General features: G+C 72.3%; 43 protein-coding genes. 29 read left to right on the forward strand and 14 right to left on the reverse strand.

Annotated elements, in window-relative coordinates:
• Positions 1 to 67 precede the first annotated feature (67 nt).
• From ACWDN5_RS27985 to ACWDN5_RS28000, 4 genes are all read right to left on the reverse strand, one after another.
• Positions 68 to 976, reverse strand: a complete 909-nt coding sequence (locus ACWDN5_RS27985; protein ID WP_310967922.1) for a CPBP family intramembrane glutamic endopeptidase — start codon at positions 974 to 976, stop codon at positions 68 to 70.
• Positions 977 to 1,077: 101 nt separating this feature from the next.
• Positions 1,078 to 1,965 (reverse strand): HAD family hydrolase, encoded by an 888-nt coding sequence (locus ACWDN5_RS27990; protein WP_310967921.1) that lies wholly within the window; start codon positions 1,963 to 1,965, stop codon positions 1,078 to 1,080.
• A 74-nt stretch (positions 1,966 to 2,039) separates the two neighbouring features.
• Positions 2,040 to 3,107 (reverse strand): DUF5667 domain-containing protein, encoded by a 1,068-nt coding sequence (locus ACWDN5_RS27995; protein WP_449678373.1) that lies wholly within the window; start codon positions 3,105 to 3,107, stop codon positions 2,040 to 2,042.
• 114 nt (positions 3,108 to 3,221) lie between these two features.
• Positions 3,222 to 3,914 carry a sigma-70 family RNA polymerase sigma factor gene (locus ACWDN5_RS28000; RefSeq protein ID WP_310967919.1) on the reverse strand — a complete coding sequence of 231 codons (693 nt, stop codon included), beginning with the start codon at positions 3,912 to 3,914 and terminating at the stop codon, positions 3,222 to 3,224.
• Positions 3,915 to 4,228: 314 nt separating this feature from the next.
• Here ACWDN5_RS28000 and ACWDN5_RS28005 point away from each other — a divergent pair, with 314 nt between their 5' ends.
• The 7 genes from ACWDN5_RS28005 (at position 4,229) to ACWDN5_RS28035 (ending at position 12,805) form a co-directional block, all read left to right on the forward strand.
• A complete protein-coding gene (locus ACWDN5_RS28005) occupies positions 4,229 to 5,740 on the forward strand; it encodes an AMP-binding protein (protein ID WP_449678374.1) in 1,512 nt (503 codons plus the stop codon).
• Positions 5,741 to 5,750: 10 nt separating this feature from the next.
• Entirely contained in the window at positions 5,751 to 5,990 is a 240-nt protein-coding gene (locus ACWDN5_RS28010) for a glutaredoxin family protein (protein ID WP_310967917.1), read from the forward strand.
• Positions 5,991 to 6,047: 57 nt separating this feature from the next.
• Positions 6,048 to 7,604: a molybdopterin-dependent oxidoreductase gene (locus tag ACWDN5_RS28015; protein WP_449678375.1), complete on the forward strand. Its 1,557-nt coding sequence runs from the start codon at positions 6,048 to 6,050 to the stop codon at positions 7,602 to 7,604.
• A gap of 413 nt (positions 7,605 to 8,017) precedes the next feature.
• Positions 8,018 to 8,932, forward strand: a complete 915-nt coding sequence (locus tag ACWDN5_RS28020; protein WP_449678391.1) for a redox-sensing transcriptional repressor Rex — start codon at positions 8,018 to 8,020, stop codon at positions 8,930 to 8,932.
• Positions 8,929 to 10,236: a glutamyl-tRNA reductase gene (locus tag ACWDN5_RS28025; RefSeq protein WP_449678376.1), complete on the forward strand. Its 1,308-nt coding sequence runs from the start codon at positions 8,929 to 8,931 to the stop codon at positions 10,234 to 10,236. The genes ACWDN5_RS28020 and ACWDN5_RS28025 overlap by 4 nt, the downstream gene beginning before the upstream one ends.
• 20 nt (positions 10,237 to 10,256) lie before the next feature.
• Positions 10,257 to 11,186, forward strand: coding sequence for a hydroxymethylbilane synthase (hemC, locus tag ACWDN5_RS28030; protein ID WP_310967914.1), 930 nt, complete (start codon positions 10,257 to 10,259; stop codon positions 11,184 to 11,186).
• An 86-nt stretch (positions 11,187 to 11,272) separates the two neighbouring features.
• Complete coding sequence (locus tag ACWDN5_RS28035) at positions 11,273 to 12,805, forward strand: bifunctional uroporphyrinogen-III C-methyltransferase/uroporphyrinogen-III synthase (protein WP_310967913.1); 1,533 nt, start codon at positions 11,273 to 11,275, stop codon at positions 12,803 to 12,805.
• Positions 12,806 to 12,853: 48 nt separating this feature from the next.
• Here ACWDN5_RS28035 and ACWDN5_RS28040 read toward each other — a convergent pair whose 3' ends face one another.
• The gene (locus tag ACWDN5_RS28040) at positions 12,854 to 13,726 is read right to left on the reverse strand and encodes an NAD-dependent epimerase/dehydratase family protein (protein WP_449678377.1); all 873 of its coding nucleotides are present in this window, start codon (positions 13,724 to 13,726) and stop codon (positions 12,854 to 12,856) included.
• On the reverse strand, positions 13,723 to 14,517 hold the full coding sequence (locus ACWDN5_RS28045; protein WP_449678378.1) for a DUF6597 domain-containing transcriptional factor: 795 nt from the start codon (positions 14,515 to 14,517) through the stop codon (positions 13,723 to 13,725). The genes ACWDN5_RS28040 and ACWDN5_RS28045 overlap by 4 nt, the downstream gene beginning before the upstream one ends.
• An 85-nt stretch (positions 14,518 to 14,602) precedes the next feature.
• Between ACWDN5_RS28045 and hemB the strand changes: the two genes are divergently transcribed.
• The 8 genes from hemB to ACWDN5_RS28085 all read left to right on the forward strand — a co-directional run bounded on the left by hemB (position 14,603) and on the right by ACWDN5_RS28085 (position 20,926).
• The gene (gene hemB, locus ACWDN5_RS28050; protein WP_310967910.1) at positions 14,603 to 15,574 is read left to right on the forward strand and encodes a porphobilinogen synthase; all 972 of its coding nucleotides are present in this window, start codon (positions 14,603 to 14,605) and stop codon (positions 15,572 to 15,574) included.
• A 17-nt stretch (positions 15,575 to 15,591) separates the two neighbouring features.
• Positions 15,592 to 16,128, forward strand: coding sequence for a hypothetical protein (locus ACWDN5_RS28055; RefSeq protein ID WP_310967909.1), 537 nt, complete (start codon positions 15,592 to 15,594; stop codon positions 16,126 to 16,128).
• Positions 16,125 to 16,565, forward strand: coding sequence for a hypothetical protein (locus ACWDN5_RS28060; RefSeq protein ID WP_310967908.1), 441 nt, complete (start codon positions 16,125 to 16,127; stop codon positions 16,563 to 16,565). The genes ACWDN5_RS28055 and ACWDN5_RS28060 overlap by 4 nt, the downstream gene beginning before the upstream one ends.
• Before the next feature lie 250 nt (positions 16,566 to 16,815).
• Positions 16,816 to 17,154 (forward strand): hypothetical protein, encoded by a 339-nt coding sequence (locus ACWDN5_RS28065; protein WP_449678379.1) that lies wholly within the window; start codon positions 16,816 to 16,818, stop codon positions 17,152 to 17,154.
• Between the two features lie 62 nt (positions 17,155 to 17,216).
• Positions 17,217 to 18,506 carry an efflux RND transporter periplasmic adaptor subunit gene (locus tag ACWDN5_RS28070; RefSeq protein ID WP_449678380.1) on the forward strand — a complete coding sequence of 430 codons (1,290 nt, stop codon included), beginning with the start codon at positions 17,217 to 17,219 and terminating at the stop codon, positions 18,504 to 18,506.
• A complete protein-coding gene (locus ACWDN5_RS28075) occupies positions 18,503 to 19,207 on the forward strand; it encodes an ABC transporter ATP-binding protein (protein WP_310967905.1) in 705 nt (234 codons plus the stop codon). Before ACWDN5_RS28070 ends, ACWDN5_RS28075 begins: the two co-directional genes overlap by 4 nt.
• Positions 19,204 to 20,406: an ABC transporter permease gene (locus tag ACWDN5_RS28080; RefSeq protein ID WP_449678381.1), complete on the forward strand. Its 1,203-nt coding sequence runs from the start codon at positions 19,204 to 19,206 to the stop codon at positions 20,404 to 20,406. Before ACWDN5_RS28075 ends, ACWDN5_RS28080 begins: the two co-directional genes overlap by 4 nt.
• Before the next feature lie 10 nt (positions 20,407 to 20,416).
• Complete coding sequence (locus tag ACWDN5_RS28085) at positions 20,417 to 20,926, forward strand: hypothetical protein (RefSeq protein WP_449678382.1); 510 nt, start codon at positions 20,417 to 20,419, stop codon at positions 20,924 to 20,926.
• On the opposite strand, the gene ACWDN5_RS28090 is transcribed toward ACWDN5_RS28085, so the two are convergent.
• Positions 20,923 to 21,399 carry a TspO/MBR family protein gene (locus tag ACWDN5_RS28090; protein ID WP_449678383.1) on the reverse strand — a complete coding sequence of 159 codons (477 nt, stop codon included), beginning with the start codon at positions 21,397 to 21,399 and terminating at the stop codon, positions 20,923 to 20,925. The genes ACWDN5_RS28085 and ACWDN5_RS28090 overlap by 4 nt on opposite strands.
• A gap of 60 nt (positions 21,400 to 21,459) precedes the next feature.
• Here ACWDN5_RS28090 and hemL point away from each other — a divergent pair, with 60 nt between their 5' ends.
• The 8 genes from hemL to ACWDN5_RS28130 all read left to right on the forward strand — a co-directional run bounded on the left by hemL (position 21,460) and on the right by ACWDN5_RS28130 (position 29,622).
• Entirely contained in the window at positions 21,460 to 22,761 is a 1,302-nt protein-coding gene (gene hemL, locus ACWDN5_RS28095) for a glutamate-1-semialdehyde 2,1-aminomutase (protein WP_310967901.1), read from the forward strand.
• On the forward strand, positions 22,758 to 23,384 hold the full coding sequence (locus ACWDN5_RS28100) for a histidine phosphatase family protein (protein WP_310967900.1): 627 nt from the start codon (positions 22,758 to 22,760) through the stop codon (positions 23,382 to 23,384). Before hemL ends, ACWDN5_RS28100 begins: the two co-directional genes overlap by 4 nt.
• Positions 23,381 to 23,944 (forward strand): redoxin domain-containing protein, encoded by a 564-nt coding sequence (locus ACWDN5_RS28105; RefSeq protein WP_310967899.1) that lies wholly within the window; start codon positions 23,381 to 23,383, stop codon positions 23,942 to 23,944. The genes ACWDN5_RS28100 and ACWDN5_RS28105 overlap by 4 nt, the downstream gene beginning before the upstream one ends.
• Before the next feature lie 92 nt (positions 23,945 to 24,036).
• Positions 24,037 to 24,432, forward strand: coding sequence for a phosphotransferase (locus ACWDN5_RS28110; RefSeq protein ID WP_449678384.1), 396 nt, complete (start codon positions 24,037 to 24,039; stop codon positions 24,430 to 24,432).
• A 462-nt stretch (positions 24,433 to 24,894) separates the two neighbouring features.
• A complete protein-coding gene (locus ACWDN5_RS28115; RefSeq protein WP_310967896.1) occupies positions 24,895 to 25,668 on the forward strand; it encodes a cytochrome c biogenesis CcdA family protein in 774 nt (257 codons plus the stop codon).
• On the forward strand, positions 25,665 to 27,257 hold the full coding sequence (resB, locus tag ACWDN5_RS28120) for a cytochrome c biogenesis protein ResB (RefSeq protein WP_310967895.1): 1,593 nt from the start codon (positions 25,665 to 25,667) through the stop codon (positions 27,255 to 27,257). The genes ACWDN5_RS28115 and resB overlap by 4 nt, the downstream gene beginning before the upstream one ends.
• Before the next feature lie 3 nt (positions 27,258 to 27,260).
• The gene (ccsB, locus tag ACWDN5_RS28125; RefSeq protein WP_310967894.1) at positions 27,261 to 28,229 is read left to right on the forward strand and encodes a c-type cytochrome biogenesis protein CcsB; all 969 of its coding nucleotides are present in this window, start codon (positions 27,261 to 27,263) and stop codon (positions 28,227 to 28,229) included.
• Between the two features lie 76 nt (positions 28,230 to 28,305).
• The gene (locus ACWDN5_RS28130; protein WP_449678385.1) at positions 28,306 to 29,622 is read left to right on the forward strand and encodes a nucleotide-binding protein; all 1,317 of its coding nucleotides are present in this window, start codon (positions 28,306 to 28,308) and stop codon (positions 29,620 to 29,622) included.
• A 178-nt stretch (positions 29,623 to 29,800) separates the two neighbouring features.
• Here ACWDN5_RS28130 and ACWDN5_RS28135 read toward each other — a convergent pair whose 3' ends face one another.
• Together ACWDN5_RS28135 and ACWDN5_RS28140 are read right to left on the reverse strand one after the other, a co-directional pair.
• Positions 29,801 to 29,986 carry a hypothetical protein gene (locus tag ACWDN5_RS28135; protein WP_310967892.1) on the reverse strand — a complete coding sequence of 62 codons (186 nt, stop codon included), beginning with the start codon at positions 29,984 to 29,986 and terminating at the stop codon, positions 29,801 to 29,803.
• A 147-nt stretch (positions 29,987 to 30,133) separates the two neighbouring features.
• Complete coding sequence (locus ACWDN5_RS28140) at positions 30,134 to 30,346, reverse strand: BldC family transcriptional regulator (RefSeq protein ID WP_086837800.1); 213 nt, start codon at positions 30,344 to 30,346, stop codon at positions 30,134 to 30,136.
• A 277-nt stretch (positions 30,347 to 30,623) separates the two neighbouring features.
• Here ACWDN5_RS28140 and ACWDN5_RS28145 point away from each other — a divergent pair, with 277 nt between their 5' ends.
• Genes ACWDN5_RS28145 through ACWDN5_RS28155 form a run of 3 tightly spaced genes read left to right on the forward strand, consistent with a single transcriptional unit; the run spans position 30,624 to position 32,472 of the window.
• Positions 30,624 to 31,097, forward strand: a complete 474-nt coding sequence (locus ACWDN5_RS28145; RefSeq protein WP_310967891.1) for an Lrp/AsnC family transcriptional regulator — start codon at positions 30,624 to 30,626, stop codon at positions 31,095 to 31,097.
• A gap of 11 nt (positions 31,098 to 31,108) precedes the next feature.
• Complete coding sequence (locus ACWDN5_RS28150; RefSeq protein ID WP_310967890.1) at positions 31,109 to 31,396, forward strand: DUF4229 domain-containing protein; 288 nt, start codon at positions 31,109 to 31,111, stop codon at positions 31,394 to 31,396.
• The gene (locus ACWDN5_RS28155; protein WP_310967889.1) at positions 31,393 to 32,472 is read left to right on the forward strand and encodes an L-cysteine desulfhydrase Cds1; all 1,080 of its coding nucleotides are present in this window, start codon (positions 31,393 to 31,395) and stop codon (positions 32,470 to 32,472) included. Before ACWDN5_RS28150 ends, ACWDN5_RS28155 begins: the two co-directional genes overlap by 4 nt.
• Here the strand turns inward: ACWDN5_RS28155 and ACWDN5_RS28160 are convergent.
• The 5 genes from ACWDN5_RS28160 to ACWDN5_RS28180 form a co-directional block, all read right to left on the reverse strand.
• On the reverse strand, positions 32,469 to 33,341 hold the full coding sequence (locus ACWDN5_RS28160) for a 1,4-dihydroxy-2-naphthoate polyprenyltransferase (RefSeq protein WP_449678386.1): 873 nt from the start codon (positions 33,339 to 33,341) through the stop codon (positions 32,469 to 32,471). The genes ACWDN5_RS28155 and ACWDN5_RS28160 overlap by 4 nt on opposite strands.
• A 23-nt stretch (positions 33,342 to 33,364) precedes the next feature.
• Positions 33,365 to 36,169 (reverse strand): BTAD domain-containing putative transcriptional regulator, encoded by a 2,805-nt coding sequence (locus ACWDN5_RS28165; RefSeq protein WP_449678387.1) that lies wholly within the window; start codon positions 36,167 to 36,169, stop codon positions 33,365 to 33,367.
• A gap of 190 nt (positions 36,170 to 36,359) precedes the next feature.
• Positions 36,360 to 36,503 carry a hypothetical protein gene (locus ACWDN5_RS28170; RefSeq protein ID WP_310967886.1) on the reverse strand — a complete coding sequence of 48 codons (144 nt, stop codon included), beginning with the start codon at positions 36,501 to 36,503 and terminating at the stop codon, positions 36,360 to 36,362.
• A gap of 51 nt (positions 36,504 to 36,554) precedes the next feature.
• A complete protein-coding gene (menE, locus tag ACWDN5_RS28175) occupies positions 36,555 to 37,679 on the reverse strand; it encodes an o-succinylbenzoate--CoA ligase (RefSeq protein WP_449678392.1) in 1,125 nt (374 codons plus the stop codon).
• Between the two features lies 1 nt (position 37,680).
• The gene (locus tag ACWDN5_RS28180) at positions 37,681 to 38,604 is read right to left on the reverse strand and encodes a 1,4-dihydroxy-2-naphthoyl-CoA synthase (RefSeq protein ID WP_449678388.1); all 924 of its coding nucleotides are present in this window, start codon (positions 38,602 to 38,604) and stop codon (positions 37,681 to 37,683) included.
• A gap of 57 nt (positions 38,605 to 38,661) precedes the next feature.
• On the opposite strand from ACWDN5_RS28180, the gene menD reads away from it, so the two are divergent.
• From menD to ACWDN5_RS28195, 3 genes are all read left to right on the forward strand, one after another.
• Positions 38,662 to 40,338: a 2-succinyl-5-enolpyruvyl-6-hydroxy-3-cyclohexene-1-carboxylic-acid synthase gene (gene menD, locus ACWDN5_RS28185; protein ID WP_449678389.1), complete on the forward strand. Its 1,677-nt coding sequence runs from the start codon at positions 38,662 to 38,664 to the stop codon at positions 40,336 to 40,338.
• 119 nt (positions 40,339 to 40,457) lie between these two features.
• Positions 40,458 to 41,969, forward strand: a complete 1,512-nt coding sequence (locus tag ACWDN5_RS28190) for a M1 family metallopeptidase (RefSeq protein WP_449678390.1) — start codon at positions 40,458 to 40,460, stop codon at positions 41,967 to 41,969.
• A gap of 22 nt (positions 41,970 to 41,991) precedes the next feature.
• On the forward strand, positions 41,992 to 42,429 hold the full coding sequence (locus tag ACWDN5_RS28195; protein WP_310967882.1) for a DUF3592 domain-containing protein: 438 nt from the start codon (positions 41,992 to 41,994) through the stop codon (positions 42,427 to 42,429).
• Positions 42,430 to 42,741: the final 312 nt, after the last annotated feature.

A 42,741-nucleotide genomic window follows, 5' to 3' on the forward strand; every position in this document is an offset into this window, starting at 1 on the left:
CCCCGCCGGCGGTGGCGTCGGCGAAGCGGTCGAGCACCCGGCGACACCGCGGGCCGGGGGGCCTCGCTCAGGCTTCGAGTTCGCGGGCTTTCGGCCGGTAGCCCAGCCGTCCCCGGGTGGCGATGAGCAGGACCAGGGCCACCGCCGTCGAGGCGAGCAGGAATGCGTGGGTCGTGTCCTGGGCCCGCAGCGACGGGAACATCTCCGACCAGGCGATCGAGAAGAAGTTGTTGACGCTCGTGTGCAGCAGCATGGCGAGCGGCAGGCTCTGGCCGGTGCGGTTGAACACCCATGTCATGATGATGCTGAAAGTCACGCAGGTGGCGACGAACTCGATCGGCGTCAGCCAGGTGACGTCCGGCCAGCCACCCCACTCGCTGAAGAACAGCGGCAGGTGCCACACGCCCCACAGCGGGCCGAGGATCAGCGTGCCGCCGAGCGGTCCGTAGCGCTGCTGGAGGCGGGGCAGGGCGAAGTCGCGCCAGCCCGGTTCCTCCGCGAGTCCGGTCGTCACCATCTGCAGCAGCAGGCCGGGCAGGTAGGCCACCAGCGTCGCCACGGCCGGGGCGAGGGGAGTCTGCTCGGTCAGCGCCATCGTGGCGATCGTGAGCAGGGCCGGCACGCTGAGCACCACCGCCACGTACCAGAACCAGTGGACCCGCCACTTGAACAGCCGCGCGGTCCACCGGCGGAGGCCGGTGCGTCCGTCGGCGAGGGCGGTCACCAGGAACGCCGCGGCGATCGGGCCGAGGTAGGCGCCCGGCAGGACGCCGGCGAACTGCGCGGTGCCGAGCAGCTCCGGGAACCGGAAGTGGAGGACGCCCAGTCCGTTCTCCGACAGGATGTACGGCGTCCACGCGACCCAGCTCAGCAGGTTGGCCAGGGCGAAGAACCAGGTCAGCGGGTGCCTGCGGAGGCTGTTCCGCAGCCTGCCCCCGCCACCGGTCCGCTCTTCGATGTCCACTCGGGTTGCCACCACACTGTCCCTTCGGGAGTTGCTCTTCCGATGGGAAAAGCACACCAGCCGAAGGCGGCCGGGTCATTCCCGCGAGCACCCGAAGCGGGGTAGCGCAGGCGCTACCGGCGGCGGTAAGCCATCCCGGCCGCCACCGCACCGGCCAGCGCTCCGGCCCCCAGCACCGATGGCACGCCGATCTTCGCGGCCTTCCGGCCGGTCCGGAAGTCCCGGATCTCCCAGCCCCGCGCCCGGGCGACGTCGCGCAGCCCGCCGTCGGGGTTCACCGCGACCGCCGTGCCGACCACCGACAGCATCGGGATGTCGTTCGCCGAGTCCGAATACGCCGTGCAGCGCTTCAGGTTCAGCCCCTCGCGCGAGGCCAGGGCCCGCACCGCGTGCGCCTTGGCCCGCCCGTGCAGCAGGTCACCCACCAGGCGGCCGGTGTACACACCGTCGCGGGTCTCCGCGACCGTGCCCAACGCGCCCGTGAGACCGAGCCGGCGGGAAATGATCGCCGCCAGCTCGATCGGGGTCGCCGTCACCAGCCACACCCGCTGGCCCGCGTCCAGGTGCATCTGGGCCAGCGCGCGGGTTCCGGACCAGATCTTGTCCGCCATCAGCTCGTCGTAGATCTCTTCGCTGATCGACGTCAGCTCCGCCACCGTGCGGCCGGCCACAAAGGACAGTGCGCGCTCGCGGTGGGTCTTGATGTCCTCTTTGTTCTCCCGGCCGCCGAGGCGGAACTTGATCTGGCCCCAGACGAACCCGGCCAGGTCCGACGACGTGAAGAACTTGCGCGCGGCCAGGCCGCGGGCGAAGTAGAAGATCGACGCGCCCATCATCATCGTGTTGTCGACGTCGAAGAACGCGGCCGCGGTCAGGTCCGGCGGCGCGGGCGGGGCCGGGGGTTCGGACAGGGCGTGCGCGGCCTCCGCCGACGCCTCGCCCGCCAGCGCGGCGAGCCGTTCGAGCTCCTGACTCTTGTCCTTGCCACGCCAAGCTGACACGTACACCGCCTCCACGTCTCCTTCGCACAGCGTAGCGAGCCGCCCACCGCGCCCTCGCAGGTGTGGGCCGGACCTCAGCCGATGATGATCGGCGGAAGCCCCGGCAGGAGCGGCGGCAGCGAGATCAGCGGGGGCTGGGACGTCGTCGTGGTCGGCGCCGGCGGGCGGGACGTCGTCGACGGCTGGCCGAACACCGGGGGCGGGGTCACCCCGCCGGTCGGTACCGGGATGCCCGGGGTCGCCGCGGCGTCCGACGGCGGCAGCTGCGTGCCCGTCGGCGTCGGCGTCGTGCTCTCCTGCGACGAAGGCGCGACCGACGCCGTCGGCTGCTCCCCGGCCGCCGGAGCGGGCCGCTGGGTGCACTCGCCGGTCGCCGGGAGCGGGCCCAGCTCGTCCGCCGCGCCGGTGGTGATCTGGTAGCAGTTCATCCGCGCCACCAGGCCGCTCGCCCGCTCCTGGACCTTGCTGAGCAGGTCGCGGACGTCGCCGAACACCGGGGCGGCGTCCGCCGGGAGCGGCAGCGCGGCCAGCCGGGCCGCCTGGTTGCGGGCCCACAGCCGGACGTCGGACAGCGCCTGCGTGCCGCCGCCGTCGGTGGTCGCCACGGTGGACAGCTGGGCGACGCCGGCCCGCAAGTCGGCGGCGAAGTCGTCGTACGCGGTCCGGTAGTCGGCGGCGCTCGCGTCTTCCGCCGCCAGCTCGCCGAGCTCGGTGATCCGGTTGGTGGCGAACTCGAGGTGCTTGCGCGCCTTCTCCTGGTCACCGAACGTCAGGCCCAGCGCGGTCGACTCGCCGGCGCGCTTGACGCCGTACAGCGGGTCACCGGGCAACGCCGTGCGCGAGAGCACCAGCGTCAGCCCCGAGAGCACGAGGAAGAGGAAGAGCGCGGCGGCCACCAGGTCGGCGGTCCGCGGCCGCCACCTCCGACGCGGGGTGGTGGCCGCCGCCGTCTCCAGGCGGCCCGCGATCTCCGCCCGGATCCGCTGCCGCGTCTCCAGGTCCGGTGACCCGGCCGCGCCGAGGTCGCGCAGGGCGCCGACGATCGCGAGCTCGTCGGCGAACTCCCCGTCCCGGCGGACCGGCGACGGTTCCAGGGCACGCGCGAACCGCTCGCTCTCGGCTCGCTCACGCGCAAACCTCACGGCGCTGCTCTCCATCCCGGGCTTCGGCCGGCCTGACACCGGTCTGCGTGGGGTAACGATCCAGAAGCCGCCAGGGTTACCGGTTTCGGCCGACGAACGGAAAAGTTCGCGGGTTCAGCGCAATCCGGTGGGCAGGAGTTGTGCCAATCGGCGTACCGCGCGGTGCTGGAGCGCCTTGATGGCGCCTTCGTTGCGGTTCATGATCTCGGCCGTCTCGGCCACCGACAAGCCCTGCAGGAACCGCAGGACGATGCATTCGCGCTGGTCCTCGCCCAGTTCGGCGACGCAGCGCAGCAGCTCGGCCCGGGTGGCGCGGCTGATCGCCTCCTGCTCGGGGCCCACCTGGGCGGTCGCGCCGACGCTGAACGGCGCCGAACCCGGCTCGGTGACCTCGTCGGTGACCACCTCGAGCTTGAACCGGCTCGACTTGACGTGGTCGAGCACGAGGTTGCGGGCGATGGTGACGAACCAGGCGCCGACGTCACGTCCCTGGTAGCTCACCGACGTGATGCGGCGCAGCGCGCGCAGGAACGTCTCGCTGGTGACGTCCTCGGCGAGGTCGCGGTCGCCGAGGCGGAACAGCACGTACCGGTAGACGACGTCGACGTAGCGGTCGTAGAGCCGGCCGAACGCGGACGAGTCGCCGTCCTGCGCGGCCCGCACCAGGTCCCAGGCCTCGGCCTTCGCCGCCTCGGCGCGCTCGTCGTCGGCCGCCTGCCTGCTCAGTGGCACGGACGGCGCCCGTCCGAAGACGCGCTCGGCGAACATGAAGACGGGCCCACGGCTCACGGCGGTCGGCACGGTCATCGGGCGGCACCTCCGGCGGTGGCTTCGGCCCAGCGGGCCACGGTACCCCCGGAACGGCGGCGAGCAGGGATCGGCCGGCTCGCATGCCCCACGACCTCGTGGGCAGGCAAGTTCCTCACGGCGACTCCCTCTCTCCGGCCGCGGCGGTGATCAACACCACCGGCGCGACGCAGTGCAGCATACGTGTAGTTACCGCTAAGTAGGTAGTGGTTCCGGGGTTGCGCAGACGCGACGCTCGCGGTCAGCACCCATGACGTCGCTTCAGATGACAGACTTGCAACGGTTGACGCCGGGCGAGAAGAGGTGGGTCGCGGGTGAGTGCTCCAGAAGGGACGCAGCCGGGGGTCGGCGGGCTGCTCACACGGGCCGCGGCGACGTGGCCGGAGCACCCGGCCGTGGTCGAAACCGGCACCGGGCGCAGCCTGACCTACCGCGAGGCCGACGCGGCCGCCCAGGCCCAGGCCCGCCGGCTGGCGGACGCCGGGGTCGGCCCCGGCGACCGGGTGGGGCTGCGGCTGCCGACGTCGGTGGACTTCGTCATCGCCTTCTTCGGCGCGCTGCGGGCGGGCGCCGTGGTCGTCCCGCTGTCGCCGCAGGTGCCCGGGCCCGAGCTCGAGAAGCTCCTCGAGCACAGCGGCGCGAAGGTCGTCGTCCAGCGCGACGCCGAGGGGGATCTCCCCGACGGCGTGAGCGGTCTCACGCCGGGGGGTGACCCGGACGGAGGAGGGGATTTCCCCGACACCGGCCGGGCCGGCGAGGACATCGCGGTCATCTCGTACACCTCGGGCACGACCGGCCCGCCGCGCGGGGTGATGCTGTCGCACCGCGCGCTGCTGGCGAACCTCGAGCAGATCAGCGCGGTCGAGGGCGTGCTCGAGCAGGACGACCGGGTGCTGATCACCATCCCGCTCTTCCACGTCTACGGCCTCGGGCCCGGCCTGCTGCAGGCCACCGCGGTCGGCGCGACGGCGGTGCTCTCCGAGCGCTTCGAAGCCCAGCGCACGCTGGACGACTGCGCCGAGCACCGCGTCACCTCGATCACCGGCGTCCCGACGATGTACGGCGAGTTCGCCGCGTTCGGCGCCGACGAGCTCCGCCGCGGCCTGGCCACCGTGCGCCGGATGACCTCGGGCGCCGCGCCGCTGCACCCGAAGGTGCTGACGGCCATCCGCGAGGCCACCGGCCTCGACGTCTACGAGGGCTACGGCCTCACCGAATGCGCGCCGGTGGTGACGTCGACGCTGGTCACCGGCTACCCGAAGCCCGGCTCGGTCGGGCGGCCGCTGCCCGGGATCGAGCTGCGGCTGGTGGACAGCGACGGCACCGACCAGGCCGTCCCGCTCGACCCGGACGACGTCGACGACGTCTTCGAGGCCGAGGGCGAGACCGGGCTGGTGTCGATCCGCGGCGCCAACCTCTTCTCCGGCTACTGGCCCGACGGCGGCCACGGCCCGGACGACGAGGGCTGGTTCCGCACCGGCGACGTCGGCTACCTCGACACCGACGGCGACCTGCACCTGGTCGACCGGGCCAACGACCTGATCATCGTCAACGGCTTCAACGTCTTCCCGCGCGAGGTCGAGGAGGTCATCGGGCAGCTGCCCGAGGTGGCCGAGGCCGCGGTCGTCGGCGTCGTCGACGAACGCAGCGGCGAGGCGGTGAAGGCGGTCGTGGTGCCGTCGGCCGGGGCGGCGCTGTCCGAGCAGCAGGTCGTCGACCACTGCGCGGCCCACCTGGCCGGGTACAAGGTGCCGCACCTGGTCGAGTTCGCCGAGTCGCTGCCGCACTCGGCCACCGGGAAGCTGCGCCGCCTGCGGCTGCGGTAGGAAGGACGGCATGGCGCACGAAGTGACGGTGCTGGGCCGGGACGGCTGCCACCTCTGCGAGGTCGCGGAAGCCGAGGTCGCGCGGATCTGCGGGGAGCTCGGCGTGGCGTGGAAGGCCGAGGACGTCGACACCGACCCGGAGTGGCGCGCGGAGTACGGCGACCGCGTCCCGGTGATCCTGGTCGACGGCGCCGAGCACGGGTACTGGCGCGTCGAAGAGGACAGGCTGCGGCGCGCGCTGCAGCCGTAACCGGCTCGTAAGGGCGATCGAGCAGCCGCTTCACGTCTTCGCTCCGAAGATGGAGACGTGAGCACTCTGCAAGAAGCGCCGCCCGAAGCGCCCCGGCGGCTCTCGCTGCCGGTCGCGACGCTGATCGGCCTCCTCGCGCTGGCCGCCGCCCTCGGCGTCGGGCACCTGGTCGCGGGCTTCGTCGGGTACACGGCGTCGCCGTTCATCGCGGTGGCGAACTACGTCATCGACCACAGCCCGACCGCGATCGTGAAGTGGGCCGAGCGGACGCTGGGCACCTGGGACAAGCCGGTGCTCAAGCTCGGGCTCGCGGTGGTGCTGGTCCTGTTCGCGCTGCTCGCCGGCCAGCTCTCGCGCCGGACGCCGCGGGCCGGGCAGATCCTCGTCTTCGTGCTCGGTGCCGCCGGGGTCGCGGCCGTGTTCGCACGCAGCGACCTCGGGCAGGTTTCGCTGCTCGCGCCGGTCGCCGCTCTGGTCGCCGGGCTCGCGGTGTTCACCTTCCTGCACCGGCTCGCGCTGCCCGTCGACGTCGGGCCGGACCGGGGCTTCGACCGGCGGAAGTTCCTGCGCGCCGGGGTCGGCGTCGCCGCGGGGTCGGGCCTCGCGGCCGTCGTCGGCCAGGTCGCCGGGACCAGCTCGAACGCCGAGGACTCGCGGGCCGCCGTCGGGCCGCTCGTGCCCGCGCGCACCGCGCCGCCACTGCCCGCGGACGCCGACTTCGCGAAGCTGGGCTCACCGCCGTTCCTCACGCCGAACGCGGACTTCTACCGGATCGACACCGCGCTGGTCGTGCCGCAGATCCGCACCGAGGACTGGAGCCTGAAGATCCACGGGATGGTCGACCGCGAGGTGACCTTCTCCTACGCCGACATCCGCAACCGGCCGCTGGTCGAGCGCCGGGTGACGCTGACCTGCGTGTCCAACGAGGTCGGCGGGCCGCTGATCTCGAACGCGTCCTGGATCGGCGTCGACCTGGTGGACCTGCTGGACGAGGCCGGGGTGCAGGCGGGCGCGGAGCAGATGTTCGCGACCAGCGTCGACGGCTGGACGTGCGGGACGCCGGCGAACGTCGCCCTCGACCCGGCCCGCGGGGCGATGCTGGCGATCGGCATGAACGGCGAGCCGCTGCCGGTCGAGCACGGCTTCCCGGCGCGGATCGTCATCCCCGGCCTCTACGGCTACGTGTCGGCGACGAAGTGGGTCGAATCGCTCGAATTCACCAAGTGGGACGCCCGCCAGGCGTACTGGCTGAGCCGCGGCTGGGCCGAGCAGGCGCCGATCAAGACCGAGTCCCGCATCGACACGCCGAGCGGCTTCGCGGGCGTCACGGCGGGCAAGGTCCGGCTGGCCGGCACGGCGTGGGCGCAGCACACCGGGATCGCGAAGGTGGAGGTCCGGCTCGACCAGGGCGAATGGCGGGAAGCGACGCTGTCGGCGGAGGTGAGCAAGGACACCTGGCGGATGTGGTGGATCGAGCTGGACGTGCCGAAGGGGACGCACCAGGCGTCGGTCCGGGCCACCGACTCCGGCGGCTACACGCAGACGGAGAACCGCGCGGACCCGGTCCCGGACGGCGCCACCGGCTGGCACTCGGTCACCCTCGACGCCCGCTGACCGCCCCAAGCGCCTCGGCCCGGTGCCGCGAATGACTCATTCGGGACGTCCGAGGCCGCGAATGAGGCATTCGCGGCAATGGGGCGCGACCGATCGGGACTGGCCGCTCGCAGCGCGGGACCGGCCGTTCGCCGCGCCGCCGCGGGGACGTCGCCGGGCGGCAGTCGATCACCGCCCGGGTGGACGAGCGCCGGAAGTGCCTGGCGGACAAGGATTCTGACGCCGCGTCATGATCGTACGGTCGTCGGAACCGCCTCCGACCAGTGACTTTGTGCGTGCGTTCACAAGTGGTCTACCGTAGGAGCGTCGCCCGGGACGGGCCGGTATCGAACCGGACTCCGGGGCCTGGGTCAAGACACAGTTCCGAATGGCGATGGCCGCCAGACGTGCACAGCGGGCAGGAGAACTACGGCGTGGTGACACAGCGGGGGAGGCGCGACGCGGCGGACTCCCCGGGCCGGGCGCCCCGGCGGCCCCGCCGTCCGGCCGGCCCCGACGCCGACAACGCCCCCACCGCCGAGATGCCCGCGGTACCCGCCGGTGAGCCGGGCCGCAACGGGGATGCCCCCGAGGCCGTCCGGGCCAAGTCGATTCCCGAAGCCGCCGTCGCGCGGCTCGCCGTCTACCTCCGCGTATTGTCCGGAATGTCGGAACAGGGTGCGACCACCGTTTCGAGCGAAGAACTGTCGCAGGCCGCCGGCGTCAATTCCGCGAAGCTGCGCAAAGACCTCTCCTACCTGGGCTCCTACGGCACCCGCGGTGTCGGTTACGAGGTCGGCGTCCTGGTCAGCCAGATCGAGCGCATCCTTGGCCTGACCCGCCAGCACAAGGTCGCCGTGGTCGGGATCGGCAACCTGGGCCACGCGCTGGCCAACTACGGCGGCTTCCCGGGGCGCGGCTTCCCGGTCGAAGCGCTGTTCGACCTGGACCCGGACCTGATCGGCGTGCCGGTCGGGGGCCTCCCCGTCTCGCACATGGACGACATCCCGCGGATCTGCGCCGAACGGGGCATTTCCATCGGCGTGATCGCCACTCCGCCCACCGCCGCGCAATCGGTGTGTGACCGCCTGGTCGCGGGCGGTGTCCAGTGCATCCTCAACTTCGCCCCGGTCGTTCTGCAGGTTCCTGCTCACATCGAGGTCCGCAAAGTGGATTTGGCCGTGGAGCTGCAGATACTCTCGTTCCATGTGGCCCGCCGAGCGGATGACGCCGCTGGCAATCAGGGCAATTCCGGATTACCTGCGGGCGTACTGCCGTCCGAAAATGGGAACGGCAGGCGGAACGGCTCGGGACCGGACGGCGGACGGGAAATGGTGGTGCGCTCATGAGCGTGTTGGCGGTCGGTCTTTCGCACCGGAGTGCGGAGCTGAGCACGCTGGAACGCGTCGCGGTGCCCGCGCCCGAGGTCGGCAAGGTCCTCGACGAGCTGCAGCAGGCCGAGCACGTCAGTGAGGTCATGCTGGTCTCGACGTGCAACCGGATCGAGGTCTACGCGGTCGTCGAGACCTTCCACGGCGGCCTCAACGACGTCTCCGAGGTGCTCGCCCGCCAGGCCGGGATGGCGCCCGCCGAGCTCTACGACAGCCTGTACGTCCACTACGCCGGTGCCGCCGTCGAGCACCTGTTCTCGGTCACCTCGGGCCTGGACTCGATGGTCGTCGGGGAGACGCAGATCCTCGGCCAGATCCGCGGCGCCTACGCCACCGCCCGCGAGGCCGGCACTGTCGGCCGCACGCTGCACGAGCTCATCCAGACCACGCTGCGCGTCGGCAAGCGCGTGCACAGCGAGACCGGTCTCGACCAGCTCGGCGCGTCGGTCGTCTCCGAAGCCCTCGCCGCGGCCGGGGACGTCACCGGCAAGCACGCCGTCATCGTCGGTGCCGGCTCGATGGGCGCGCTGAGCGCCTCGCAGCTGCGCAAGGCCGGGATCGGCGAGATCACCGTCGCCAACCGCACCGACGCCCGCGCCCGCCGCCTCGCCGCGAACGTCACCGAGCAAGGCGTGCCGGCCCGCGCGATCCCGCTGTCCGCCGTCGCCGACGCGGTGCGCGACGCCGACATCGTGATCTGCTGCACCGGCGCGCAGGACGCCGTCTTCGCCCCGGAGCACGTGCTGCCGCGCGGTGGCCGGGAGCTCGTCGTCTGCGACCTGGGCCTGCCTCGGGACGTCGACCCGGAGGTCGGCGAGCTGGCCGGCGTCCGGGTGGTCGACCTGGCCACCATCCAGCGCCGGATGCGCGAGGCGGGCACGCCGACCACCGAGCGCCAGACGGCCAGGGCGACCGGGATCGTCCTCGACGAGGTCCGCGACTACCTCGCCGGGCAGCGCAGCGCCGAGGTGACGCCGACGGTGACCGCACTGCGCCGCCGCGCGGCCGAGGTCGTCGACGCCGAGCTGCTGCGCCTGGACCACCGCCTGCCCGGCCTGGACGGCGCCGTCCGCGAAGAGGTCGGCCGCACGGTCCGCCGGGTGGTCGACAAGCTGCTGCACGCGCCGACGGTGCGGGTGAAGCAGCTGGCCGCCGAGACGGCCGACACCGACTACGCGAACGCGTTGCGTGAACTGTTCTGCCTCGACCCGCAGGCGCCCGCCGCGGTGGCGAGCCCGAAGCCCCCCTCAGAGAAGAAGTAGCAGTGACCAGAGTCATTCGCATGGGTACGCGCGGTTCGAAGCTCGCGCTCGCCCAGACCGGGACCGTCGCCGACGCCCTGCGCGCCACCGGCGCCGAGGTCGAGATCGTCAAGGTGACCACGCCCGGTGACCAGTCCTCCGCGCCGATTCCCACGATCGGGGTCGGCGTCTTCACGTCGGCGCTGCGGGAGGCGTTGCTGCGCAACGAGGTCGACGTCATCGTCCACTCGTACAAGGACCTGCCGACCGCCCCCGAACCGGGCATCTCGCTGGCCGCCGTGCCCCCGCGCGAGGACCCGCGGGACGCGCTGGTCGCCCGCGACGGGCTGACGCTCGGTGAGCTGCTGCCGGGCGCGAAGGTGGGCACGGGCTCCCCGCGGCGCACCGCGCAGCTGCGGGCGCTGGGTCTCGGTTTGGAAATCGTGCCGATTCGCGGCAATATCGACACCCGCATGCGCAAGGTGTCCGACGGCGAGCTCGATGCCGTGGTGCTCGCGCGTGCCGGACTGGCCAGGATCGGCCGGGCCGAGGCGATCACCGAGACCCTCGACCCGATCCAGATGCTGCCCGCGCCCGCGCAGGGTGCGCTCGCGGTGGAGTGCCGGGCCGCCGACGTGGACCTCGAGCAGCTGCTCCGGTCCACTTTGGACGACGAGGGCACGCGGGCCGCGGTGACGGCCGAGCGTTCCCTGCTGGCCGCGCTCGAGGCGGGGTGCAGCGCGCCGGTGGGCGCGCTCGCCGAGGTCGTCGAAGACCTCGACGCCGAGGGCAAGGTCGTGGAACGGATCTCGCTGCGCGGCACCGCCGCCGCGGAAGGCGAGAACGGCGCGGTGGACATGGTCCGGGCCTCCGCGCTGGCCGACAAGGACCAGGCCGCCCAGCTGGGCAAGGACCTGGCCGCCGAGCTGCTGGACCTGGGCGCCGGAGCACTCTCCGGACCCGCGCAGTAGCGCTCTCGCGAGCGCTTCGAAGAGACGTGTAGGAGACCTGCGTCCGTGCATTCGCGCACGGTCGCCGCAAGAGGAGAAACGCACAGATGACCCCCGCGCGAAAGACCACCGGGCGCGTCGCGTTCGTGGGCTCCGGCCCCGGCGACGCCGGCCTGCTCACGGTCCGTGCCCAGGAGCTGCTGACCAAGGCCGAGGTCGTGGTGACCGACCCCGACGTCCCGCAGGCCGTGCTGGCCATGGCCGCCGAAGGCGCCGAGGTCCGGCCCGCCGTCGGCGAGGCCGCCGAGGTCGCCAAGGACCTGACCACCGAGGCCAAGGCCGGCCGGCTGGTGCTGCGCCTGGTCGCGGGCGACCCGCTGACCACCCCGGCTGTGGTGGCCGAGGTCCAGGCGGTCGCGCGCACGAGCGCCGTGTTCGACGTCATCCCGGGCGTCTCCCCGGCCGCGGCCGTCCCGGCGTACGCGGGCGTCGCGCTGGGCGGCACGCACACCGAGGTCGACGTCCGCGGCGACGTCGACTGGGCGGCCCTGGCCGCCGCGCCCGGCCCGCTGGTGCTGCACGCGACGTCGGCGCACCTGGCCGAGGCCGCGTCGGCGCTGACCGGCAACGGCGTCCCGGCGTCCACCCCGGTCGCGGTCACCGCGAACGGCACCATCAACACCCAGCGGACCCTCGACACCACGCTCGAGAAGGTCGCCAACGACGCGGGCGAGCTCGTCGGGCCGCTGATCGTCACGATCGGCCAGGCCGCCGGCCACCGCTCGAAGCTGTCGTGGTGGGAGTCGCGCGCGCTGTACGGCTGGAAGGTCCTGGTGCCGCGCACCAAGGAGCAGGCCGGCGAGATGGCCGAGCGCCTGCGCGGCCACGGCGCGACCTCGCACGAGGTGCCGACGATCTCGGTCGAGCCGCCCCGCAGCCCGGCGCAGATGGAGCGCTCGGTCAAGGGCCTGGTCGACGGCCGCTACCAGTGGATCGTGTTCACCTCGACCAACGCGGTCCGCGCGGTGTGGGAGAAGTTCGAGGAGTTCGGGCTCGACGCCCGCGCGTTCTCCGGCGTGAAGATCGCCTGTGTGGGTGAGTCGACCGCGGCGAAGGTGCGCTCGTTCGGCATCATCCCGGAGCTGGTCCCGTCGGGCGAGCAGTCGTCCGAGGGCCTGCTGGCCGAGTTCCCGCCGTACGACGACGTGCTGGACCCGGTCGACCGCGTGCTGCTCCCGCGGGCGGACATCGCCACCGAAACGCTGTCGGCCGGCCTGCGCGAGCGCGGCTGGGAGATCGACGACGTGACGGCGTACCGGACCGTTCGGGCCGCCCCGCCGCCCGCCGAGACCCGCGAGATGATCAAGACCGGCGGCTTCGACGCGGTCTGCTTCACCTCGTCCTCGACCGTGCGGAACCTGGTCGGCATCGCCGGCAAGCCGCACACCCGCACGCTGGTCGCGTGCATCGGCCCGAAGACCGCGGAAACCGCGGTCGAGTTCGGGCTGCGCGTGGACGTCCAGCCGGAGAAGGCGGACGTGCCGCACCTGGTGGACGCCCTGGCCGAGCACGCGGCTCGGTTGCGTGCGGAGGGTGCGCTGCCGCCGCCGCGGAAGGCGAAGCGGGCGCGCCGCTCCTGAGGTTCTCGACGTCGAAGGCCGCCCCGGTCGGGGCGGCCTTCGGTCGTTTCAGCGGTCGTTGGTCTCACGCCACTTCAGGTAGCCGGCCACCGAGGCGGGGACGTCGAACCGGGGCTTGAAGCCCGTGTCCTCCGTGAGCCGCGAGATGTCCAGGTACGGGCCGTTCGAGCCGCCCGGCTGGAGGGTGGCGCCCAGCGCCGACGCGAACTCGCCGTAGGTGAACGGGCGGCCGCTCGACACGTTGTAGACCTCGTGGTTCAGCGTCGGTGCCGTCGTCAGCAGGGCGATCGCGCGGCCCGCGTCCGGGGCGTAGCAGACGTCGCCGCCGTCATCGGTGTGCAGGTGCGAGGTTCCGGTGTTGACCAGCGAAGGGATCGGGCAGAACGGCGACTCCGGGTCCACCAGCGGGCCCCAGATCGTGCCGATGCGCAGCACCACCGGCTGGATGCCGCTGCCCGCCAGGCTGTGCGTCGTCAGCGGCTCGACCGCCTTCTTGTACGCGATGATCAAGTGCGGCAGCGACGCCGTCGGCAGGGGGAGGTCTTCCGTCCACGGGACCTCGGGACGGCCGATGTACACGCCGAGGCTGCTCGCGACCGCGAACCGGCGGACGCCCCACGCGCGGGCCGCGGTCAGCGCGTTCAGCAGCCCCGCGGTGTCCGTGCGGAAGAACTCGACCGGGTCCTCGCCGGGGATGCTGCCGGCGAGGTGGACGATGTCGGTGATGTCGTGGCGCGAACCCAGCGCCAGAACGGCCTCGCGATCGGTGACGTCGAGGGCCTCCACCGTGACGCGGCCGGCCAGGAACGAGGGGACCTCCGTGCGCCGGTGGGCCGTCACGACCACGTCGTGGCCGAGGTCGAGGAGCGCGCGGGCGGTGTGGGCGCCGATCATGCCGAGCCCGCCGGTGACGAGGATCATCGCGCCAGGCTAAGGACGCCGTCCCGGGGTTTCTTGAACGAATCGCGCAGGAAGGGCAGGTAGGACGCCGAGTGGTCGTGGCCGCAGGCGCACTCCTCGACGCTGCCGCCGAGCAGCTCCCGCGGGGTGAGCCCGGTCAGCCGGAGGCACTCCCGGCCGAGGTGAGCCTGGTCGGCGTACCCGGCGTCGGCGGCGAGCCCGGCCGGGCTGCCGGCGCCCGCCTGGGCCAGCGCGAGGAAGCCCTGGAACCGGAGCGTCCGCTGCAGGACCTTCGGCGCGACGCCCACCGCGCGCAGGCAGCGGCGCCGCAGCTGGCTGGGGGAGAGCGCGAGGTGGCCGGCCAGGGTGTCGATGTCGACCGGGCGCCACGGCATCAGCAGGCGCACGGCTTCGGCGACCAGCGGGTCCACCGCTGCCACGGGCAGCCGGGCCTGGAGGACCTCGAGGGCGTGCTCCGGGGACGCGGTCGCGGCGACGGCTTCGGCCAACCGGTCGTCCCCGAGGTCGACGTGCTGGTCGACCAGCTCGTCGAGGGGTACCGGCAGCGTGGGCGCGGCACCCGGGTGGAACCGGACGCCGACGAGGGTCGTGCGGGCCGGGATGACCTCGAGCCGGGCCGCGGTCAGCGGGCCCAGCAACCGGGGGCGGCCGCCGAGGGGGACGTGCAGCTCGGCGCCGCCGGTCGGCAGGTGCCGCTGGAGGTACGGATCGTCGCCGGTGCGCTGGAACCAGACCGTCCGCACGAAGGGCGCCAGCCGCGGCACGGGCAGGCGTTCGACGTACTCGGTCACCCCCGTACCGAATCGCCCGCGCGAACCGGCGTCAAGCGCACCCTTGCGGAACTCCGGCAAAAGCCGCGGGAGTACCTTGGGAGGGGTGTTCCCCGAGCATCGTCCCCGCAGGCTTCGCACCACACCGGCCATGCGCAGGCTGGTGGGCGAAACGACACTGCGGCCACGCCAGCTGATCCTCCCGATGTTCGTCGCCGAAGGGATCGACGCGCCGCGGCCGATCTCGAGCATGCCCGGCGTCGTCCAGCACACGCGCGACACGCTGCGGAAGGCCGCCGTCGACGCGGTCAACGCCGGGGTCGGCGGGCTCATGCTGTTCGGCATCCCGGCCACGCGGGACGCCGAGGGCTCCGGCGCGGTCGACGAGAAGGGCATCCTCAACGTCGCCCTGCGCGACCTGCGTCACGAGCTGGGCGACGCCACCGTGCTGATGGCCGACACCTGCCTCGACGAGTTCACCGACCACGGCCACTGCGGCGTCCTGGACGCCGACGGCGGGGTCGACAACGACGCCACCCTGCGGATCTACGCCCAGATGGCGATCGCGCAGGTCGAAGCCGGGGCGCACGTGCTCGGGCCGTCCGGGATGATGGACGGCCAGATCGGCGTCATCCGCCGGGCGCTCGACGAGGTCGGCCACAAGGACGCGGCGATCCTCGCCTACTCCGCGAAGTACGCCAGCGCGTTCTACGGCCCCTTCCGCGAGGCCGTCGACTCGCAGCTCAAGGGCGACCGCAAGACCTACCAGCAGGACCCGGGCAACGGCCGCGAGGCGCTGCGCGAGATCGAGCTGGACCTCGCCGAGGGCGCGGACATGATCATGGTCAAGCCGGCCCTGGCCTACCTGGACGTCATCAAGGCGGCGGCGGACATCTCCCCGGTCCCGGTGGCGGCGTACAACATCTCGGGCGAGTACGCGATGGTCGAGGCCGCCGCGGCGAACGGCTGGCTCGACCGCGAGCGGACGGTCCTCGAGGTGCTGACGTCGATCCGCCGCGCGGGCGCGGACATGATCCTCACCTACTGGGCCGCGGAAGCCGCTGCGTGGCTGGACTGACGGGCTAGAGTCCTCGCGTGGCAGAGAACGACGACCTGACCGGTCTGACCGACGACGAACGGCGCAAGCAGGGCCGCTCGCCCGACCCGGTGCTCCCCGGCGAGAAGGCGCCCAAGGCGACTCCGCCGCGCCCGGTGGCCGTGTCGTTCTGGCTGTGGCTGGCCGGCGGGGTGGTGCTGATCCTCGGGTACGTGCAGTTGATGGCCGGCAAGTCCGCGGTCATCGACCGGTACGTCGAGGGCACCAAGGACCCGAAGATCACGCCGCAGATGATCGCGGACGGCGTCACGGCGATGCTGTGGTTCCTGCTCGTCGGGTCGATCGTGTTCACGCTGCTGTTCCTGCTGTTCGCGTACAAGGCCCGCGAAGGCACCCGCTCGGCCCGGACGGTGCTGACCGTCCTGCCGATCGTGATGGTGCTGCTGATCTTCACGTTCGCGCCGGTGCTGACGTACCTGACGCTGGTCGCGGTGCTGCTGTTCGTGATCGCGCTGGTGCTGCTGTACCTGCCGTCGGTGAGCGGCTACTTCCCCAAGGTCGGCAAGAAGCTGTGAGGCTGTACGCCGAGTCCGGCGTGAGCTGGGCGGCGATCGGCTGGGGTCCGGTGTTCGCGCTGGTGGGTGCGCTCGCGGAGCTGGCGACGGGCGGTCCGGTGCACGTGGTGGGCTGGCTGCTGGTCGGCTTCGGCCTGTGCGTGATCACGATGCCGTGGGTGTACGCCCGGCGCCGGTTCCTCTCGGTGGAAGTGACTTCCGAGCAGCTGCGCCAGGGCCGGGAGAAGGTGCCGGCGGCGGAGATCGCCTCGGTGACGGACGTCGGGACACCGGTGGGCGCGCGGGTGCTCGGCGGCGGCTGGTCGGTGCCGCGGAAGTACGACTCGCTGCCGGTCGAGCTGGCGGACGGCACGGTGGTCCTGGCGTGGGCGAAGGACGTCGAGGCCCTGCGGGACGCGCTGGACCGGCTCGTCCGGGCGACGCCGCGCGAAGCATGAGGCCGGCCGGGTAGGTGGGGTGGGCCGGGTTGTGTCGGTTGTGCTCGGCTTTGTCGCGCCTCGCGCGCCCTGCCCCGCCCCTGGGCGCCCCCGCCGCGCCGGGCGCCCCCTGCCTCGCGCCTCGCGCCCCCGGTGCGGGAGGCGTAGGAGCCGTCGGCTCGCTCCGCGGTTTCCGTCGCCGAAGTCCTGCGGGACGCGCTGGACCGGCTCGTCCGGGCGACGCCGCGCGAAGCATGAGAAAATCGCCGGCGTGATCGACCTTCCGCAGCCCACCGGGGCCGAACTCTGGCCGCCGGAAGAACCCGGCCCGCCCGCGAGGCTGCACAAACCCTGGCGGACGCTCGTCGCCGTCGTGGAGGTCGTGCTCGCCGTGCTCGCCGGGTGGGTGGCCTACCTGTGCTGGCACGACAGCGTCGCCACCGTCGTCACCCGGACCGATGACGGCGCCGTGCTCGAGTCGCACCGGTTCTTCGGGGGCCTGCTGGCCGCCGCCATCGGGCTCGGGACCGTGGCCGCTCTGCTGCTCGTCGACGCGGTGCGTCAGCTCGCGCTCGCCATCCGTGCCCGGAGCCCCAAGCCGAAGGCCTGATACACAGCTCGCGCACAGGCAACGAACAGTCAATTGCTAAGCACCCGCACCAAAGTTGCCGCATGACGCGCGTGCGTGCCTCGAAGGCATGGGTGATCAACGGAGCTCTGGTCGTACTGCTGGCCGGGGCGGGATTCGGGATATACCAGGCATTCAGCCCCGAACCGAGCTCGGCGCAGGCGCAGTCGCGCAGCACCCCGGTCCGCCGGGCGACGGTCACCGAGACCGTCTCCGCCGCCGGGACGCTGGCCAGCAGCTACACCGGCGCGGCGAACTTCGCGACGGCCGGCAAGGTCACCTCGATCGACGTCAAGGTCGGTGACGACGTCAGCGCCGGGCAGAAGCTCGCCACCGTCGACAGCACCCAGGCATCGAAGCAGCTTCAGGTCGCGAAGGCGAACCTCGCCGTCGCGCAGGACGGCCTGGACACCGCGGAAACCGCCGAAGCCACGCCGACCACCGGGCAGAACAGCCAGAACGCCCAGACCAACGCGGCCAACAACGTCACCTCCGCGCAGGCGAAGCTCGACCAGGCCGAGCTGGACGTCCAGACCGCCCAGCAGGCGCTCGACAACACCGTGCTGTACGCGCCCGGCGCCGGCACGGTCACCGCCATCAACGGCACCGTCGGGCAGCAGTCCTCCAGCGGCTCCTCCGCCACGGCGCAGTCGTCGAGCAGCAGCGGCAGCGGCCAGGGCGGCCAAGGCTCGTCGAACTCCAGCTCCGCCGCGTCTTCGTCGTCCGGCAGCAGCTCGGGGTTCATCACCATCACGAACCTGACCGGCCTGGTCGTCGACACCTCGGTCGCGGAGATCGACGTCAGCAAGGTCAAGGCGGGCCAGAAGGCCACGGTGACGCTCAACGCGCTGCCGGACAAGCCGATCCAGGCCACCGTGTCGAGCATCAACCTCACCCCGACCACCAGCGGCAGCGTCGTCTCCTACGGCGCGCAGCTGGCCCTGGCCGGCCCGCCGGACGGGCTGCGGCCCGGCCAGTCGGCGAGCGTGGTGATCACCGTCGCCGAGGCGGACGACGCGCTGAGCGTGCCGGCCGCGGCCGTGCAGACCGTCGGCAGCACCAACCTCGTCACCGTGCAGGAAAACGGGCAGAACGTCACGCGCCAGGTGCAGGTCGGGCTGCGCGGCGAGTCGACCGTCCAGATCACCTCCGGGCTGACCGAAGGCGAGAACGTCGTGCTCACCGCGACGGCCTCGACCGGGACCACCGGCGGCACCGGGCGCACCGGCGGCACCGGTGGCACCGGCGGGTTCCCCGGCGGCGGGACCGGCGGGTTCCCGGGCGGCGGCCAGCGCGGCACCGGCGCCGGCGGTGGTTTCGGCGGCCGCGGGTGAACCCGGTGATCGCGGTCTCCGGACTGCGCAAGACCTACGGCGCCGGCGAGACCGCCGTGCACGCGCTGCGTGGCGTCGACCTCACCGTGTGGCCCGGCGAGTACGTCGCCATCATGGGCGCGTCCGGCTCGGGGAAGTCCACCCTGCTGAACATGCTGGGCTGCCTCGACGTGCCGACGTCCGGCCGGTACCTCCTGGACGGGTTCGGCGTCGGGAAGCTGAACGAACGGCAGCTGGCGTTGCTGCGCAACCGGAAGATCGGCTTCATCTTCCAGTCCTTCAACCTGGTGCCCCGGACGTCCGCTTTGTCCAATGTGGAGCTTCCGCTCGTCTACAGTGGACTGCGCCGCTCGGAGCGACGCCGGCGCGCGCTCGCCGCGCTCGACATGGTCGGGCTGTCCGACCGGGCCAAGCACCTGCCGAGTGAGCTCTCCGGCGGCCAGATCCAGCGCGTCGCCGTGGCGCGGGCGCTCGTCACCGGCCCGGCGATGCTGCTGGCCGACGAGCCCACCGGCAACCTCGACCGGCGCAGCACCGAGGACGTCCTCGGCGTCTTCGACCGGCTCAACGCCCTCGGCCGCACGATCGTCGTCATCACCCACGAAGACGAGGTCGCCGAGCACGCGCACCGCGTGGTTCGCGTCGACGACGGCTTGATCGTGTCGGACGAAGTCACGCGCGCGGTGGGGGCGGTCTCGTGAACCTCCTCGAAATCCTGCGGTTCGCCGTGCGGGGGCTCACCGCGAACAAGCTGCGCTCGGCGCTGACCACGCTCGGCATCACGATCGGCGTCGCCGCGGTGATCCTGCTGGTCGCGGTGGGCAACGGCGCGTCGGCGGCGATCGCGGCCAGCATCCAGGGCCTCGGCACCAACGTCGTCAACGTCTCCCCGGCCCGCGGCGGCGGCCAGGGCGCGACCGCGCGGCCGCTGACCGTCCAGGACGCGCACGCGCTCGTCGACCCCGTCGGCGCCCCCGACGTCAAGGCCGCCTCGCCGGTGGTCAACACGACGGCGACCGCGACCTACGGGCAGACGTCCTACGACATCTCCAGCGTCGCCGGCACCGAACCGGCGTACTTCACCACGACGAACCGCGAGCTCGCCCAGGGCCAGCTGTTCACCGGCGAGGACGTCACGGCCGCGCGGAAGGTCGTCGTGCTCGGCCCGACGACCGCGGAGTCGATCTTCGGGACGGCCGACCCGGTCGGCAAGAACGTGCTGCTGAACAGCATCCAGTTCACCGTGATCGGGGTGCTGCAGGCCAAGGGCAGCACGGGCCTGCAGAACGCCGACGACGTCGCCATCGCGCCGATCTCGGCGGTCCAAAACTCCCTGGCCGGGTACGGCAGCCTCAGCCAGATCGCCGTCCAGGCCACCAGCGCCGACGCCGTCTCGCTGGCCCAGTCCGAGATCACCGCCATCCTCAACGCCCGCCACGGCATCCGGCTCGGCGGCACGCCGGACTACCAGATCCAGAACTCCGAGCAGCTGCTCGCGACGCGGACGTCGGCGACCGAGACGTTCACCGTGCTGCTGGCCGCGGTCGCGGCGATCTCCCTGCTGGTCGGCGGGATCGGCGTCACGAACATCATGCTCGTCACGGTCACCGAGCGGATCCGTGAGATCGGCATCCGCAAGGCCATCGGCGCCCCGCGTGCGGCCATCCTCGGCCAGTTCCTCGCCGAAGCGACCATGCTTAGCCTGTTCGGCGGGCTGCTCGGCGTCGCGATCGGGCTGATCGGCAGCCGGTTCACCATCTCCGGGATCAAACCCGTGGTGGTGCCCTCGTCGATCCTGCTCGCCTTCGCGGTATCCGCCCTGATCGGGCTGTTCTTCGGCAGCTTCCCGGCGAACCGGGCCGCCAAGCTGAGGCCCATCGACGCCCTGCGTCACGAATAAGGAGTCTTCGATGTCTTCGTCCACCACGACCCCGCCGAACGCGGAGGACATCATCGCCAGCCCGGCGGTCGAGGGTGATCTCAACGCCGAAATGCGCCAGGCCGCGAAGCCGTTCTCCCGCACCACGCTGGTGCTCGCTGGGCTCGTCGTGCTCGCGATCGCCTTCGGTGGCGGCGCCTGGACGCACGCCGCGTTCGGCTCGTCCTCGTCGACGCCCACCCGGCCGGCGGGCGGCACCCAGAACGGCCAGCAGGCCGGCGCGGGCCAGCAGGGCGGCGGGTTCCGCGGCGGCCGCGGCACCACCGGCACGGTCGACCGCGTCGACGGCACCACGGTGTACGTCAAGACCGCGCAGGGCGACGACGTCAAGGTGTCCACATCGGACTCGACCACGGTCGGGATGACCCAGCAGGGCAAGCTCTCGGACCTCAAGCCGGGCGCGACGGTCGTCGTCCAGGGCCAGGCCGGCAGCGACGGGACGGTGGCCGCGCAGGCCATCACCCAGCAGGCCGCGCGCTAGTTGAGGACGACGATCGCGGCGTTGAGCGCCGTCGCGTAGAAGATCCAGGCGAGGTAGGGCACCAGGAGCGCGGCGGCGGCCTTCGACCGCCGGCCGAACAGGACGATCGTCACCGCCACGACGACGTCCAGCAGCACGATGTCGGCCAGCGCGATCCGGGCCGCGCCGCTCTCGAAGAACAGCGGTGTCCAGAGCAGGTTGAACAGCAGGCCGATGCCGTACGCGGCGAACCCGCGGGTCTCGCCGTCGGTCCGCCAGTACAGCCAGCCGGCCACCGCGATGGTGACGTAGAGCACCGTCCACACCGGACCGAACAGGGACGGGGGCGCCGCCCACGACGGCTGCTCGAGCCGGGCGTAGACCTCGCGCGCCGACGTCGCCGCCAAGCCGCCGACCACGGCCACCACGGCGACGACCCCCGCGAACCCGGCCAGCATCAGCCACTGGTTGCGGTGCGGGGCGCGTTCGGTCACCGGCTGTTCCCCTCCCGGGCGGCTGCCCGCCATCCTATGCGGGTTTGGGACACTGGACCGGTGAGCACTGGAACCGAGCAGTCCAAGGCATGGTTCGACCGCGCGAAGACGGCCATCCCCGGCGGGGTGAACTCGCCGGTGCGGGCGTTCAACTCGGTCGGCGGGACCCCGCGCTTCATGGTCCGCGGCGAGGGCCCGCACCTGTGGGACGCCGACGGCAACCGGTACGTCGACCTGGTGTCCTCCTGGGGCCCGATGATCCTGGGCCACGCGCACCCGGCGGTGGTCGAGGCGGCGCGCACGGCGGCGACGTCCGGGCTCTCGTTCGGCACGCCGACGATCGGCGAGGTCGAGCTGGCCGAGGAGATCATCGGCCGGGTCGAGCCGGTCGAGCAGGTCCGGCTGGTCAACTCCGGCACCGAGGCCACGATGAGCGCGATCCGGCTGGCCCGGGGGTTCACCGGCCGGTCGAAGATCGTGAAGTTCGCCGGGTGTTACCACGGTCACGTCGACGCGCTGCTCGCCCAGGCCGGCTCCGGCGTCGCGACGCTCGGGCTGCCGACGTCGCCGGGCGTCACCGGGGCGCAGGCGGCGGACACGCTGGTGCTGCCCTACAACGACCTCGACGCCGTGCGGAAATCCTTTGTGGACAACCCGGGCGAAATCGCCGCGGTGATCACCGAGGCGGCGGCCGGGAACATGGGCGCGGTGGCGCCCGCCGACGGCTTCAACGCGGGGCTGCGCGAGCTGGCCCACGAGCACGGCGCGCTGCTGATCATGGACGAGGTGATGACCGGGTTCCGCGTCTCGCACGCGGGCTGGTTCGGCCTCGAAGGCGTGGCCGGCGACCTCTACACGTTCGGCAAGGTGATGTCCGGCGGGCTGCCGGCGGCGGCCTTCGGCGGCCGCGCCGACGTGATGGCCAAGCTCGCGCCGGGCGGCCCGGTCTACCAGGCCGGGACGCTGTCCGGGAACCCGGTCGCGGTGGCCACGGGTCTCGCGACGCTGCGGGCGGCCGACCACGCCGTGTACGCGGCTCTCGACGCCAACGCGAAGCGCCTCGGCAACCTGTTCCACGCCGCGCTGAGCGAAGCCGGGGTTGCGCACAACGTCCAGTACGCGGGCAACCTGGTGAGCGTGTTCTTCGGTGAGGAGCCGGTCCGCGACTACGTCGGCGCGCAGGCGTCCGAGACGTGGCGCTTCCCGCCGTTCTTCCACGCGTTGCTCGACGGAGGCGTGTACGCGCCGCCGAGCGCGTACGAGGCCTGGTTCGTCAACGCGGCCATGGACGACGAAGCGTTCTCGGTGATCGAAGCGGCTCTGCCCGCGGCGGCGCGCGCGGCGGCTGGGGCCGTCCAGTGACCACCGTCGTCCACATGCTGCGGCACGGCGAAGTGCACAACCCGACGAAGATCCTGTACGGCCGTCTGCCTGGCTACCGGCTTTCGGAGCGCGGGCAGCGGCAGGCGCTGACGGTCGCCGAGGCCGTCGCGGGGCACGACCTCGTGCACGTCGTCGCGTCGCCGTTGCAGCGGGCGCAGGAGACGGCGGCCCCGATCGCCGCCGCGCACCGGCTCGACATCGCGACCGACGACGGGCTGATCGAGGCGGGCAACCAGTTCGAGGGCCTGCAGGTGGCGGTCGGCGACGGCGCGCTGCGGGAGCCGAAGCACTGGCCGAAGCTGGTCAACCCGTTCAAGCCGTCGTGGGGCGAGCCGTACATCGAGATCGCGCACCGGATGCTCGGCGCGGTCCACCGGGCCCGCGAGGCGGCTGCCGGGCACGAGGCCCTGTGCGTGTCGCACCAGCTGCCGATCTGGACGTTGCGGCGGTTCCTCGAGGGCAAGCGCCTGTGGCACGACCCGCGGCGCCGCCAGTGCTCGCTGGCGTCCCTGACGTCGCTGGTGTTCGAGGGCGACGAGCTGCGCGAGATCGTCTACAGCGAGCCCGCGGGCGCGACCGACCCGAAGGTGACCGGGGCATGAAACGGCTGGTCGTGGGCTTGGTCGCGGCGCTCGCGCTGGCCGGCTGCAGCACGGGCAAGGACGCGGTGGTCCAGGGCAGCAGCTTCAGCTTCGTCTCGCCGGGCGGCAAGGTCGACATCACCTACGACGTCGCCCAGCGCCAGACGGCCCCGGTTCTGGCCGGCGAAGACCTGATGAACGAGGGCAAGCAGCTGTCGCTGGCGGACTACGGCGGCAAGGTCGTGGTGCTGAACCTGTGGGGCCAGTGGTGCGGGCCGTGCCGCACGGAGGCGCCGGAGATGGAATCGCTGGCCAAGCAGGGCGTCCAGGTGGTGGGCATCGACGTCCGCGACCCGTCGCGCGAGGTGGCTCAGGACTTCGTGCGGGACCGCGAGCTGACGTACCCGTCGATCTACGACCCGGACGGCCGCGTGCTGCTGAAGCTGAGCGGCTACCCGCGGAACATCATCCCGTCGACGATCGTCCTGGACAAGCAGCACCGCGTGGCGGCGGTGTTCCTGCGGCCGGTGCTGGCCCAGGACCTGCTCCCGGTGACCCAGCGGCTGACCGCGGAAGCCTGATCGGGGCAGGTGCCGACCGAGGAAGTGCTCCAGGACCAGCCGCACCGCCGGGTCGTCCGGATCGGCGACACCGTCCGCCGTCCGGTGCACCCGTGGACACCCGCGGTCCACGCGCTGCTCCGGCACCTGGAGGACGTCGGCTTTCCGGCCGCGCCCCGGGTGCTGGGCATCGACGACGAGGGCCGCGAGGTGCTCACCTACCTGGCGGGCGAATCGGGCCCGCAAGGCTGGGCCAAGGTGGTCGGCGAAGACGGCCTGATGGCGTTCGTCCGGCTACCACGACGCCGTGGCCGGCTTCCGGTCTCACGTGGTTCACCGGCACCGGCGAGGTCGTCTGCCACGGCGACTTCGGCCCGTGGAACGTCGTCTGGCGGGGCGGTCAGCCGGTCGGGATCCTGGACTGGGACTACGCCCGGCCCGCGCCCCGGCTCCACGACGTCGCCTACGCGCTGGAGTACGTCGCCCCGTTCCGCGACGACGCCGACTGAGTGCGGAACCTCCGCCATCCGGCCGCCGGACGGAGGTGCTCGCCGAGGTGGCCGGCCGGTGCCGAACCGGGGCGGCGCGGCCCGCCCTTCCCTGGGGGAGTCCTCCCTGGTCCAGTCTATCGGCGAGGCACGACAAACCCGGCCGATCAGCGGCCTCCCGCCGCACCTGTCCACAGCCGCCGCGGATTGTGGGCAAACCCGGCCGGAGGCCGGAACCCGAGCTCGGGTGAAGCCGGGGCCGGCCCGCCCAAGGCCGGGCTGGGCCGCCCAATGGCCGGTGCCTGCCCGCCCAATGGCCGGTGCCTGCCCGCCCAATGGCCGAGGCTGTCCCGCTCAATGGCCGGGGCCGGCCCGCCCGAGGCCGGAAGCCGGCCGGGACGAAGGTCCTGATCTGCCGTGACCGAGGTCCTGTGAAGCGGCCCCGGCGTTCTCACCAGGACCTCACTGCCTACCCTCAACGGGGTGAACTCCGTGACCGAGCTGGCGATCTCCGGGCCGCTGCTGCTCGCCGCGGGTGTCGCGCTGCTGGCCGGGGCCATCTCGTTCGCCTCCCCGTGCGTCGTGCCGCTCGTGCCGGGGTACCTCGCCTACCTCGCCGCTCTCGTCGGGGCCGATGCTCCCGCCGTCAAGGCCGATGAAGAGCGCAAGAACGGCCGGTGGGCCGTTGTCGGGGCCGCCCTTCTGTTCGTCCTCGGGTTCACCGTCGTGTTCGTCGCCACGCTCGGCACGCTCGTCTGGCTGACCGCGACCCTCACCCTCAACCAGGACCTGCTCCAGCGCATCGGCGGCGTCCTCACCATCGCCATGGCCTTCGTCTTCCTCGGCTGGATCCCCCGCCTGCAGCGCGAGGTGCGCTCGCACCACGTCCCGCGCGGCGGCGTCTGGGGTGCGCCGCTGCTCGGCGCCATCTTCGGCCTCGGCTGGACTCCCTGCATCGGGCCGACGCTGTCCGCCGTCACCACCCTGGCCAGCGCCACCGGCGGGGCCGCGGCCCGCGGGTACCTGCTGATCGCCGTCTACTGCCTCGGCCTGGGCCTGCCGTTCCTGCTCATCGCGCTCGGTGCCCGGTGGGCCGTGCGGGCCACCGACTGGGTGCGGCGGCACGGCCGTCAGGTGCAGATCGTCGGCGGAGTCCTGCTGCTGATCGTCGGCGTCCTGCTGGTCACCGGCGTCTGGGGGGATCTGATGGGCTGGCTCCGCAACGAACTCGCCCTCGACCTGAGGCTGCCCCTGTGACGACGACCGAAGCACCCCCCAAGACGCCGCACCCCACGCCCGCCAAGCGCACCTTCGCCTTCCTGCGCAACACCTGGCGCGGCCTGACGTCCATGCGGACCGCGCTCGTCCTGCTGTTCCTCCTGGCCCTGGCCGCCCTGCCGGGCGCGCTCCTGCCGCAGCGGAAGCTCAACGCGCCCAAGGTCGACGACTACATCGCCGCGCACGGCTGGTGGGGGACGCTGCTCGACAAGCTCGAGTTCTACGACGTCTACTCCAGCATCTGGTTCTCGGCCATCTACCTGCTGCTGATGGTCTCGCTCGTCGGCTGCCTGACCCCGCGCAGCTTCGAGTACGTCAAGGCGATGCGCGCCAAGCCCGTGCTGACGCCGCGCAACCTGGCCCGGATGCCGCACTACCGGCTCGGCCGCGGCAAGACCGATGTCGCCGCCGAGGTCGCCGCCGCCCACAAGCAGCTCTCCGGCTGGCGCCGCGTCGAACGCGAGGAAGCCGGCGGCGTCCGGACCATCTCGGCCGAACGCGGGTTCCTGCGCGAGACCGGCAACCTGCTCTTCCACTTCAGCATGCTCGGGCTGATCGTCTTCTTCGCCCTCGGCAAGCTCTACAGCTACGAAGGCCAGGTCATCGTCCAGGCCGACGGCAGCACCTTCTGCAACGCCGGCATCTACAACTACGACTCGTTCAACGCGGGCCTGGACGTCGACGGCACCGACCTCAACCCGTTCTGCGTGAAGGTGAACGACTTCACCGCCCGCTACACCGACGCCGGCCAGCCGGACTACTACCACTCGAACATCGAGTACCAGTCCGGCGCGGACCTGGACACGGGCACCTGGCGCCCGTACGGCCTCGAGGTCAACTCGCCGCTGCGCACCGCCGGCGACCGCGTCTACCTGCTCGGGCACGGCTACTCGCCGAAGTTCACCGTCACCTTCCCGGACGGCTCGCAGCGCACCCAGAACACGCAGTGGCGCACGGTCGACCCGGGCACCATGCTCGCCGAGGGCGCGACGAAGTTCGACCAGCCCGGCATCACCGACGAGGTCCAGCGGCGGACCCGGCAGCTGGCCATCACCGGCCTGTTCGCCCCGACCGCGTTCCTGCACGGCAGCGTCCTGACGTCGTCGGCGCCCGAGGCGAACGACCCGGCCGTCGCCGTCGACGTCCTGCGCGGTGACCTGGGCCTCGACGCCGGGCGCGGGCAGTCCGTCTTCTCGGTCGACCAGTCGCTCGTCGACGACGGCAGGTTGAAGAAGGTCGCCCGGCAGAACCTGAAGGTCGGCGAGGAGCTCAAGCTCGACGACGGCACGAAGATCCGCTTCGACGGCGTCGGCCAGTGGGTCTCGCTGCAGATCTCGCACGACCCGACCCAGGGGTTCGTGCTCGGCTTCGCCATCGCGATGTTCGTCGGCCTCGGCGCGTCCCTGCTGGTCAAGCGCCGCCGGCTGTGGGTGCGGGTGAAGCCGGGAACCGAGGACGAGCCGGGTACCGTGATCGAGGTCGCCGGGCTGGCCCGCACCGACCAGGCCGGGTACGGCGAAGAGTTCCACCGGGTCAGCGAACGCCTGATCAGTGGGCAGAAGGGCTGAGGCATGCCGATCAACGAGACGCTGTCGACCTACAGCGACTGGCTGTACACCACCGCCGCGGCGATCTACGTCGTCGCGCTGATGTTCACCCTGGTCGAGCAGGGCTTCGGCGCCAAGGGACGGCTCGCCACCGAGCGCGCCAAGCTGCGGGCGCGCGAGCTGGTCGGCGCCGGCGGACCGCCGGTCGAGGAGGTCCCCGCCGCGCAGCGCGAGGTCGGCCGCCCGGAGCGGATCGGCCGGATGGGCGCGGCGCTGCTCGTGCTCGGCGCGCTGCTGCAGCTGACGGCGATCGTGCTGCGCGGGCTCGCCGTGCACCGCGCGCCGTGGGGCAACATGTACGAGTACGGCATGGCCGTCACCTTCATCACGGTGCTGACCTGGCTGATCGTGCTGTGGAAGTTCCCGGTCCGGCACCTGACCGGCTTCCTGCTGCTGCCCGTCGTGATCCTGATGTTCATCAACGGCACGCTGCTGTACACGACCGCGGCGCCGGTGCAGCCCGCGCTCCAGTCGTACTGGCTGGTCATCCACGTCGCGGCGGCCATCATCGGCTCCGGCGTCTTCCTGGTCCCAGGCGTCGCGAGCGTGCTGTACCTGTTCCGCGCGGCACACGACAAGGACACCACGAAGTTCGCCCGGTTCGCCCCGAAGCTGCCCGCGGCCGACGTCCTCGACCGGATCGCCTACCGGACCACCATCTTCGCCTTCCCGGTGTTCACCTTCGGCGTGCTCTGCGGCGCGGTGTGGGCGGAGTCGGCGTGGGGCCGGTTCTGGGGCTGGGACCCGAAGGAGACCTGCGCGTTCATCGCCTGGGTCGTCTACGCGGCCTACCTGCACTCGCGGGCGACCGCGGGCTGGCGCGGCGCGCGGGCCGCGATCATCAACATCGTCGGGTTCGCCGCGATGATCTTCAACCTGTTCTTCGTGAACCTCGTCTCGGTCGGCCTGCACTCCTACGCCGGGGTGGGCTGAGCATCCCGCGCGTCCGCCGACTACCGTCGACACCGGGGGACTGTGTGTCAGGCGGAGTGCGCGGAGGTTTTCACCGGTGACCGGACCCAGCGAAGAATCGGCTCCTGGCCACCCCGAACAGGCCGCTGCGGCACCGCAGCCGGGCCTGTTCGCCGACGACCGGACGGACTCGCACCCGCACCCCGAGACGTCGGGGGCGTTCGACGTGCAGCCGACGCAGGCCGTCGCGCCGCCGCCCAACCCGGCGGTTTCGGGCCCGCACCAGGTGCCGAACCCGGCCGTGTCGGGGCCGCACCAGGTGCCCTACGGCTACGACCAGAACCTCCCGCCGCTGCAGCCGCAGTACGGCGACCCGGCGCAGCAGTACCAGGCCAACGCCCAGTACCCGCCGCAGCAGCCGTCCGGCCTGCCGCAGCCCCAGGGCGGCCGGCACGCGGCGCCCCAGCCGGGCCCGGGCCACGGCCACGACCTGTCGACCGCGCACCTGGTCAAGCAGACCCGGCGGCCGCCGCAGTCGGGCTGGCGCAAGGCGGTCTACGTCGGCACCGGGAAGCTGGTCAACCCGGGGGAGAGCCCGGCGGACACCCGCCGCCGCGAGCTCATCGCCCGTGTCAACCAGCCGCTTCGCGGGTGCTACAAGATCGCGATGCTGTCGCTCAAGGGCGGCGTCGGCAAGACCACGGTGACGACGACGCTGGGCTCGACGTTCGCCTCCCTGCGCGGTGACCGCGTGGTGGCGGTGGACGCCAACCCGGACCGCGGCACGCTGTCGCAGAAGATCCCCCTGGAAACGACGGCGACGGTCCGCCACCTGCTGCGCGATGCGGCCCGCATCACCCGCTACAGCGACGTCCGGTCGTATACCTCGCAGGGCTCGAGCCGGCTGGAGATCCTGGCGAGCGAGCAGGACCCGGCCGTGTCGGAGGCGTTCTCCGAGGACGACTACCGGCGCACGGTCAACCTGCTGGAGCACTTCTACAACATCGTGCTCACCGACTGCGGGACCGGCTTGATGCACTCGGCGATGAAGGGCGTCCTGGACGTGGCGGACGCGCTGGTCGTGGTCTCGTCCGGTTCGGTCGACGGCGCCCGCAGCGCCTCGGCGACCCTGGACTGGCTCGAGGCCCACGGCTACGGCGAGCTGGTCAAGCGCTCGGTGGCGGTGATCAACTCGGTCCGCCCCAAGGGCGGGTCCGTCGACCTCGACAAGCTGTCGGCCCACTTCGGCGCAAAGGTCCGCGCGGTGTGCAAGGTCCCGTTCGATCCGCATTTGGAGGAGGGCGCGGAGATCGAGCTGGACCGTTTGTCGGGCGACACCCGCCTTGCGCTCCTCGAGCTGGCGGCGACGGTCGCCGATGGCTTCGCGACGCCGCTTTCGCAGGGTTACCGCTGACCGAACCCGCGTGTTCCGGCCCCGTCACCCGCGTGATCAGAGACGGAAGTCACCTGATCGGGGGTCGGAACGGGCGAGTTGCGGCGCCGATCACCCGAGATCCGGGCCTGTCACGCGGGTGACGGGCCCGGTCACGTGAGTTCCGGGTGAGCGGAGGCCGGTGAAGGTAAAGGGCGGGTCAGCCGTCTTCGTCCCGGCGTTTGCGCTGCTGTTCGGCCAGCTGGCGCAGGAAGTCGGGGTCGTCGTCCGGGGCGAGGGGGGCGCGGCGCGGAGCCGAGGGCACCCCGACCCGCTGGCCGGCGAACGACCGCCACAGGAGCAGGGCGACGACCAGCGCGCCGACCGCCGCGAGCAGAGCGAGCATGCCGGATCCTTCCGTATGGCTGCCTGTCCCCCGAGGTTAACCGGTCCGGCCGTGTGATGGGCCTGAAGCCGACCCGGTGGAGCACGAAAGGCCGTGCCGGGGACGGGGTGGTTCCCGTACCCGACACGGCCCTGACGTCCGTCTGGTTCAGGCGGTGCGCGCCGGTTCGCTGGCGTCGGTGGTCAGCTCGGCGAGGAGCTCGTTCACCTCGGACTCCCGGAACCGCCGGTGCCCGCCCGGGGTCCGGATCGAGCCGATCCGCCCCGCGGTCGCCCACCGCGTCACCGTCTTGGGGTCCACTCGGAACAGCGCTGCCACCTCGCCAGGGGTGAGCAGGCGTCCGCCCATCGTCGCGGTCATTTTCCGCCTCCTTAACGAACTCACTGCTATACCGGAGGCGTCCGGGCCCTTCTGCCCGTCGCGCCGGGGTAGCCAACAAGGCAATCGTTGCACTTCACCCGTCGGGTACTCGAACGGTTGTCTCCGAGTAAAGAGCCCTTAAAGGTCAAAACGGACAGGTTGTTTACGGACGGCAACTACCCTGCGGTGATCTGACGTGCGCGGACGGCCCTCCCTTGGCCACCGGCGGCCAGGCGTGGTGCCAATGGGGGATTGTCCAACCGCATAGAGTGATCCCGTGGATCAGTTGGACCGGAAGATCATCGCAGCGTTGCGCATCAACGGACGGGCCACTTACGCCGACCTCGGACGGGCCGTCGGGCTCTCCGCGTCATCGGTGCACGAGCGCGTGGGCAAGCTGGAAGCCGCCGGCGTGATCACCGGCTACCACGCGGTCGTCGACCCCAGTTCCGTCGGCCTCGGCGTCACCGCCCTCGTCAGCATCCACCCCACGGACACCGCCACGGAGGACGACGTCGCCGACGCCCTCGCCGAGCTCGACGAGGTCGAGAGCTGCTACGCGGTGGCCGGCGACGAGGCGTTCGTCGTCAAGGTGCGGGTGCCGACCGTCGATGAGCTGGAACGCACGCTGGGCCGGCTGCGCCGCATCCCCGGCGTCGGCCGGACGAACACCACCGTGGTGCTCTCGACCCGGTTCGAGGGCCGTCCGAACAACGCGGGCCTGCAGAAGGACCGGCCGGGCGGGGCGTAGCCTGCGTTGGTGTGAGCGACGAGAAGCCCCCGCAGCTGGCCCGTGACCTGACGCTGTACCTGCTGGCGCGGTTCGTGCTGGTCGGGGTGATCGCGTGGGCGCTGTCCCTGACCGGGGTGCCGCTGCTGGTCGCCCTGCTGATCGGCCTGGTCGTCGGGCTGCCGCTCGGCCTGCTGCTGTTCCGGCCGCTCAACGCCCGCGTGACCGCCGGGCTGGCGAAGCGCAACGAGAAGCGGGCCCGCGCCCGGGCCGAGCTGCGCGCGCAGCTGCGCGGCGACACCGCCGGGCAGTCCGAGTGAGCCGCCTCCACAGCCGCAGCTGGGTCCGCGAGGCCGTCCGGATCATCGAGGCCGACGCCAACCGCAGCGCCGACACGCACCTGCACGTCTTCCCGCTGCCCCCGGAGTGGGGCATCGACCTGTACCTCAAGGACGAGTCGGTGCACCCGACCGGCTCGCTGAAGCACCGGCTGGCCCGGTCGCTGTTCCTCTACGGGCTGGTCAACGGCCAGATCGGGCCGGACACCGTGCTCGTCGAGGCCTCCAGCGGCTCGACCGCGGTGTCCGAGGCCTACTTCGCCCGGATGCTGGGCCTGCGCTTCATCACCGTCGTGCCGCGGCGTACGTCGAAGGAGAAGGTCGCGCTCATCGAGTTCTACGGCGGCGAATGCCACTTCGTCGACGAAGCCCCGGCGATGTACCCCGAGGCGGAACGGCTCGCGGCCGAGTGCGGCGGGCACTACCTCGACCAGTTCACCTACGCCGAGCGCGCGACGGACTGGCGCGGCAACAACAACATCGCCGAGTCGGTGTTCGCGCAGATGCGCTCGGAGCGCCACCCGATCCCGAAGTGGATCGTCGTCGGCGCGGGCACCGGGGGCACGAGCGCGACCTTCGGCCGGTACGTCCGCTACAAGCGCCACACGACGAAGATCTGCGTCGTCGACCCGGAGAACTCGTCGTTCTACGGCGCCTGGGAAACCGGGGCGCTGGACTACGGCACCGGCATGCCGTCGCGGATCGAGGGCATCGGGCGGCCGCGCTGCGAGCCGTCGTTCGTGCCCGGCGTCATCGACGAGATGTTCCAGATCCCGGACGCCGGGTCGCTGGCGGCCATCCGGCTGCTGCGCGAGCGCACCGGCCACTGGGCCGGCGGCTCGACGGGCACCAACCTCTACGGCGCCTTCCGGCTCATCTCGCGGATGGTCGAAGACGGCCAGGCGGGCAGCGTCGTGACGCTGTTGTGCGACGGCGGCGAGCGGTACGCGCACACCTACTACAACGACGAGTGGCTGGCCCAGCAGAACCTGGACATCGCGCCGCACACGGCGTTGTTCGAGGAGTTCCTGGCCACCGGGAAGTTCCCGGAGCTCTAGAGGTTCAGGCCGACCGCGGCCAGCACCGCCCAGGCGAGCATCGCCAGCCCGGTGTCGCGCAGAGCCGGGATGAGGTCGCGGCCGGTCGCGTTGTGGCGGATCGCGCTGACCGACTGGAACAGCAGCGGGGCGCTGAGCAGGGGGAGTGCCGCGAGCCCGTGCACCGTGAAACCGAGGACCAGGGTGAGCACGTACGGCACGGCGATCAGCGCCAGGTAGAGCCGCCGGGTGCCCTTGTCCCCCAGGCGGGTGGCCAGGGTGCGCTTGCCGGACTCGATGTCCGTCGGGATGTCGCGCAGGTTGTTGGCCGTCAGGACGGCCGTCGAGAAGCAGCCGACGGCGACCGCGCAGGCCAGCGCCGCCCAGCTCACCCGGCCCGCCTGGACGTACACCGTGCCCAGCACGCCGGCCAGGCCGAAGAACACGAAGACGGCGATCTCGCCGAAGCCGTAGTAGCCGTAGGGCTTCTTGCCGCCGGTGTAGAACCACGCGCCGAGGATGCACAGCGCGCCCATGCCCAGGAGCCACCAGTGGCCGCTGACGGCCACCAGGACCAGCCCCAGCACCCCGGCGAGACCCAGCGAGACCAGCGCGGCGGTGAGCACGGCCTTCGGGGCGGCGACCTTGGAACCGACCAGCCGCAGCGGGCCGACGCGGTTCTCGTCGGTGCCGCGGATGCCGTCGGAGTAGTCGTTGGCGTAGTTGACGCCGACGATCAGCGAGAGCGAGACCAGCAGCGCCAGCGCCGAACGCCACCAGGAGAACGCGTCCAGCGCGATCGCCGCGCCGACGCCCGCCACCACCGGCGCCACCGCGTTGGGCAGCGTCCGCGGCCGGGCCCCTTCGATCCACTCGCTCAAGCTCGCCATGGCGCCATTCAACGCCATCTCGATCAGTGCGCCGAGGGGAGCCCGGACCGGGCGCCGTCCAGGGCGTCGAGCTCCCGCCGGACGCGCTCGGCGTCGTGCGTGCGGCCCTGCTGCCGGAACAGCTCGAGCGCTTCCTGCCACGCCGCACGGGCCTGGTCGTGGTGGCCGAGCGCGGCGTGGGGCAGCCCGAGGCAGCTGAGGGTGTCGGCCACCTGGAAGGTGTTGCCGCGCTCCCGGTAGACCGTGAGGGCGCGCTGGTAGTAGTCGATCGCGGCGGCGTGGTGGCCGGTGTGGTGCTCGATGTAGCCGAGGCTGTCGAGCGTGTCCGCTTCGCCGTCGGATTCGCCGTGCCGCCGGTGGAGGGCCAGCGCGGCCGTGCAGTGGCTGCGCGCGGTCTCGAAGTCGCCGGTCCGGGCGGCGAACCAGCCCACCTGGTTGAGCTCGCGCGCCTCCCACACCGGCCGGTCCAGGGTCCGGAAGACCGCCAGCGCCCGGGTGGCGTGCTCCAGGGCCTGCCGGTCGTCGCCGCGCAGCTGCCACACCCACGACAGCCCGTGGTGGATCAGGCCCTCTTCGGTCGGGTCCTCGTGCTTGGCGGCGAGGGCGGCGGCTTCACCGAGGTGCTCGACCGCCTCGTCGTGCCGCCGGAAGTACATGAAGACGTCGCCGATCAGCCGGTGGGCGCGGATGTGCACGGACGGGTCGGACAGGTGCTCGGTGGCCTCCAGCGCGGCCTGCCACACCACGAGCCGGTCGTGCAGCATGCCCCGCCGGTTCTGGAACGTGTGCAGGCTCCACGCCAGGTGCCACACGACGTCGTGCCGGCCGAGGCCCGCGGCGGCGCGCTGGGCGGCCAGCAGGTTGGCGTGCTCGGCGTCGAACCACGCCATGGCTTCCGCATCGTCGGACGGCGAGCCCGGTTCGACGCCGGGTGCGGGGGCGGCGAGCCGGACGGCCTGGCGGTGCGGATCCACCCGGTGGTCGGCCGCGTGCGCGGTGTGGGCGTAGAAGTCGAGCACCCGGTCCAGCGCGGCTCGACGCTCGCCGAGCGGGAGGTCCCGCTCGGCGGTGGCCGTGGCGTAGTCGCGGATGAGGTCGTGCATCGCGTACCGGCCGCCGGCGCGGCGGGTCAGCAGCGAGGCCTCCTCCAGCATGCTGAGCACCTTGGCGGTCCGCCGCGGTGGCGAACCGGCGAGCGCGGCCGCGGCGGGCAGCCCGATGTCCGCTCCGGGCGCGGTGCCGAGCAGGGCGAACAGGGTGCGCTGTTCGCCGGTGAGGGCCCGCAGGGACCACGACAGCACCGTCGGCAGGCTGACCGTGGGATCGTCGTGGTCGAGCGCGTCGAGGCCGAGGTCACGCAGTTCGGCGGCGAACTCGGCGAGCGGGATGTGGGGCCGGGTGTGCGCGTGGCGGCTCATGATGGCCAGCGCCAGCGGGTAGCGCCCGCACAGGCTGATCAGCGCTTCGGCCGCGGCCGGCTCGTCGGCGATCCGCGGCTCGCCGAGGCGTTCGGCCAGCAGCGCGTGCGCCTCCCCGTGGCTGAGGATGTCGAGCTGGAGGTGCCGGGCGCCGTAGCGCGTGATCAGCGGGGCGAGGTGCCGCCGGCTGGTGACGACGGTCGTGCAGGCCGGGCTGCCCGGCAGCAGCGGGACCACCTGCTCGGCGTCCGCCGCGTTGTCCAGCACGACCAGCATCCGCTTGCCGTCGACGAGCTTCCGGTACAACGCAACCTGAGCGTCCGGCTCGGGCGGGATGCGGCTGGGGGCGACGCCCAGCGCGCCGAGGAACCCGCGCACCACGACGGACGGGTCGAGCGGGGCACCGGCCGAGGAGAACCCGTGCAGGTCGGCGAACAGCCGGCCGTCCGGGAACCGGTCGCGGTGCGCGTGTGCCCAGTGCAGGACCAGCCAGGTCTTGCCGACCCCGCCGGCGCCGGCCAGCGCGGAAATCTGGACCACCCGGCTCACGTCCGCCTCGGGGCGGCACGCGGCGGTGAGCGCCGCGAGCTCGTCGGCGCGGCCGATGAACGACGGCGGCGCCGCGGGGAAGTGGTGCGGCACCGCGTCGGCGCCGGCCGGCGTGCCCGCCGGTGCCGCGGTCAGGTCCGGGTCGCCGCGGAGGACCCGCTGGTGCAGCTCCCGCAGCGGCGGGCTGGGATCGGCGCCCAGCTCCCGGACGAGCCGTCGCCGCAGCTGCTCGTAGTGGTCGAGGGCGTCGGCCTGGCGGCCGCAGCGGTACAGGGCCAGCACGACCTGACCGGCGAGCCGCTCGTCCAGGGGGTGCTCGCGGGTCCTCGCCGTCAGTTCCGGCAGCAGTTCGGCGTGCCGGCCTTGGCGCAGGCACACATCGGCGTGGTCGAGTTCCGCCGCCCACTGTTCGGCCCGCAGGTCACGGCGCAGCTCGTCGGCCCACGGGGTGCCGACGTCGGCCAGCGCTTCCCCGCGCCAGAGCTCGCGGGCCCGCTCGAAGAGGCCGGCGGCGGCCTCGTCGTCTTCGGCCTCGCGGGCCTCGGCCACGAGCCGGCGGAACCGGTGCAGGTCGACGGCGTCGGGGTCGACGCGCGGGAAGTAGCCGCCGCCGAGCCGCTCGATCTCCAGGCCGCCGCCCGCCAGAACGCCACGCAGCCGGGACAGGTAGCTGTACAGCGTGTCGCGCGCCCGCAGCGGCGGGTTGTCCGCCCACACGCGGTCGATCAGCTGGTCGACCGGCACCAGCCGGTTCGCGTCGGCGAGCAGCGCCGCCAGCACCGATCGCTGCCGGACCGGCCCGAGCTCCACTTGCCTTCCGTCCTGGCGGGCTTCGATCGTGCCCAGCACCCGGAACTCCACCCCTGCGCCCTCCCTGCGGCCACCGGGCCCGTGTCCGGCCGGCACCGCATTCGACCAGCTCTTTCAAGCGGTCTGCAAGGTTTCGCCACGATGCTTACGGCAAGGTGGTGGACACACCGCGTGAGCGGTCGGGGGAGCGCCGGCCGGGACCGTGCCGCCGAGGGGGCGGTGCGGTCCCGGTTCGCCCAGGTCAGTCGGTGGACGGCAGCTGCAGGACGAGCGAGCCGCTGTTCGGGTCCGCGGCGGGGACGTCGGCCAGCGCCGCACCCGCGGGAAGGAGGACCCCCAGGGCGACGGCGGTGCTGATCAGGGCGGTGCGAATCAGGCGCGTCATGGTGAGTAGCCAAGCGGGCGCACCCTGTTCATGTCAACGAAGTGCCGCCATTCAGCCGGTCGGACGCGGCTGGAGCCGGGCCTTCACCGCCGCCCGGTCGACCTTGCCCGGCCCGCGCAGCGGCAGCTCCGAGGCGGATTCGATGCGCTTCGGCGTCGCCGCCGCGCCCAGCTCCGCGCGGACCGCCGCGCGCAGGTCGCCGTGCTCGCCCGGCGGGACGACCAGCGCCACCACGGCCTCGCCCCACTCCGGGTCCGGCACGCCGACGACGCAGGCGTCCCGCACCCCCGGCTGCGCGCGGAGGCACCGCTCGATCGCGTTCGCCGACACCTTCACGCCGCCGGTGTTGATCATGTCGTCGGCCCGGCCGAGGACCTCGACGCGGCCGTCGGCGTGCCGAACCCCGCGGTCGGAGGTCGTGAACCAGCCGTCCGAGAAGGACTCCGCGGTCAGGTCCGGCCGGCGCCGGTAGCCGTGCGCGAGGACGTTGCCGGCGATGCGGATCCGGTCGCCCTCGACGTCGACCCGGACGCCGTCGAGGGGGACGCCGTCGTAGACGCAGCCGCTGGCGGTCTCGCTCATGCCGTACGCCGGCACGATCCGCACGCGAGCCTCCTCGGCGCGCTCCCGCAGGGACGGCGGGGTCGCCGCCGCGCCGACGACGATCGCGTCGAACGTCCTGGCAGCGGCGAGCCCGGCGCCGCCGTCGTCGAGCAGGCGGACCAGCTGGGTCGGCACCAAGGCCGTGTACCGCGGGCCGTCCCCGAGCCGGGCCGCCGCGGCGGCGAAGTCGTCCGGGCGGAAGCCGGCGCCGGTCAGCAGCGCCGGGGTCGTCCCGGCCAGCAGCGACCGGACCAGCACCTGGAGCCCGCCGATGTAGTGCGCCGGCGTCGCCAGCAGCCAGTGCCCCGGCCCGCCGAGCCGGGTGTGCGTGGCCTCGGCGGACGCGGTCAGCGCGCGGGCCGACAGCAGGACGCCCTTGGGGGCGCCGGTCGAGCCCGACGTGGCGATGACCACGGCCGTGCCCGGCTCGGCGGGCTCGTCCGGGGCCATCGCGTCGCGCAGCGCGGGGTCGGTGAACGGCAGCACCGCCGGGCCGCCGCCCAGCGCGTCCGCGACGGCCCGCTTCAGGGTTTCGAGGGCCTCGGGCGAGCCGTCGAGGTGGATCGGGAGCAGCTCAGTAGTAATAGGGGACGTCCTTGAAGTCGGGGTCGCGCTTCTGGAGGAACGCGTCACGGCCTTCGACGGCCTCGTCCTGCATGTAGGCCAACCGGGTGGTCTCGCCGGCGAACAGCTGCTGGCCGACCAGGCCGTCGTCGGTCAGGTTGAACGCGTACTTCAGCATCCGCTGCGCCGTCGGCGACTTGCGCGTGATCTCCCACGCCCAGGTCAGCGCCTCTTTTTCCAGGTCGGCGTGCGGGACGACGGCGTTCACCGCGCCCATGTGGTGCATCTGCTCGGCGGAGTACTCGCGGCCGAGGAAGAAGATCTCGCGGGCGAACTTCTGCCCGACCATCTTCGCCAGGTACGCCGAGCCGTAGCCGCCGTCGAACGAGCCGACGTCGGCGTCGGTCTGCTTGAACTTCGCGTGCTCGGCCGAGGCGAGGGTGAGATCGCACACGACGTGCAGGGAGTGCCCGCCGCCCGCGGCCCAGCCCGGCACCACCGCGATCACCGGTTTCGGCATGAAGCGGATGAGCCGCTGGCACTCGAGGATGTGCAGCCGGCCGGCCCGCGCGGGGTCCACCGTGTCGGAGGTCTCCCCGCTCGCGTACTGATACCCGGACCGTCCGCGAATACGCTGGTCACCACCGGAGCAGAACGCCCACCCGCCGTCCTTGGGCGACGGGCCGTTCCCGGTGAGCAGGACACAACCGACATCGGCGCTCATCCGGGCGTGGTCGAGGGCCCGGTAGAGCTCGTCGACGGTGTGCGGCCGGAAGGCGTTGCGGACCTCCGGGCGGTCGAACGCGATGCGCACCACGCGTTTGCCGCCGCGGTCCTCAGCGGAGCGGTGGTAGGTGATGTCGGTGAAGGCGAAACCTTCGACCTCGGTCCACGCGGCGGGGTCGAACAGCTCGGAAACTCGGGCGTCATCCACGTTTGCGAGGATAGGACCTGTGGACCCAACCGATCTCGATGGATGCGAGGCCTGCCGGTGAACCCTTCCACCGCGCAGGCCAGGGTCATCGTCGACGAACTCGTCCGCAACACCGTTTCGCACGTCGTCCTCTGCCCGGGCTCCCGCAACGCGCCGCTGTCGATCGCGCTGTATGACGCCGCGGCGGCCGGGAAGCTCCGGCTCCACGTCCGCATCGACGAGCGCGGGGCCGCGTTCCTCGCCCTCGGCATCGCCGCGCGCACCGGCCGCCCGGTGGCCGTGCTCTGCACGTCCGGGACCGCGGCCGCGAACTTCCACCCGGCCGTCCTCGAAGCCGACCGGGCGGGTGTCCCGCTGATCGTGCTGACCGCGGACCGGCCGCCCGAGCTGCGGGCCGCGGGCGCGTCGCAGGTCATCGACCAGCACCAGCTCTACGGCGACGCCGTCCGCTACTTCGACGAGCTGGCCGTCGCCGAGCGGCGGGCCGGCCAGAACTCGTACTGGCGCAGCCAGATCTGCCGGGCCTGGAACGCCGCCTACGGCGAGTGGCGCTGCGGGCCGGTGCACCTGAACATCCCGTTCCGCGAGCCGCTCGTGCCCGATCTCGACGATGACGGCGAGTGGTACGAGTCGCTCGACGGTCGCGCCGACGGGTCCCGCTGGACCGAGCTGCCGGACTTCGGCGCGCTGCCGTCGTTCGTCGTGCCGTCGGCCCGCCACGGCCTGGTCATCGCCTGCGACACCGGCGTCCAGGCGGCCAGCGAGTGGGCCGAGCAGCACGGCTGGCCGGTGATCTCCGAAACCGGCGGGATCGGCCTGTCCGGCGGCACGGCGATCTCGTCCGGTGCGTGGCTGCTGGGCGTCGAGGAGTTCATCTCGCGGCACAAGCCGGAGCAGGTGCTCTGCCTCGGCCGGCCGACCGTGTTCCGGCAGATCCAGAAGGTGATTTCCGACCCTGACGTCGAGGTCCTGCTGGTCCGGCCGGACTCGGACTGGCCGGCGCCCGCGCACAACGTTCGCCAGGTCGGGCAGTGGTTCGACGAGCCGACCAAGCCCGCCGACCCGGAGTGGCTGGCCGGCTGGCGCCGGGCCGACGCCGCAGCCGCGTCCGCCGTGGCGTCGACACTGGCCGAGGAACCGTGGCCGTCCGGGCTGCGCGTGGCGACCGAGCTGGTGGACGCGCTGCCGCCGGACTCGCTGCTGGTCGTCGGCTCGTCCAACCCGACCCGGGACGTCGCGCTGGCCGGCCGGCTGCGCCCGGACGTCCTCGTGCACCGCAACCGCGGCGTCGCGGGCATCGACGGCACGGTGTCGACGGCCATCGGAGCCGCGTACGTGCACCGCGGTCCGTCATACGCGCTGCTGGGCGACCTGACGTTCCTGCACGACGCGTCGGGGTTGCTGACCGGGCCCGCCGAGCAGCGGCCCGACCTGACGATCGTGGTCCTCAACGACGACGGCGGCGGCATCTTCTCCCTGCTGGAGCAGGGGGCGCCGGAGCACTCGGCGAGCTTCGAGCGCGTGTTCGGCACCCCGCACGGCTCCGACCTGGGCGCGCTGTGCGCCGGCTACCGCGTCCCGCACGTCGTCGCGGAGACGCTGACGGAGTTCCGGGCCGCGCTGGCGCCGGCGCCGGGCCTCCGGGTCGTCGAGGTCCGGGTGGACCGGTCGCGGCACCGCGACCTGCACGCCCGCCTGCGGGCGGCGGTGTCGGCAGCCGTGTCCGCGGGTTGACGTCAACCGCTTTCCGGGTGGAATCCCAGTAGGCAAGAAACCTCCCTTCGGCTGTTCCTGCCTCCGGCTGCCCTGGCTACGTTCGAGCGCGCTGATCCTCACCTCTTGGAGGAATTCGAATGCGTGCAAGAACGCGCACCGGGCTCGGTGCGCTCGCGGCCGGCGTCGTTTCGGTGCTGCTCGCCGGCACCGCCGGCGCGGCGCCCGCGCCCGGCGCCCCCGGTGCCGGCGACCCGTACTACCCGAACGCCGGCAACGGCGGCACGGACGTGCTGCACTACGACATCCGGCTCACCTACCAGCCCGCGACCGACCTCCTGTCGGGCACGACGACGCTGCTGCTCACCGCGACCCAGGACCTCTCGCGGTTCGACCTGGACTTCGCGCTGAAGGCCTCGAGCGTGCGGGTGAACAACCGCCCGGCGCAGTTCACGAACCAGACGGGCAACGGCGAGCTCGTCGTCACGCCGGCCCAGCCGCTGCTCAAGGGCCAGACCGCGACGGTCGTCGTCGCCTACGCGGACACGCCGTCGACCGAGAAGGTGGACGGCCTCAACGCGTGGAAGAAGGGCGCGTTCGGCGCGCTGGGCATCGACGAGCCGCAGAGCTCGGCGTGGTGGTTCCCGGCCAACGACCACCCGACCGACAAGGCGACCTACGACGTCTCGATCGAGGCGCCGGACGGCAACGTGGCCATCTCCAACGGCTCGCTGGTCCGGACGCAGAAGAGCCGCGCGGGCTGGACCCGCTGGCAGTGGCGCAGCACGAAGCCGCAGGCCACGTACTTGACGTCGTTCATCGTCGGCAACTACGAGCTGGTCCAGTCGACCACCCCGGACGGCAAGCCGTTCGTCACCGCCTACGGCACCGACCTGGGCGACTCGCTGTACGCGGCGAAGGCCAGCGTGGAGCGGACGCCGGAGATCAACGAGTTCCTCGCGACCCAGTTCGGCCCGTACCCGTTCGAGGCGGAGGGCGGCGTCGTGACCAGCGGCATCACGTTCTCCCTGGAGAACCAGACGCGCCCGACGTACGGCGCGCGCAACTTCCGTGCGGGCTCGAACACGACGTTGATCGCGCACGAGAACGCCCACCAGTGGTTCGGCGACAACGTGTCGCTGGGCCGCTGGAGCGACATCTGGCTGAACGAGGGCTTCGCGTCGTACGCCGAGTGGCTGTGGTCGGAGCACGAGGGCGAGGGAACGGTCGCGGAGCTGGCCCAGTACACGTACGACTCGAACGCGGCCGACGCGGACCTGTGGAAGGTCGTCCCGGCCGACCCGGGAGCGGACAACCAGTTCGACAACGCGGTCTACGACCGGGGTGCGTTGACTCTCCAGGCGCTGCGGACGGCCGTCGGTGACCAGGCGTTCTTCAAGATCCTGCAGACCTGGCAGGCCACGAAGGGCGGCAAGGACGGGCGGATCCTCGAGTTCATCGCGCTGGCGGAGAAGATCTCCGGCAAGCCGCTGCACGACCTGTTCCAGACGTGGCTGTACACGGCGGGCAAGCCTTCGGTGGGCCCGAACGGGGCGGCCGCTTTCACCTCGCGCGTCGCGTCCGTGAAGCCGCGTTCGTACGACCAGATCCAGCAGAATCACCGGTTCCTCGCCGCCGAACACGCGGGCTGAGCGGGACCGCTACGCTCGCGGCGTGAGCACGAGAGGTGAGCGGGCGAGGCGCGTCGGGTGGTGGACCACCCTCGGCGTTGCCTCGCTCCTCACCGTGATGTGCGTGTGCCTGCTGTTCGCGGCTCTTCGGAACGACAGCGCGATCTCGGCCCAGCTCGGGACGGCCACGGCGACGGTGGATTCCGTGGCGTTCGACCGGACGATCATCCACTTCGAGACGCCTGATGGGATCGTGCACAGCCCGGCCAACGGGGTGCTGTACCCGGACGGGCTGGCGGCCGGTCAGCTGGTGCGGATCGAGTATGACGCGTCCGATCCGGAGCTGGCCCGGGTGGCGGGGCGGTCGGCTGCCTTGACGCTGCTGCCGCTGGGGAGCTTTGTGTTCTTCACGTGGCTGGTGGCCGGGCCGGCGCTTTGGTGGATCCGGCGGCAGAAGAAGCGGGCTCTGGCTGCGGTTTGAGTGGTTCCCCCGCTCCTCGTCCTTTGATTGTTCAACACCGGGGATCCGGCCTCAAGGGCGCCTTCGGCGTCGCTTCGCGATGGGCTTCGCCCACCCTTGACCCCGGCTCCCCGGTGCTGACTGCGGCTGGGACGAGGGGCGGGGGAGGTGTAGGGCGGGTGGTGCGGCTTCTCGGGCTCCGGCAAGTCGGGCGGCTCGCACGTACTGGCGGGGCCTGCGGTGTCGCGAATGACTCTCAGTGTCAGGGTTGGTGGTGCCGTACTTGGTGCGGTTAGGGTCCGGTCTTGGTCATGTGGTGACTCGGAATGACGT

The organism is Amycolatopsis sp. NPDC003731, assembly GCF_053586895.1.

Coding starts and splice junctions, on each gene's coding strand:
- ACWDN5_RS28000 (WP_310967919.1), bottom strand. CDS start 3,914: ATGACCGTGCCGACCGCCGTGAGCCGTGGGCCCGTCTTCATGTTCGCC.
- ACWDN5_RS28010 (WP_310967917.1), top strand. CDS start 5,751: ATGGCGCACGAAGTGACGGTGCTGGGCCGGGACGGCTGCCACCTCTGC.
- ACWDN5_RS28025 (WP_449678376.1), top strand. CDS start 8,929: ATGAGCGTGTTGGCGGTCGGTCTTTCGCACCGGAGTGCGGAGCTGAGC.
- hemC (WP_310967914.1), top strand. CDS start 10,257: ATGGGTACGCGCGGTTCGAAGCTCGCGCTCGCCCAGACCGGGACCGTC.
- ACWDN5_RS28035 (WP_310967913.1), top strand. CDS start 11,273: ATGACCCCCGCGCGAAAGACCACCGGGCGCGTCGCGTTCGTGGGCTCC.
- ACWDN5_RS28040 (WP_449678377.1), bottom strand. CDS start 13,726: ATGATCCTCGTCACCGGCGGGCTCGGCATGATCGGCGCCCACACCGCC.
- ACWDN5_RS28070 (WP_449678380.1), top strand. CDS start 17,217: ATGACGCGCGTGCGTGCCTCGAAGGCATGGGTGATCAACGGAGCTCTG.
- ACWDN5_RS28085 (WP_449678382.1), top strand. CDS start 20,417: ATGTCTTCGTCCACCACGACCCCGCCGAACGCGGAGGACATCATCGCC.
- ACWDN5_RS28105 (WP_310967899.1), top strand. CDS start 23,381: ATGAAACGGCTGGTCGTGGGCTTGGTCGCGGCGCTCGCGCTGGCCGGC.
- ccsB (WP_310967894.1), top strand. CDS start 27,261: ATGCCGATCAACGAGACGCTGTCGACCTACAGCGACTGGCTGTACACC.
- ACWDN5_RS28135 (WP_310967892.1), bottom strand. CDS start 29,986: ATGCTCGCTCTGCTCGCGGCGGTCGGCGCGCTGGTCGTCGCCCTGCTC.
- ACWDN5_RS28140 (WP_086837800.1), bottom strand. CDS start 30,346: ATGACCGCGACGATGGGCGGACGCCTGCTCACCCCTGGCGAGGTGGCA.
- ACWDN5_RS28160 (WP_449678386.1), bottom strand. CDS start 33,341: ATGGCGAGCTTGAGCGAGTGGATCGAAGGGGCCCGGCCGCGGACGCTG.
- ACWDN5_RS28170 (WP_310967886.1), bottom strand. CDS start 36,503: ATGACGCGCCTGATTCGCACCGCCCTGATCAGCACCGCCGTCGCCCTG.
- ACWDN5_RS28190 (WP_449678390.1), top strand. CDS start 40,458: ATGCGTGCAAGAACGCGCACCGGGCTCGGTGCGCTCGCGGCCGGCGTC.